The 44,260-nt window shown below is 51.2% G+C and carries 41 protein-coding genes and 2 pseudogenes; 19 read left to right on the top strand and 24 right to left on the bottom strand.

Annotated features, from left to right (window positions below):
• From B157_RS37735 to B157_RS0126920, 7 genes are all read right to left on the bottom strand, one after another.
• Positions 1 to 223 (bottom strand): transposase family protein (locus B157_RS37735; protein WP_020606413.1); only part of this gene is annotated, 223 nt, incomplete at its 3' end.
• An 8-nt stretch (positions 224 to 231) separates the two neighbouring features.
• The gene (locus B157_RS36055; RefSeq protein ID WP_020606414.1) at positions 232 to 1,707 is read right to left on the bottom strand and encodes a DUF262 domain-containing protein; all 1,476 of its coding nucleotides are present in this window, start codon (positions 1,705 to 1,707) and stop codon (positions 232 to 234) included.
• A 275-nt stretch (positions 1,708 to 1,982) separates the two neighbouring features.
• Complete coding sequence (locus tag B157_RS0126900; protein ID WP_020606415.1) at positions 1,983 to 2,522, bottom strand: dihydrofolate reductase family protein; 540 nt, start codon at positions 2,520 to 2,522, stop codon at positions 1,983 to 1,985.
• A 116-nt stretch (positions 2,523 to 2,638) separates the two neighbouring features.
• Positions 2,639 to 3,556, bottom strand: a complete 918-nt coding sequence (locus B157_RS0126905; protein WP_020606416.1) for an AAA family ATPase — start codon at positions 3,554 to 3,556, stop codon at positions 2,639 to 2,641.
• Between the two features lie 168 nt (positions 3,557 to 3,724).
• Complete coding sequence (locus tag B157_RS0126910) at positions 3,725 to 4,417, bottom strand: hypothetical protein (RefSeq protein WP_020606417.1); 693 nt, start codon at positions 4,415 to 4,417, stop codon at positions 3,725 to 3,727.
• 107 nt (positions 4,418 to 4,524) lie between these two features.
• Positions 4,525 to 5,016 carry a hypothetical protein gene (locus tag B157_RS0126915; protein ID WP_020606418.1) on the bottom strand — a complete coding sequence of 164 codons (492 nt, stop codon included), beginning with the start codon at positions 5,014 to 5,016 and terminating at the stop codon, positions 4,525 to 4,527.
• A 68-nt stretch (positions 5,017 to 5,084) separates the two neighbouring features.
• On the bottom strand, positions 5,085 to 6,122 hold the full coding sequence (locus B157_RS0126920; RefSeq protein ID WP_020606419.1) for an OmpA family protein: 1,038 nt from the start codon (positions 6,120 to 6,122) through the stop codon (positions 5,085 to 5,087).
• Positions 6,123 to 6,376: 254 nt separating this feature from the next.
• Between B157_RS0126920 and B157_RS0126925 the strand changes: the two genes are divergently transcribed.
• Positions 6,377 to 7,390 (top strand): threonine aldolase family protein, encoded by a 1,014-nt coding sequence (locus B157_RS0126925; RefSeq protein WP_020606420.1) that lies wholly within the window; start codon positions 6,377 to 6,379, stop codon positions 7,388 to 7,390.
• A gap of 9 nt (positions 7,391 to 7,399) precedes the next feature.
• Positions 7,400 to 9,013 (top strand): carbon-nitrogen hydrolase family protein, encoded by a 1,614-nt coding sequence (locus B157_RS0126930; protein ID WP_020606421.1) that lies wholly within the window; start codon positions 7,400 to 7,402, stop codon positions 9,011 to 9,013.
• A gap of 69 nt (positions 9,014 to 9,082) precedes the next feature.
• On the opposite strand, the gene B157_RS0126935 is transcribed toward B157_RS0126930, so the two are convergent.
• The 3 genes from B157_RS0126935 to B157_RS0126945 all read right to left on the bottom strand — a co-directional run bounded on the left by B157_RS0126935 (position 9,083) and on the right by B157_RS0126945 (position 12,250).
• Positions 9,083 to 10,237, bottom strand: coding sequence for a DUF819 family protein (locus tag B157_RS0126935; protein WP_020606422.1), 1,155 nt, complete (start codon positions 10,235 to 10,237; stop codon positions 9,083 to 9,085).
• 148 nt (positions 10,238 to 10,385) lie between these two features.
• Positions 10,386 to 11,363 (bottom strand): hypothetical protein, encoded by a 978-nt coding sequence (locus B157_RS0126940; protein WP_020606423.1) that lies wholly within the window; start codon positions 11,361 to 11,363, stop codon positions 10,386 to 10,388.
• 8 nt (positions 11,364 to 11,371) lie between these two features.
• Entirely contained in the window at positions 11,372 to 12,250 is an 879-nt protein-coding gene (locus B157_RS0126945) for a glycerophosphodiester phosphodiesterase family protein (RefSeq protein WP_020606424.1), read from the bottom strand.
• A gap of 159 nt (positions 12,251 to 12,409) precedes the next feature.
• Here B157_RS0126945 and B157_RS0126950 point away from each other — a divergent pair, with 159 nt between their 5' ends.
• Entirely contained in the window at positions 12,410 to 13,426 is a 1,017-nt protein-coding gene (locus tag B157_RS0126950; RefSeq protein WP_020606425.1) for an LLM class flavin-dependent oxidoreductase, read from the top strand.
• Positions 13,427 to 13,535: 109 nt separating this feature from the next.
• On the opposite strand, the gene leuS is transcribed toward B157_RS0126950, so the two are convergent.
• Positions 13,536 to 16,481, bottom strand: a complete 2,946-nt coding sequence (gene leuS, locus B157_RS0126955) for a leucine--tRNA ligase (RefSeq protein WP_020606426.1) — start codon at positions 16,479 to 16,481, stop codon at positions 13,536 to 13,538.
• A gap of 153 nt (positions 16,482 to 16,634) precedes the next feature.
• Here leuS and B157_RS0126960 point away from each other — a divergent pair, with 153 nt between their 5' ends.
• The 13 genes and pseudogenes from B157_RS0126960 to B157_RS40160 all read left to right on the top strand — a co-directional run bounded on the left by B157_RS0126960 (position 16,635) and on the right by B157_RS40160 (position 28,114).
• Positions 16,635 to 18,464, top strand: coding sequence for a hypothetical protein (locus B157_RS0126960; RefSeq protein WP_026308988.1), 1,830 nt, complete (start codon positions 16,635 to 16,637; stop codon positions 18,462 to 18,464).
• A gap of 127 nt (positions 18,465 to 18,591) precedes the next feature.
• Positions 18,592 to 19,785, top strand: coding sequence for a S8 family peptidase (locus B157_RS0126965; RefSeq protein WP_020606428.1), 1,194 nt, complete (start codon positions 18,592 to 18,594; stop codon positions 19,783 to 19,785).
• A 215-nt stretch (positions 19,786 to 20,000) separates the two neighbouring features.
• The gene (locus B157_RS0126970; RefSeq protein ID WP_020606429.1) at positions 20,001 to 21,071 is read left to right on the top strand and encodes a sulfite exporter TauE/SafE family protein; all 1,071 of its coding nucleotides are present in this window, start codon (positions 20,001 to 20,003) and stop codon (positions 21,069 to 21,071) included.
• Positions 21,072 to 21,139: 68 nt separating this feature from the next.
• Positions 21,140 to 22,333, top strand: coding sequence for a trans-sulfuration enzyme family protein (locus B157_RS0126975; protein ID WP_020606430.1), 1,194 nt, complete (start codon positions 21,140 to 21,142; stop codon positions 22,331 to 22,333).
• A gap of 104 nt (positions 22,334 to 22,437) precedes the next feature.
• Entirely contained in the window at positions 22,438 to 22,740 is a 303-nt protein-coding gene (locus tag B157_RS0126980; protein WP_020606431.1) for a UPF0175 family protein, read from the top strand.
• A pseudogene (locus B157_RS40330) lies at positions 22,737 to 23,192 on the top strand (type II toxin-antitoxin system VapC family toxin). The gene B157_RS0126980 and the pseudogene B157_RS40330 overlap by 4 nt, the downstream one beginning before the upstream one ends.
• 7 nt (positions 23,193 to 23,199) lie before the next feature.
• Complete coding sequence (locus tag B157_RS0126995; protein ID WP_020606433.1) at positions 23,200 to 24,297, top strand: Gfo/Idh/MocA family protein; 1,098 nt, start codon at positions 23,200 to 23,202, stop codon at positions 24,295 to 24,297.
• Between the two features lie 2 nt (positions 24,298 to 24,299).
• Positions 24,300 to 25,028, top strand: coding sequence for a phosphoadenylyl-sulfate reductase (locus tag B157_RS0127000; RefSeq protein ID WP_020606434.1), 729 nt, complete (start codon positions 24,300 to 24,302; stop codon positions 25,026 to 25,028).
• 87 nt (positions 25,029 to 25,115) lie between these two features.
• On the top strand, positions 25,116 to 26,012 hold the full coding sequence (gene cysD, locus B157_RS0127005; RefSeq protein WP_026308989.1) for a sulfate adenylyltransferase subunit CysD: 897 nt from the start codon (positions 25,116 to 25,118) through the stop codon (positions 26,010 to 26,012).
• 93 nt (positions 26,013 to 26,105) lie between these two features.
• On the top strand, positions 26,106 to 27,371 hold the full coding sequence (locus B157_RS0127010; protein WP_020606436.1) for a sulfate adenylyltransferase subunit 1: 1,266 nt from the start codon (positions 26,106 to 26,108) through the stop codon (positions 27,369 to 27,371).
• A gap of 44 nt (positions 27,372 to 27,415) precedes the next feature.
• Positions 27,416 to 27,592, top strand: a complete 177-nt coding sequence (locus B157_RS39900) for a hypothetical protein (protein ID WP_020606437.1) — start codon at positions 27,416 to 27,418, stop codon at positions 27,590 to 27,592.
• A 28-nt stretch (positions 27,593 to 27,620) separates the two neighbouring features.
• The gene (locus tag B157_RS40155; RefSeq protein WP_281168511.1) at positions 27,621 to 27,824 is read left to right on the top strand and encodes a hypothetical protein; all 204 of its coding nucleotides are present in this window, start codon (positions 27,621 to 27,623) and stop codon (positions 27,822 to 27,824) included.
• On the top strand, positions 27,797 to 28,114 hold the full coding sequence (locus B157_RS40160; RefSeq protein WP_281168512.1) for a Uma2 family endonuclease: 318 nt from the start codon (positions 27,797 to 27,799) through the stop codon (positions 28,112 to 28,114). The genes B157_RS40155 and B157_RS40160 overlap by 28 nt, the downstream gene beginning before the upstream one ends.
• Positions 28,115 to 28,185: 71 nt before the next feature.
• On the opposite strand, the gene B157_RS0127030 is transcribed toward B157_RS40160, so the two are convergent.
• The 10 genes and pseudogenes from B157_RS0127030 to B157_RS0127065 all read right to left on the bottom strand — a co-directional run bounded on the left by B157_RS0127030 (position 28,186) and on the right by B157_RS0127065 (position 35,840).
• Positions 28,186 to 29,709, bottom strand: coding sequence for a glycine--tRNA ligase (locus tag B157_RS0127030; protein ID WP_020606440.1), 1,524 nt, complete (start codon positions 29,707 to 29,709; stop codon positions 28,186 to 28,188).
• A 50-nt stretch (positions 29,710 to 29,759) separates the two neighbouring features.
• Positions 29,760 to 30,041 (bottom strand): annotated as a pseudogene (locus tag B157_RS40610) (alpha/beta hydrolase); the annotation flags it as partial.
• A gap of 131 nt (positions 30,042 to 30,172) precedes the next feature.
• The gene (locus B157_RS36060; protein ID WP_342664717.1) at positions 30,173 to 30,925 is read right to left on the bottom strand and encodes an alpha/beta hydrolase; all 753 of its coding nucleotides are present in this window, start codon (positions 30,923 to 30,925) and stop codon (positions 30,173 to 30,175) included.
• A gap of 78 nt (positions 30,926 to 31,003) precedes the next feature.
• A complete protein-coding gene (locus B157_RS40335; protein ID WP_342664718.1) occupies positions 31,004 to 31,174 on the bottom strand; it encodes a hypothetical protein in 171 nt (56 codons plus the stop codon).
• Positions 31,175 to 31,240: 66 nt separating this feature from the next.
• Entirely contained in the window at positions 31,241 to 31,921 is a 681-nt protein-coding gene (locus B157_RS0127040; protein ID WP_026308990.1) for a type 1 glutamine amidotransferase domain-containing protein, read from the bottom strand.
• Between the two features lie 88 nt (positions 31,922 to 32,009).
• On the bottom strand, positions 32,010 to 32,702 hold the full coding sequence (locus tag B157_RS0127045) for a DsbA family oxidoreductase (RefSeq protein ID WP_020606444.1): 693 nt from the start codon (positions 32,700 to 32,702) through the stop codon (positions 32,010 to 32,012).
• Between the two features lie 43 nt (positions 32,703 to 32,745).
• A complete protein-coding gene (locus B157_RS0127050; protein ID WP_020606445.1) occupies positions 32,746 to 33,462 on the bottom strand; it encodes a 3-ketoacyl-ACP reductase in 717 nt (238 codons plus the stop codon).
• 53 nt (positions 33,463 to 33,515) lie between these two features.
• Positions 33,516 to 34,610: an alkene reductase gene (locus B157_RS0127055; RefSeq protein WP_020606446.1), complete on the bottom strand. Its 1,095-nt coding sequence runs from the start codon at positions 34,608 to 34,610 to the stop codon at positions 33,516 to 33,518.
• Between the two features lie 68 nt (positions 34,611 to 34,678).
• The gene (locus B157_RS0127060) at positions 34,679 to 35,164 is read right to left on the bottom strand and encodes a hypothetical protein (RefSeq protein ID WP_020606447.1); all 486 of its coding nucleotides are present in this window, start codon (positions 35,162 to 35,164) and stop codon (positions 34,679 to 34,681) included.
• Between the two features lie 94 nt (positions 35,165 to 35,258).
• Positions 35,259 to 35,840, bottom strand: a complete 582-nt coding sequence (locus B157_RS0127065) for a Crp/Fnr family transcriptional regulator (protein WP_020606448.1) — start codon at positions 35,838 to 35,840, stop codon at positions 35,259 to 35,261.
• Between the two features lie 283 nt (positions 35,841 to 36,123).
• On the opposite strand from B157_RS0127065, the gene B157_RS0127070 reads away from it, so the two are divergent.
• Together B157_RS0127070 and B157_RS0127075 are read left to right on the top strand one after the other, a co-directional pair.
• Positions 36,124 to 36,321: a hypothetical protein gene (locus B157_RS0127070; protein WP_026308991.1), complete on the top strand. Its 198-nt coding sequence runs from the start codon at positions 36,124 to 36,126 to the stop codon at positions 36,319 to 36,321.
• 143 nt (positions 36,322 to 36,464) lie between these two features.
• Complete coding sequence (locus B157_RS0127075) at positions 36,465 to 37,613, top strand: hypothetical protein (RefSeq protein ID WP_020606450.1); 1,149 nt, start codon at positions 36,465 to 36,467, stop codon at positions 37,611 to 37,613.
• A 263-nt stretch (positions 37,614 to 37,876) separates the two neighbouring features.
• On the opposite strand, the gene B157_RS0127080 is transcribed toward B157_RS0127075, so the two are convergent.
• Positions 37,877 to 38,464 carry a hypothetical protein gene (locus tag B157_RS0127080; protein WP_020606451.1) on the bottom strand — a complete coding sequence of 196 codons (588 nt, stop codon included), beginning with the start codon at positions 38,462 to 38,464 and terminating at the stop codon, positions 37,877 to 37,879.
• Positions 38,465 to 38,682: 218 nt separating this feature from the next.
• Between B157_RS0127080 and B157_RS0127085 the strand changes: the two genes are divergently transcribed.
• The gene (locus B157_RS0127085) at positions 38,683 to 39,618 is read left to right on the top strand and encodes a sterol desaturase family protein (protein ID WP_020606452.1); all 936 of its coding nucleotides are present in this window, start codon (positions 38,683 to 38,685) and stop codon (positions 39,616 to 39,618) included.
• A gap of 77 nt (positions 39,619 to 39,695) precedes the next feature.
• Here B157_RS0127085 and B157_RS0127090 read toward each other — a convergent pair whose 3' ends face one another.
• On the bottom strand, positions 39,696 to 41,459 hold the full coding sequence (locus tag B157_RS0127090) for an ABC transporter ATP-binding protein (protein ID WP_020606453.1): 1,764 nt from the start codon (positions 41,457 to 41,459) through the stop codon (positions 39,696 to 39,698).
• A gap of 14 nt (positions 41,460 to 41,473) precedes the next feature.
• On the bottom strand, positions 41,474 to 43,222 hold the full coding sequence (locus B157_RS0127095) for an ABC transporter ATP-binding protein (RefSeq protein WP_020606454.1): 1,749 nt from the start codon (positions 43,220 to 43,222) through the stop codon (positions 41,474 to 41,476).
• Between the last annotated feature and the right edge of the window lie 1,038 nt (positions 43,223 to 44,260).

Genomic DNA, 44,260 nt, shown 5'->3' on the forward strand with positions numbered 1-44,260 from the left:
TACGTATGTGCAACCAGACTTGGCGGCCCGACATATCTAGATCGCGCACTTGCCTGGTTAAGTACTGATTGAGTTGGGTGGTTTGCTTGAGACAGGAAGGGCAGGCCTGGCTGTTGGTTTGGAGTTGGCAAAATAGTGTAATTCGAGTCGGTGTATATTCGACCCGCTGCACCTGCAAATCAGGCAAGGCTAAAAGCTGTTGGTAGAAGTCGGTTTCCTGCATAGACCAAGTTAACCACAAGAATTGTCAGAGTACCAATTATAATTATCATTACCCAATTCGATTTTCCACCTAGCGTCTGGATTTTGAGGAAAAATGTGTTCAATAGTTATATCTGAATTACCTTCAATAATTACATGTTCGTTATTCTTGTAATTCTCAATACGTTCAAATAGATATGTTCTATTCTTAGGTTTGATATTGTATACATCTTTCTCTTTCAATGCACTAATGGTTTCATTATCTCTTGGAAATTTCTGAACTCCCGATCTTTGCAATAAAGATTTTTGTATAGAAAATAAATAATTATCAAACTCAACCTTGTCATATAAATTCATAAATATTTTGTTCAATGCGTTGGTTGGCAAACCTAGAACAAAACGTCTAAATGTAAAAGATTGAACAAGTGATAGGATTGAAATGAAAGTATTTTTCTCAATAATACTGTTTGAATAGTCTTCATAAACTTTCATCAAAAAAGGAAAGGCAACATTAATTTCAAGTCTGTTAATATACTCGAGCTGAATTTTTATCTCCCTATCAGCTTCGTTCTTCGGATTCGTAAGCTTGTTATAATACTTAACCAATGATTTCAATTCCGACAAAACAATTTCCAATTCATCTATTGTCGACGTTGGATACTTCTCCTTAAATTTCGCATAAACATCCCCTTTATTTGGAATTTCTTTATTTTTCAGAGTAAGATAATCTCTAATAAACTCAGAAATTCGAGTCTTATTTAATGTCTCATCTTTTGCATTTCTTTCAATAACTTCCCAATAATTTTTGTAAATTCTATCTTGATTTATTCTAGAAAGATCCATCAAAATATAATTTCTAATTAAGTCTGCTTGTGATAATTCAAGACCGGTCGAATTAAGACTTTCAAAAATTCTTTGTGGATTATCTTTTTGTCGGTCTAAAGCGATATCAACAAAAATTAGTTTAGAAAGCCCTTTTTGAATTAATTCAATGTTATCTACTTTAATTACCGATTTGAAATAGTCAAAATTCTCAATTATTTTCGAATAGCCTTTAAATTTATCTCCATCTGATGCACTCAATATATACTTTAAAGCATCTTTATTGTTTTCCGTAGGTTTTAATTTTAACTTCTCTGATTCAGGTGCAAACTCATTGATCAAGTATGTTTTATGAATTCTATTTACCAGCATTTGATTATCAATTTCCTTAGCAAGTCTATAGAGAGCAATGTAGATCAAAGTAATTGTAGTAAGTCTTTGTTGCCCATCAATAATAGTCAACTCTGTAAGTCCTGATGCAGTATATACGTCATCGTGAACGTAAACTATGCTTCCAATAAAGTGAGCGTTTGTTTTATCGTTTTTGCCCGTTTCAATTATATCGTGTAAAAGTTGCTTACATTGAAAAAGTGTCCAGTCATAGTTTCTTTGATAGACAGGAATAGCAAATATTGTCTCATTTGTCGCTAGGAATTTATCTACTTTAGTTTCGTTTGCTTTCATACTCTTCGTTACCTCTGGTCTTTATCAGTCTTGTTTTAATTAATCACACTCTTGTTACTAAACGTATTTCTTACTTCCACCTATCAACACGGCAAACTTTCGGACTACACCCGCCCGCTCCTATAACTCACTGAAAACAGTTGTATTTGATGAGTATTTTTTCAATTTTTCAGCACTACTTTAAAAGTATAGTAGATTCTTTATCAATCATTCAACCCCTTTCCGTCAAGGATTCGTGGCATGCATTTTTCAATCCTCGACTCCCGGGTTTTGGCCTACTTGTCGGCACGCTTGTAGTGGAGCTGCGTTAGTCCTTTGTCGAATTGTTTGGTTGAGACGAGTTCCAGAACCTGTTCCGGCCGACCGTCTTTGAATAGTCTTGTACCACTACCCACTAAAATCGGAATAATGGAAATAATGAGTTCGTCAAGTAAGGTATCGTTTAAAAGTTCATTGACGATTTCGGCTCCACCATCCACGAAGATATTTTTCCCTTGTTCGTTCTTAAGCCTCGAAACAAGGTCTTTGAGTGAACCCGTGTAAAAAGTTGTCTTACCTGCACTTGGTCTGGCGGTCCTCGTTATGATGTATGCGTTTTTGTCAGCGTGCGGAAACTCCGGAACATGGGTCATTACCCAATCGTACGTTTTCCGGCCAAGTATTACCGTATCCACCGATTCTACGAAGTCGGCATAACCGTAATCTTCACCCTCCTGCTCAACGATTGACAAAAAACTAAGGTCGTCATCTGGCTTTGCAATGTACCCGTCTACACTCGTTGCGATGTATAAAATCACTTTACGTTCTGCTGTCATTTTTTGGCGGTTAATTGCCTGTCATAATTATGCTATAGTGGCCTGAAGGCTAATGCGCCGTAGCACGAATTTTTCGGTGTGCGGTACAGCCATTGACGGTACGGTTGCCGCACCTCTCACAAATTATCAAACTTCGAGACGATCCCCGCCCGCTCGTACAGCTCACTCAGCGACAGCTGCGTCTGGCGGATGTCTTTCCAGTCTTTCAGCACCACACCCAGGGTTTCTTCGATGAGCGATTTGTCCAGATGCGTGAAATGCAGGGACGACAGGGCCAGTGCCCAGTCGAGGGTTTCGGCGATACCGGGCGTTTTTTCCAGCCGCAACTGCCGTAGTTCCCGCATGAAGGCGCAAATCTGTTCGGCCAGGGCGGTATCGATGCCGGGTACTTTCTCCCGCACAATGCGCAACTCTTTGTCGTAGTCGGGGTAGTCGATGTACACGTACAGGCACCGTCGGCGGAGAGCTTCGGAGAGTTCGCGGACGCGGTTACCCGTCACCACTACGTGCGGGATGTGGGTGGCGCGGATGGTGCCAATTTCGGGAATGGTAATCTGCCAGTCGGACAGTACTTCGAGCAGGAAACTTTCAAACTCTTCGTCGGCCCGGTCCACTTCGTCAATCAGCAATACCGGTGCTTTGTGGTGCGTAATTGCCTGCAACAGCGGCCGTTTTAGCAGGAAGGTATCAGAAAATAAATCCTTTTCCTGCTCGGCCAGCGAGCCGTTTTCGTTCGCCTGCCGGCCCGTTACCTCTAGTAGTTTCAGGTGCAGGAGCTGCCGTTGGTAGTTCCATTCGTACAACGCGTGGCTGGCATCCAGTCCTTCGTAACACTGTAGTCGAATCAGGTCGGTGTTCAGGGCGCGGGCCATCACTTTGGCGATTTCCGTTTTGCCCACCCCGGCCGGTCCTTCGATGAGCAGCGGCTTCTGCAGTTGAATCGACAAAAAGACCGACATCACGATTTGCGGGTCGGTAATATATCCCTGCTGAGCGAGGAGTTCCTGAATGGTTTCGCGGGTATGGTTGAGCATAAGAAGGAGTTGGAACTACATCGGCACCGGGCCGAAGCGCCAACGGTAACCCGGGCAGGAAGCCAGTGAGTTGTATATTTCGGCAATTACATGGATCACAAACTGGAAGCAGGCATAGCACCGTACGCACCATTTCGCAGGCAAAACGGGCTACACTACTGGAAGCACTTACGGCTTGTCGCCGTATTTTTTGTCGTAAAACCCCTTCGCCTGATCAACCCAGTTGTCCCGGTCGATGCGGCCCGGGAAGAATTCAATCAGTTCATTTACTTTGGTAATATCTTCTTTGGTAAAATTGGCTACCTGCCGAAACGTATAGATACCCAGGCTATGGAGTTTACGTTCCAGGAAAGGCCCGATACCAACAATATCTTTCAAATCATCGGCTTCGGAAGCCGTTGCCCGGCCAATCCGGTCGAAGTTGACTTCACTGGCGCGGGAAGCAATCCGGTTAAGCACGGCAGCCTCCGAATTACCCGCCAATGCCTTTGAATCGACGGGGGCAGCGGGTTCTGTATACGCTGTGTCAGGTATATTACTGGTTGTGGCTGGCGGTACCGCAATGGGTTCGGGCGTGTCATCGTGCGAAAAGGCCGGTAGTAGTGGGTCTGCATGAACAAAAGCCGCCGGTTCCGGTATTTCCCGTTCTATGGGCTCGGGCATTCTTTCCGTTTTCTGTTCGGGCTCCTCTCCCGACCGACACGCTTCCAGTTCGGCTTCTTTATCGGCTACGGCCGAGCGGAGTGACCGGAGTTGACCCGATAATGCCAGACGCCCCAGAATCCAGCCGATACCGGCGGCCAGCATTAGTAATAAAAGAATTTCGATGATTGCCTGCAAACGGGGTTCTACTCCAAACATGACGGACTTTTATTAAGGGTTGCACTACTCCCAAACCATCGGAACGGTTCGGATATAAAGGTGATGTCTATGTCAGCTGTCTAACGAGCAGATAGTGGACCGCATGGTCACTTCTCTTTTGTCAAATCGGCCGCCTGTCTGACCCAGTTATCCCGCTCGATACGGCCGGGGAAAAACTCGATGATATCATTGATCGTATCGATATCTTCCTTCGTGAAGTTGGCAATTTGCCGAAAGGTATAAATACCGATAACGTGTAGCTTCTTTTCCAGAAACGGCCCGATGCCCATAATTTCTTTCAGATCGTCGGCATCGGCAGCAGAGGCCCTGCCAAGACGGGTGAAATTAATTTCATTCGACCGGCTACGAATGCGGTTCAATACGGTCGTTTCTTCATCATTACCATCAAACACCGGTATTTTGCTGCGATGGCACTCGTCAAGGTCACGTTTTGTGATAACCAGACTACCTTCCAGCCGGACGATATTTTTTTTGTGGGAAGCGTAGCCAATAAAAAAACCCAGCATACCCGCCACAATCATCATAATCCATTGCTGCAATTGGGCATCCGGCAGGTTAAGGGGATTCAGATCAAACATGATTGGTGAAATTTACAGATTGGACGCTCCTGGCGTTGGTTTATACCGAATAACTTTTCCATCTGGCCTTACTCCAGAACGACGGCCGTAACCCGCCGGTTGGCTTTCCGCCCCGACAGTGTACTGTTGTCGGCTTTAGGGTCCGCTTCTCCTTTTGCCTTTACCTCTATCTGTTCCGCTTTGACGCCCGATTTACGGATTCTTGCTTTCACATCATTGGCGCGGTCGCGGGATAGTTGTAGGTTCATTTCTTCGGGCCCTTTATTATCGGTATAGCCGGTCAGGAGGAGTTTTTTACCGGGGTTGGCGTTCAGCACCTTAGCCGCTTCGTCGAAGAATTTCTTTGTTTCATCCGTTTTGATGAAGGTAGCTTCACCCAGCTGGAAATACAGGTCCATCGGCTTGAAAATCGACGTAAATTTCTGGGCCTCCGCCAGTTGCTTTTCCGTGACCGGCTCCGTTAGGGTGATTAACGCTGCGGTGCTGGTTTCAGCCGGTTTGCTAATGGTGCTGGTTTCGGCCGGTTTGCTAATGGTAAGGTCCGTTTCAACGGATTCTTCGGCTGCCGGTTCGGTTCCTGCAAAGGCAAAGTCCAGCCCACCCACCAGAGAGTCTCCTTTAGCCGTAACCGGCAGGTTCCGTTGGGTTCCTTTGGTGGTTAGGGAGGCAGCCGGAATGCCCTGCTGCACCAGGTACTGCTTCATGCCTTCTGCCCGGGCCAGACCCAGGTTTGGGAACGACGTTGCATTGGTTTCTGCGGAGGTATAGTACCCGGTTATCGCCAGCGTTCTGTCCCGATTGGCTTTCAGGTACGTAATCAGCGGATCGATTGGCCCGCCCAGCGCATTCATGTTGGCATTAGCTCCCGATTTGGCGAAGCTGAAATTGCGGGGAAATGACATCCGGAAGTAGTTGCCATCGGCAATGGTAAACCCATCGGCACCGGGCGGGGTGGTGTACACGTCCTTTCCCTCCGTAGGCGGTTCCACCCGGGTGGCTGGCCCACTGTCGATACAAAGCTGCTTGATTTTGCAGACATGCCACCAGGTTGAGCCGATCATCCAGAATAGGAGCAGGATAATCCAGGGAGCTTTATTTGTTAGCATACGAGCGGTTAATTTTTACGAAGACATGATGGTACGTATACGGGAGACGGTCATACGACAAAAGGTCGCTCAAAAATAGCAGTAACTTATATAAATGCAAGATTATCACTGCTTGTGAATAGATGCAACCCCGTTTCCGGTATTTAGCGTTAAGGAAGTAAATTTTTCAGTATTGTAAAAACCGGTCTGGATAGCTCACCGGAAATTAGTTGGCGTTAACTTGCCTTTTTTATAAAAACTGATTCCCGTTAACAATGCTCATCGACTTACGAAGTGATACCATTACCCAGCCTACTCCCGCCATGCGCGAGGCCATGTTTACCGCCCCCCTTGGCGATGATGTGCTGGGCGACGACCCCACCGTGAATGCCCTCGAAGCGAAAGCCGCAGCTATGTTCGGTATGGAAGCCGCCCTGTTCTGCGCGTCAGGGACCATGACCAATCAACTGGCGATTCGCATCCATACCCGCCCCGGCGATGATGTAATTTGTGATTACCTCTCGCACGTGTATCAGTACGAAGGTGGAGGAATTTCGGTCAATGCACTGGCATCCGTCAGCCTGGCTCACGGCGAACGGGGTAAACTCACCCCCGCCCTTGTCCGCGATTATATTTATAGCCCTGCCGATTCGCACAAGCCCCTTTCGCGTCTGGTTGTGCTGGAAAATACCGTTAACAAAGGGGGGGGGTGCTTTTATACGATCCCTGAAATTGCTGCCATCCGAAAACTGTGTGATGAGCAGGGGTTGCAACTCCACCTGGATGGTGCCCGGCTGTTCAACGCCCTGGTCGAAACCGGTGAACCGACAACGGCCTACGGCCAGTTGTTCGATTCCATCAGCATCTGCCTCTCCAAAGGGCTTGGGTGTCCGGTGGGGTCACTGTTGCTGGGCAAAGCCGACTTCATTCGTCAGGCCCGGCGGTACCGGAAACTAATGGGGGGGGGCTGGCGACAGGCCGGTTTTCTGGCCGCAGCAGGTATCTACGCCCTCGATCATCAGGTTGACCGATTAAAGCAGGACCACGTTCGCGCCCGCCGGATTGGTGCCATGCTGGAACGACTTCCTGCCGTAGAGGAAATTCTGCCTATCGACACGAATATTGTCATTTTCCGGCTTCCCGAAACCATCCTGGCAGCAGATTACGTTCAACAGTTGGAAACAAACGGTATTCGCGGCATCGCGTTTGGCAAACATCAGGTCCGTTTTGTGACCCACCTGGACTTTACCGACGAGCAGTTAACAGAAATGGAAGCTCGTCTGAAGTAAGATTTTTTTATGCATATACAAACCAGAACATTAGAAAAAACCGATTATCATGACCTGAAAGAGGCCATGATTGAAGTATACAGCAGTATTGGGGGCGACTACTGGACCAAGGGTTCCATCAATAAACTGCTCAATATCTTTCCCGAGGGGCAATTCTGCGTGGAGGTAGACGGCAAAGTGGTGGCCATTGCGCTGGCCATTCGGGTCAACTACGCGGACTTCGGCGACAGCCATACCTACGCCCAGATTACGGGTGGGTACACCTTTAAAACCCACACCGATGAAGGCGATTACCTCTACGGTATCGAAGTATTCGTCCATCCCGACTTCCGCGATTTACGGTTGGGCAGGCGGCTCTACGATGCCCGCAAAGAACTCTGCGAGCAGTTGAACATCAAGGGAATTCTTGCTGGTGGCCGCATCCCGAACTACAACAAACACTCAGATGAATTGTCGCCCCGTGAGTACATCGCCAAGGTAAAGCAAAAAGAGATTTACGACTCTACCCTTACGTTCCAGCTTTCCAATGACTTCCACGTCCGCAAGGTACTGCGTGGCTACCTGCCGGGCGATACGGAGTCGAAGGAATACGCTACCCTGCTGGAATGGAACAACATTTATTACGTTGACGAGAAAGACAAGAAGCCACACACCGACTCCATCATCCGGCTGGGCGTGATTCAGTGGCAAATGCGTTTTTTCAAAAACCTGGAGGCCTTCTTTGATCAGGTCGAGTTTTTCGTCAATGCCGTGAGCGACTACCGGGCCGACTTCATGGTGTTGCCGGAGTTTTTCAACACGCCCCTGATGGCCGACTTCAACGACCTGCCCGAGCCCGTTGCCATTCGAAAACTGGCCGATTTCACCGTACCCACCCGCGAAAAACTCTGTCAGCTGGCCATTGCGTATAATGTCAACATTGTGGGTGGCAGTATGCCGCTGGTAGACGATGACGGCAAACTCTACAATGTTGCTTACTTGTGTCGCCGGGACGGGTCCTGGGAAGAGTACCGTAAAATTCACATCACGCCCAATGAAGTGCGGCACTACGGCATGGTAGGCGGCAACGAAATCCGGGCGTTCGATACCGACTGCGGTAAAATTGGCATGGTAATCTGCTACGATGTTGAATTCCCCGAACTTGGCCGCATACTGGCGCAGCAGGGTATACAAATTCTGTTTGTTCCCTTCCTGACCGATACCCAGAACGGATACAGCCGGGTACGGCACTGCGCGCAGGCACGGGCCATCGAAAACGAATGCTACGTGGCCATTGCGGGCTGCGTGGGCAATCTGCCTAAAGTACACAACATGGATATCAACTTCGCGCAGTCGGCGGTATTTACCCCCTCAGACTTTCAGTTTCCGACCAATGCCGTAAAAGCCGAAGCCACGCCTAACACCGAAATGGTGCTCATTGCCGACGTAGACCTGAGTCTGCTCAAGGAACTCCACGAGCAGGGTTCCGTACAGGTGCTGAAAGACCGCCGGACAGACCTCTATGACGTGGAACTAAAAAAACCGGCCCGCAAAGCCCTGAAGCAGAGCGCCGACCGACCGAAGAAAGCCTCACCCGACAATGACCCGGAAGTAGTGGCCCCGTTGATTGTAGTGGCAGAATAACCAGCCGTTATAAGGCCCTTTAGTCTTTTTAGCCGTAAGTTGACTCAATGATCAGCTTGCGGCTTTTTTTTACCGTAACACCTCCGCAACCAGAATACCCAGATACGTACCAAGGGCATTACCAAGCGAACCGACCAGCACGGCAGGCAACTGTAAATCGGGGCGGTTCAGGCTGCGTGCTAAGGCCAATGCCGACGTAGCGCCACCTACGTTAGCCTGGGAGGCTATATTGACGATATCCCACTCCTGCTTAAACAACACGCCCGCACCGAACAGGATAAGGGCGTGAACAGTCACCAGCAGTAAAATCATCCCGAACAGGACAACGGCCAGCCGACCGTCGTGCAGCAGCGCACCAATATCGCAGTAGGCACCAATCACGGCCAGGAAAATATAAATCCCGAACAGGCCCAGCACCCTAATACCCCGCAGTTTATTGACGATCCGGAACTGGGCCAGCACCAGGGCAAATGTGGTTAGCACGATCACGAACGGGAGGGAAGGCACCAGAGACGTAATCTGTTTCGAAAGAAATATAGACCCAAATCCCAGGGCAAGCAGAATGGCCAGATCGCCGGGACCAATGGTTTCCGCATCCGTAAACGGATCGGCTTCGGATGCCGCCGGGTCTACAGTGCTGACAACGGATGGCTGTGGTACAGTTTGTTTGTGCGGGAAGCGTTTTTGCAAAAAGGGGGGCAGAATCAGTGTAACCACCATCCATAACGCCGACATGATATTGTCCGCAGCGGTAGCGGCCACGAACAGATTTCCTGCTTTCGATACGCCATAATGCAGGGCTACCGCGTGGTAATTGATACTACCCCCAATATACGTCCCCGTAAACATGCCCGCCAGGGCATAAAACAGCTTTCCTAGGGTTTGCGGAGCCGCAAAGACCCACACACTCACCAGTACGCCAATAACCGTACCGGCAGACCCCACCAGAAACATGCTCAGCATGGGCAAACCCGCCCTTCGCAGGTCTTTCAGGTTCACGTTCAGCAGCAATAGAAACAGCGAGAACGGGGCTATATAGCTGAATATACTATCATAAACGGGGGTTTCGGTGGTGGGGATGAGGCCGAAATTGGCTTCAATAGCGGTTAGAATGATCACTAACAGGGCCGTGCCAATGTGGCTAAAACCAGGCTTTTTGATGAGCCATTCGCAGATAATGACATTCAGGCAAAGAACAAACAGAATAAAAATGGCGTCGGTCACGAGATGAAGTAGTTAAGCCGGTAAAATATGACTTATTCGGCTAACTACACGAATAACCACCATTATTAGTGGTTATTCGTGTAGTTACTACCTCAAAACAGCCGTGCCAGAAGTTTTTTAACGATAATAATTGGTTTGGGTAAGTTATCTAGTACCCAATGTCCTGCGAAACGTGCAACGGAAGATGCTTTCCAGCCTCAAACGGTTCGTACCGGTACTCGACCGTGTCGGTTCTGTTACCGTTGTAAAAACCACGGCTCGTATCGAGAAAGCGTTGCCTGTAGTCTCTCAAGCTCCTACGCCAAACCCTGTCCAGAGAGATTGTATCGATCTCCCGCTTGTTTCGAATATCGGTGGTATAGCGGTGTATTTCCCGTACAGGACGGTTCCCCCGACCGTATTCATACCGTATTGTATCTGGCCCGTTGGCTATATAGAACCATCCCAAATACATCAGGTCGTACCAGGCCAGGGTACGCCTGCCCAGATGATCGTACGCAAACCGATGAGAAAAATAACGAATCGTATCCAGCCGCGAATTTTGGGGCATCTTCATCACATACAATCGGTAATGACGGATAAGCTGGCCCTGCTGATTACGCTCCCACCGAATGCTGTCTATCACGGTTGAACGATTTGGTTCGGGAGTGGGCAAGTGGCTAACCAGCGTATCGTTCTTTCCAATGTATCTATAAGTATATACTGACGATTTGGGGGTATTCTCACTGCCTGATTTACCCATGTCTGCATCCTCTTTCAACACGCGTACCACTCGTTCCTGTACATTGTATTCGAACCGGCGTCTGATTATATTGATGTAGCCCGGCGTCGAACTGTCATTGTGGTAATAATGCGTGCTGGAAACTTTTTTCTTGCCAGCATATACATTCCATATTTTCTCATTTGTGCGTCCGAACAGAAAGTCTTCCAGTACTCTATCCTGTTTGTCCAGAAAGGTAGTCTGTTGCAACTTCCCGTTGTACCATTTGGTACGAACAGTGGCAATCTGCTCCGGGGGTGTAACCACACGCGGGATGGACGAATCGAGGAATGCATCGTTTTGGCAGCCTGAGTAGCCAATAACCAAAACTGTCAGTACAGGTAGCCACCAATAATGCCGCACCATAGTTTGCCTCATTTGTAGATAACCTTCGCCATTTCCAGAGGCCGGTCGGTACTCATAACATCTGCCCCGTTTTCAACGAACTTCCCGTATACCTGATCGCCTTTGGCTGCGGCCTGTTTGTCCAGGTTACCGAGGGTTCCCAGAATGCAGGCGATGCCTTTCTGATGCAGAAACTGATATAACTCCTTTGGTGGTTCGGTGACACCCACGAAGGCGACCATCCGGTTGTCGGGAATGCCCAGCTCGTGCAGGCGGTCGTATTCGGCCTGGTTCCGAATCGTAACGGAAATCATCAGATTCGGGTCGAGTTGGTGGACCAGGGCGGCATCCTTGGCGTTGTAGGTAATCACGGCCGCATACGCCCCAGCACCAGTTTTTCGAACCATGTTCACCACTTTCGCGAAGGATACGTTGCGCTTCACATCGAGGGTAAATGTAGCTTTGCCCTCGCCCCAGCGTAGCACTTCTTCCAGCGTCGGTATTTTGTAAGCCGTTACATTCCCCTGGTTATCTTCCAGCCGGTACTGTTGGGTTTCGGCGTAGGTTTTGTCGATGAGTTTACCCGTGCCGGTAGTGGTTCGGTCGAGGGTGGCGTCGTGCATCATCACCATCACGCTGTCTTTCGTCAGGTCGATGTCGCATTCGATGATAACGGGATGCGTTGGGGTACCAACCTGTTTCGCTACGTAGGCGAACGACTCGATGCAGTTTTCGGGATAACCCGTCAAATCTCCCCCACCCCGATGCACCGATATGAGCGGTAGCCGATTTGGTTGGTAGGAGAAAAAGTCAGTTGCTTTTCCCGTCGACCGATTGGTAGTGGTTTTGGGAGAACAGGTCATCAGGCCGAAGCCAAGACCAAGAATTAGTACTTGCCTGTAAGTCATACAATCTGGGTATCTGACGGTTGACGCTGACCAATCAGGGTGCGAATGGTCATCAGGAACCGTTCCAACAAATCAATTTGTTAATGAAGAGATCTTTCCCGCCCTGGCCCTTTTGGCCAGGACGAATCAAAAATAAGGCAACAACGAATACAACGTCTCATGATTCCCTTTTCAATTCTGGATTTATCGCCGATTATCGCGGGCAACACGGCCGCACAGGCGTTTCATAATACACTCAATCTGGCGCAACACGCTGAACAGCTGGGCTATAACCGCTACTGGCTGGCCGAGCACCACAACATGCCGGGTGTGGCCAGTGCGGCTACGTCGGTCGTTATCGGTTACGTAGCGGGGGGCACCAAAACGATTCGGGTCGGCTCCGGTGGCATTATGCTGCCGAATCACTCCCCGCTGGTCATTGCCGAACAGTTTGGTACGCTGGAATCCCTCTACCCCAGCCGCATTGATTTAGGGCTGGGCCGGGCACCGGGTTCCGATCAGGCAACGGCTCGTGCGCTGCGCCGGAATGGCACCGGACCCGATACATTTCCGCAGGATGTGATTGAGTTGCAGAGGTATTTTCAGCCCGACGACTCCAATCAATTCGTTCAGGCAGTACCGGGCAATGGCTTAAATATTCCCATCTGGCTGCTTGGCTCCAGCACCTTCGGCGCACAGCTGGCGGCTATACTGGGGTTGCCTTACACCTTTGCTTCCCATTTTGCCCCGGCCGAACTGATGCGGGCACTGCACGTTTATCGGACGAAGTTCAAACCGTCCGCTACACTGGAAAAACCGTACGCCATGGTAGCTACTAACGTTATCGCGGCTGATACCGACGCGGAAGCTCAGCGACTGTTCACTTCCGTTCAGCAGCAGTTTCTGTACATCCGGCGCGGACAGGCGCGGCAGATGCAACCACCCGTCGATGACCTGACGGACCGCTGGCCTGCGTATGAACTGGCCGGTATTGAATCGGTATTTCGTTTTTCGGCGGTTGGTTCACAGCAAACCGTTAAGCAAAAACTGGCGAACTTTATCGAACAGACGCAGGCCGATGAACTGATCATTTCTGCTCCCATCTTCGACCATCAGGCCCGGAAGCATTCCCTCACCCTGACCGCTCAGGTACGGGAAGCACTGGCAGCCCGGCAGGAAGAACTAGCTGTTGTGTAGTTTTCTCAAATGGTAATTATGCATGGCTACGGCCATGCATAAAAAGGCATAAAAAAGGTGGGGTCAGGTTCTCAAACCTGACCCCACCTTTTTTATGCCACCGCTACAATTAAATCACCACGTTCACAATGCGTTTTGGCACGACGACAACCTTCTTCGGGGTTTTGCCTTCCAGCCATTTCTGCACGATTTCGTCGGCCAGCACCTCCCGCTCTATGTCGGTTGGGGCGCGGTCGATGGCGAAGCTGATGGTGGTGCGTACCTTGCCGTTGATCTGAATGGGGTACTCAAACGCGTCCTCCACCAGATAAGCCGGGTTGAATACGGGGAACTCCGCTTTCGACAGGCTACCCGGCTCATTGCCCAGAGCCGCCCAGAGTTCTTCTGTAATGTGGGGGGCGTAAGGCGATAGAATCAGGACTAAATCCTGCAGCACGGCCCGTTTATGGCAATTCAGCGTACTTAGTTCATTGACGCAAATCATGAAAGAGCTAACCGACGTATTGAACGAGTAGGCATCAATATCGCTTTCGGTCTTCTGAATCGCTTTGTGTAATACTTTCAATTCAGCCGGTGTCGCTTCCGGACCGCCGGACCGCTCATCAGTCACGATCCATTGGCTCTCACCAGTTGCACTGTCTTTGTAGAACAGCCGCCAGAACTTACGGATGAAGCGGTACACGCCATCGATGCCGTTGGTATTCCAGGGTTTTGCCTGCTCCAGTGGTCCCAGAAACATTTCATACAGGCGAAGTACATCGGCTCCGTAGCGTTCCACAATGTCGTCAGGATTCACGACGTTAAACTTCGACTTCGACATTTTCTCCACCTCCACCCCAACGACATAACGACCATCCGGTTCGGTGATAAACTCAGCTGATCGGCCACTGCCGTTTTCCGTTAAATCCGGGCGTAGTTTCCTGAACGCGTCAAGGTCAAGCACGTCATTTTCCACGATATTGACGTCTACATGCAATGGCGTAACCTCCTGACCGTTGAGCTGGTTAAGAGAAACAAAAACGGGGACAACTCCCTCACTTCCCGTTGATTTCAACCGGTAAACAAAATTGCTCCGGCCCTGAATCATGCCCTGATTAATAAGCTTTTTGAACGGCTCATCCTGCGGTACGTAGCCCCGGTCGTACAGGAACTTGTTCCAGAAACGGCTGTAGAGCAGGTGGCCCGTAGCGTGTTCGGTACCGCCGATATACAGGTCTACGTTCTGCCAGTAACTGATGGCTTCTTTGCTGGCGAAGGCATTATCGTTCTGCGGGTCCATGTACCGATACCAGTACCACGACGAACCAGCCCAGCCGGGCATGGTGCTTAATTCGTAGTCGTACCGGGAGCCGTCGCTCTCACGTTTATACTTCCAGTTCTCAGCCCGGCCTAGGGGTGGCTCGCCGGTTTCAGTAGGCAGGTATTTATCGACAGCAGGTAATTCTAGCGGCAGGTCACTCTCATCAATCAGGTACGGTAACAGCTGACCGTTGCTGTCCTCTTTGAAATACACGGGAACGGGTTCGCCCCAATAACGTTGACGGCTGAATACGGCATCGCGCATCCGGAAGTTGATTTTACCCTTTCCCAGATCTCCATCCTCCAGCCACGAAATCAGTGCCGGAGTTGCCTGCTGATAGGTCATGCCATCAATAATACCGGAGTTGATGTAGCGGCCTTCTTTCGTATTGTCCGCCTGCTGGTCAATATCCTTCTGGGCATCCAGAATCGGGATAATGGGCAAATTAAAGTGTTTCGCAAAGTTCCAGTCACGCTGGTCACCGGAGGGAACGGCCATTACGGCACCCGTTCCGTAACCTGCCAGCACGTAGTCGGCCAGGAAGATGGGGACCTTTTCGTCATTAACGGGATTAAGGCAGTAGCTACCTGTAAACACCCCCGAAACGGCTTTGGTATCGGCCATCCGGTCGCGCTCGGAGCGCAGTTTAGCGGCATTTACGTAGGCATCCACCGATTCTTTCTGCTCCGGCGTAGTCAATGCGGCTGCCAGTTCGTGCTCAGGGGCCAGCACCATGAACGTAACCCCGTAAATGGTATCGACGCGCGTGGTGAAGACCTCAATATAGTCATTAGGAGTCAGGAGCGAGGAGTGAGGAGGGCTGACGCGAACACCAGAACCCGGATGGCTCCTCGCTCCTTGCTCCTCACTCCTCACTACTTCAAATCTTACGCTCGCTCCTACCGATTTACCAATCCAGTTCCGTTGCTGCTCTTTCATGGATTCGGTCCAGTCGATGGTATCCAGACCCGTCAGCAGACGGTCGGCGTAGGCGGTAATGCGCATCATCCACTGCCGCATCAGTTTCTGTTCAACGGGGTAACCACCCCGCTCAGAAACCCCGTCTTTTACTTCGTCATTGGCCAGTACCGTTCCCAGGGCCGGGCACCAGTTAACGACGGCATCGGCCAGGAAAGTCAGGCGGTACTTGAGCGTGATGGCGTACGATTCCGTCTTCGACATCGCGTTCCATTCGGCCGCCGTAAAGGCCGTAACGTCCTCATCGCAAACTGCGTTTACGTCGGTCGTGCCATTCGTGGCAAATTTATGCAACAGGCTTTCAATGGGTTCGGCCCGGTCGGTGTCCCTGTTGTACCACGAGTTGAACAATTCCATGAAAATCCACTGCGTCCACTTATAATACGATGGGTCAGAAGTACGCACCTCCCGCGACCAGTCGTAACTGAAGCCGATGTTTTTCAGTTGCTCAATGTAGCGCGTCAGGTTCGCTTCGGTCGTAACCGCCGGGTGCTGCCCCGTCTGAATAGCGTACTGCTCGGCGGGTAGCCCGAAGGAGTCGAATCCCATTGGGTGCAGGACGTTATAGCCTTTCAGCCGCTTGTACCGCGACACAATATCCGACGCAATATAGCCCAGTGGATGCCCAACGTGCAGTCCTGCACCCGATGGGTAGGGAAACATATCGAGTACGTAATACTTAGGTTTAATGGTTATTTCTTCCGGTTTAAACGTGTTATGATCATCCCAGAACTGTTGCCAGTACTTTTCAATGGTAGTATGATTGTATTCGGCCATGTGTAGTAGAATGGGGAAGGTACCCCGTTCGATTAATGCTGGAAATAGCCCTTCGGCTAATCAGATTAGTTATCTGTAGTTCGTAAGTTGCAAAAATAGCCGTTTACAAAGACTTTTGCCTATCGGCCAGTCGATGATTGTCCAAACGCACGAATGAATCAAGTGTACCCGCCTACTCCGTTTTCCCCCATTCACCGGCATACTGTATCAGGAGGCAGGTCTGTATGGTTTTGGGCAATCGGTCTGGGTGTGCTGACGGCGTGGCTTTGTATTCGAGTCATCGGTGATTTCAGTCACCCCCTCTCAGATGGCAATGACACCGACCAGTTTGAGTATGTAGGCTATTTCTTTTACAAGAACCTGTCGTTATGGCCCTTTCCCCATCTCAACCTCATCAACACGCAAACGTTCTATCCGTACGGTACCAACCAGGTGTTCCTGGACTGGGGTTTCGAGCGTGACTACTGGTACAGTCTCTGCTATCGGTTGTCTGGTGGCCCCGGCCCGTATTTGCAGTACTATTACGTGTATAGTCTGGTCGTGGCAGCGGTCGGAACATTTTTACTGTTGCAATCCCGATTTGGTATCGGCCGGAGCCTTGTTCTGGGCCTTGTCGTTTCGGTTTTTAATTTTTACGCCCTGTTCAAGTTTCCGGTCCACATGAATGTCTGCGTGGCCCACTGGACAACCCTGTGCATCGTGGCTACGTACCGACTCTTGTATGATGCCGTAACGAAGAAGTCGATTACATTTGCCTACGTCCTGTTCTGGATGTGGCTGCACGTTCAGGTATTGAGTCAGGAACTGGCCTACGTAGCCGGGTTTGCGCTAAGTTTCACGACGCTGACGGCTCCCATTCTGGCGTTTCTATTGTACCGGCAGTTTCCCGCTCATAGCCAGTGGTTTACATCTATCGCCAACTACGTGCAGGAACAGTTCACGCATCGGCGAAGAGAAGTTTTGTTCTGGTTATTGATGCTGGTAGTTAGTCTGTTCCTGTACCTCCCCCTGACGATACAGATTGCGTTTACGGCCTGGTCGTTCGACTTTAGTGTGGTACCGGAACTACGGGCCTGGTCGCACCCGCTCCGGCTATTCATTCCGTACCTACCTGGCTTTCATACGTTTGACCATGATTACCAGCCTTTCCTTCACGACACCTTCGAGAGCTTCGGTCAGGGAAGTCCGGGGTTGTATCTGGTTGTGCTGGCGGGTATCGGCTGGTGGCAAAACCGCAAACGGATACTCATCTGGTTGCCCATTGTGCTGATGTTGTTATTATGTCTGCTGTATCATCCTGTTCTTGTCCCTACACTAAAAATTTTTCCCTGGTTTAGTTTCAACCGGCACGGCGGGCGGGCGAGCCTGATTTACCCGGCGTTACTGGGACTGCTCGCCCTATCCGTTCGGTGGCCCCGCCAACCGATAGGCAAAACCATTGGTGGTTTATTACTGTGCCTGATGGTACTGGAATGGTACGTGGGCTATACCAACCGGTTGACCGGGCCGGTGAGTACGGCATCGGATAGTGTGCTGGCGTATTGTGCGGTCGTTCGGAAACAACCGGGGGTGGCAGTACTCGACTGGCCTTTCTGCACGGTTGGGGGCGATGGCGTGGGCATGCAGGAAGGGCTTTGCCCCTATTATAAACAACAAAACGCCGTTTTCACCTTCCGACGATTTTACGACAAAAGCGGGGTCGGGCAATATTTTGGCCGGTTGCACCCCGACCAGATTCAACCCTTTCTTCGCGATGGATGGCCCCGGTTACTGGCCCCCAGCTACGTTTTCACGGAAGCCGACTGGCAGTTTCTGGATACGTTTCTACGAAAAAATAACTTCGCTGGCATCAACCTGTATCCCGGTTTACTAACACCCGAACAGATAATCCAGTTTTACCGGCATTACGGCCAACCCATCGCCGAAACGACCTTTCCGGCGGCTGGGACGGTCCTGTTCATTCCCCTTCGTAAAGAAAAGTAGTCGTTTGCATAAGAGCGCAACGCCCCATTCGTTTTTAACGTATAGTTACCTGAAAACAGACTCCTGACCTGCATGGCGTGACGTTGTACGATTCTTATTTTTTTACCCGTAGCTTTCGTACACCCCCATGCGACGTTTCTCCTCGTTTACGACGCTTGCCAACGTTGCCCTGCTTGGCTTTGGCCTGTTCGGTTGCCACACCGACAGCAACGTGGAGCCAGCCAGTATTTCGCCCGATTGTTTGATTAAAGCGTCCAGTAACAACGGGGTTGCTATTGCCGGTTTCTACATTATTACCTACCAGCCTGCTCAACCGCTCCCTTCGGCTTCGAATGCCCGCACAGCCGCCATCGAAGCTATAGCCGGGCAGTTTCTCGCTGATTATTCGGTGGCTGATTCCCAGGCCGACGTGCTGGCTACCAGCGAACAGGTAAGCTTCCTGGCCCACCTGACCAAAGAAGAATCCGAAACCTTACGCCAGGACCCATCCGTCATACTTGTTGAACCAGACCGCGTTATGGCCATGTGTGGCTGTGTCGACATAACAACGTCGACTACCCTCCCCTGGAATATAGTACAAACCGGCTACGGACGGGGCGACCTGCAAACGAATAAAACCGTCTGGGTAATCGATACCGGTATCGACCTGGACCACCCCGACCTGAATGTCGACACTGAACGCAGCCGCTCGTTCGTGACGGGCCAGACATCGGCAGATGACCTGAATGGACACGGCACGCACGTAGCGGGCATTATCGGGGCGAAAAATAACAACGCTGGTGTGACGGGCATAGCATCGGGAGCCCGACTAGTGGCGCTGAAAGTACTGGACCAGTTAGGCGAAGGAAAACTATCAGGCATTATTCAGGCGGTGAATTACGTGCTGCAAAACGGCAAATCGGGTGATGTGGTCAACATGAGCCTGGGTGGTGAGGGAGTATCTACTACGCTTGAACGGGTCATTATACAGGCAGCCAATGCCGGTATTCTATTCGCTATCGCTGCCGGTAACGATGGCAAAGACAGTGATGCCTATTCCCCGGCGCGGGTAAATCACGCCAATGTATTTACCGTGTCGGCCATGAACCGAATCAATCAGTTTGCCTCTTTTTCCAACTTTGGCCCTGGTGTGGACGTTTGCGCTTACGGAGTCAACATCACGTCAACCTACAAAGATGGGAGGTATGCTACCCTGAGCGGTACCTCAATGGCCGCACCGCATGTGGCAGGTCTTTTGCTCATTCGGGGGAGTAACTTTCCGAAGCACGGTGCCGTAATGGGTGACCCCGACGGCAAACCGGATCCTTTGGCAGGCGAGTAGCTCAATCATGTTACTCATTCATACCTGCGAACAGGCTTTGATTCAGAAGTTTGGTCTGCCAGCTTGCAACTTTCCTACAGGCAGACTTATCTTTGTGGCACCTTTTCAGCCATAGTGAGGTTATTGGGTCTGAAACGACAGTACAGCACGCGGCACATCAATGTGCCGTTTTTCGTAAAAGAATTAATCTATTAACTCGATAGGCATTATAATGTATGCAGCCAGAGGTAGCTTCTTCCGTCTCCGATTCAGTCGCTAATCCGATAACGCTGACAACGCCCGTACTTGACCTTAGCGGACTGACGATCAGTATTAAGGGAGCAAACGCTGTGCAGCAAGCCGAAGCGCTGCGTACCGCCTTTCCATCGGCTATTATCCAAACGAGTACAGCACAACCCCTTCTTCGGCGACGCAACCGGACGGAAATAGCCATCTACTTTTTTTCGGCCCTGGCGCTGATGGTGGTTGGTCACCTGCTGTTCAGCTACTTTACGCTGGACCGGCTGACGCTTCTGGCCAGTACCATTGACCTCACTCCTGAAATTTTTTACTTCATTCTGGCCGGATTCGTTGCCCAGATGATTGACGGTGCCTTAGGTATGGCCTATGGCGTAACGGCCACTACCTTCCTGACCAGCGTAGGTATCAGCCCGATATTTGCGACTGCCAGCGTGCATAGTTCCGAGATCTTCACCTCGGGTGTGTCGGGCTATATGCACCTTAAATTCGGTAACGTCAACAGCCGCCTGTTTAAGGTAGTGCTGATTCCTGGCGTTATCGGCGCGGCTTTAGGTGCCTATTTACTCAGTCAGTTAGCGACGCTGGATGTAGTAGCTAAATACTTAACGCCCGGCATCTCCGTCTACACGGCAATTCTGGGTATCCTGATTTTGAAGAAAGCCCTGGTCAAAAAACCAAAGAAACGACCCATCAAGCGAATCGGGTTGCTAGCCTGGTTTGGCGGTTTTGTCGATGCCATTGGGGGCGGTGGCTGGGGGCCTATTGTTAACTCCACCCTGATAGCCGCCGGCCGTCATCCACGCTATACGATTGGGTCGGTCAATCTGGCCGAATTTTTCGTTTCGTTCGCTTCGTCCGTCGTTTTTGCCTTTTATGCCGGACTGGGAAACTACGGTCTGGTTATTCTGGGACTCATTCTGGGTGGTATGATTGCCGCCCCGATAGCCGCCCACCTGTCGCAGAAGCTACCCGTTAAAACCATGATGATTCTGGTCGGAATTGTGGTTATCATCGTAAGTTTGCGGAAAATCATTTTATTCTTTTAGACACAGGATAAAAGAAGAGAGACACAAGACCCCCGCCTTTCCTCCACTATCTTTTATCATTTTACCTGATGAAAAAACAGACCAAAGCCATTCGTACGCAAGCCAGGCAGTCGCAGAACCGCGAACACTCTGTACCCCTGTACCTTACATCGAGTTTTACGTTTGAGAGTGCCGAGCAGGGCAAAGCGTTGTTTGAAGAAACCGAAGAGGGAAATATTTACTCTCGTTTCTCCAACCCCAACGTAACCGAGTTTGTCGATAAAGTCTGTATGCTGGAGAATGCCGAAGAGGGTATTGCTACGGGAACGGGCATGGCGGCTGTATTTGCCAGTATGGCGGCTCTGCTGAAATCCGGCGACCATATTGTGGCCTGCCGGGCGTTGTTTGGGTCGGCACACCAGGTGATTACCCAGATTCTGAGCAAATGGGGTATCACGCATACCTACGTCGATGCCTCGGCCACCGAAGCCGAGTGGGAAGCGGCCATACAGCCCATTACCCGCATGGTGTATCTGGAAACGCCCTCCAACCCCGGTCTGGAACTGGTTGACCTGACCATGCTGGCCCGTCTGAAAGTGAAATACGGCTTTATATTGAATGTCGACAACTGCTTTGCTACCCCCATTTTGCAAACGCCTATCGATTTAGGCGCTGATTTGTCGGTGCATTCGGCCACAAAATACATGGATGGACAAGGGCGCGTGCTGGGCGGTATCGTCGTGGGCCGGGCTGATCTGATTCAGCAAATCCGGTTCTTTGCCCGCCATACCGGGCCATCGCTGTCTCCTTTCAATGCCTGGGTGCTGTCCAAGAGTCTGGAGACACTGGATTTGCGGATGGAACGGCACTGCCGCAACGCCCTGCAACTGGCCGAAGCACTGGATGCCCATACCGATGTGGAGCGGGCATTATACCCATTCCTTCCCTCCCATCCGCAATATGAACTGGCTAAACGGCAGATGAGCGCGGGTGGAGCCATCGTCACCATTGAACTGGCCGGTGGTTTCGAGCGGGTAAAGGCCTTTTTTGATGCCCTCACGATTCCAAGTCTTTCCTCTAACCTCGGTGACTCCCGCACGATTGTGACCAACCCGAATACCACGACCCACGCCAAACTCAAACCGGACGAAAAAGCAGCTTTGGGTATTACGCCAGGTTTAATTCGGATTTCGGTGGGTCTGGAAGCAATTGAGGATTTGATTGCCGATTTTACGCAGGCGGTAGAAAAGTCGGCCGAGGTGGTCAAAGAGCAGGTAGCCTGAAACTGGTAATCCAAGCCAACATAAGTTCTAAAAGGCTAAAGTCAAGAATAGGAACTGATTTAATCCGGGAAGTTTTATACTAAAAACCAACGTATAAGGGTCTTATGAAAACGCTGACGATAACCGTTCCTGACACAGTGAACCCCAATGAGGCTCGTTGGGAAATGGCCCGTGCACTCTATGAGAAGGGAGAAATAACACTGGAACAGGCGGCTGAATTAGTTGAACTAACGCCGACGTATTTCATGATTCGGCTGCGTCAGCCTTTTGATTCCACCTCTGACCGAGTAAAGCAAAATTTACAGTCAGAGGCCAAGCCATTTGATCGCGAAAAATTTGATCAATTAATTGACCAGTTAGATATTCAGGAATCCTGGAGCGAATTAGTAGATCAGATTGGCAAATGACCTACTTATTAGATACGAACATAATCCTTGCTTATCTGAAAAAGTCGCCTTTAGCCAACTTTCTGGATGACGAATACGGTTTATTATCACCTGATTCCAAACCGTTCCTATCGGCAGTTACCGTTGGAGAACTCTGGTCAATATGTCTACAGAATCAATGGGGAGTGGCACGTAGGGACTTGCTCATGCAGACGTTGCGTCAACTAACCATAATCGATGTGAACATCGAGCCACTCATTCAGGAATATGCCCAAATCGATGCATTCAGCTAAAACAAATTAGCGAATATTCCATTAGATACAACTGCCCGAAACATGGACAAAAATGATCTTTGGATAGCAGCAACCGCTTCTTTGCTGGAAGCTATACTTATCACGACGGATAAAGATTTCGACCATCTGCATGGCAGGTTTATAGAAGTCATCTGGATTGATCCATCAAAACAACCCTAAACACGCTATGCGCCTTTTCACTATTTTACTCCTTCTCACCGCCCAAATCGCCAACGCCCAGCAATCTCAAAAACCACTTCGCGTGGGGGTGGTGGGTATGATTCATGACCACATCGGAGGCATTCTGAATAAAGCGTATAAACAGCCAAATCAGACAGACATCGAAATCGTAGGCATTGTAGAACCCAATCGCGAAGTGGCCGAGCGGCTTGCCAAACGATATGGTTTCCCCATGAGCTTAGTTTACCCGACAATCGCCGAAATGCTCGACAAAACGAAGCCCGAAGCGGTAACGGATTTTGGTCCAATTGTAGATCACAAAAAAACAGTAGAAGCCTGTGCCCCGCGTGGTATCCATGTGATGGTCGAAAAACCGCTGGCCACCAGTTATGCGGATGCGAAACAAATGGCCGCGCTGGCCCGGAAAAACAATGTCCAGCTTCTGACCAATTACGAAACGACCTGGTACGGCAGCAATCACCGGGCGTATGCCATTGCCAATACGGACAAAGCCATCGGCGACCTGCGTAAAATTGTGGTGCACGACGGCCACGAGGGACCGAAGGAGATTGGGGTCAGCAAGGAATTCTTCGGCTGGCTGACCGACCCAGCCACTAATGGGGCCGGTGCGTTGTTTGACTTCGGATGCTATGGCGCGAACCTGTCTACCTGGCTCATGCACAACCAGCGCCCAACGTCGGTGATGGCGGTAACCCAGCAGATTAAACCCGACATCTATCCGAAAGTAGAGGACGAAGCGACCATCATTGTGACCTACCCGAAAACTCAGACGATTATTCAGGCTTCATGGAACTGGCCGTTCAGCCGGAAAGACATGGAGGTGTACGGGCAAACAGGCTACGTTAAAACGATAGACGGCACAAAAATGCAGGTTCGGCTCAAGGGGGAGAAAAGTGACAAAGCGATTGAAGCCCCGCAAACCGAAGCAACCGCCCCTGACCCTTTTACGTATTTCGCCCGGCTGATTCGGGGAGAAACCAAACCTGATGAACTGACTTCACTGGAGAATAATATTATCACCATGGAAATCCTGGATGCCGCCCGGCAGTCGGCTAAAACGGGAAAAGTGGTTAAATTGAACTAGTTATGATAGCAGAACCAACCTCATACACGCTCGAAAGCCTGACAGAAAAGCTACAGGGTCTGAGCAATATCGAAGCCCTGCGGACGCTGGCCAACTTGTTCCCCGGCGAGGTCGTTTTTTCGACCAGTCTGGGCTACGAGGATCAGGTAATTACTGACCTGATTCTATCGAACAACATTCCCATTCGCATTTTCACCCTCGATACGGGCCGTATGTTCGCCGAAACCTATTCGGTATGGAAAAAAACAAACGATCGGTACGCCACAAAAATAGAAGCCTATTTTCCGGAGCGGGCCTCCGAAGAAGTACTGATGAGCACCAAAGGCCCTTACAGCTTTTACGACTCGGTCGAAAACCGGAAAGAATGTTGCGGCATTCGTAAAGTGGCCCCGCTGAACAGAGCCTTGAAAGGGCAGAAAATCTGGGTTACGGGCATCCGCGCCGAGCAATCGGCCAACCGCCAGTCGATGCCCCAACTGGAATGGGATGAAGCGCATTCGCTCTACAAATTCCACCCGTTGATGGACTGGACCTTTGAGGAAGTAAAACAGTACGTAAAAGACAACAACGTCCCTTATAACCCACTCCACGACCGGGGCTTTGTCAGTATTGGTTGCCAGCCCTGCACCCGCGCCATCCAGCCGGGCGAAGACTTCCGCGCCGGTCGCTGGTGGTGGGAGGATAACTCCAAGAAAGAGTGTGGACTACATGGCGAAAGAGTGAAAGAGTGAAAGAGCGAAAGTTGCTGTCGCGTAAGCCCACGTGTGCCAGCCTTTCGCTCTTTTACTCTTTCGCTCTTTCGCTCTTTATTTACTACTATGAATTATTTAGATCAGCTCGAATCCGAATCCATCCACATCATGCGGGAGGTGGCCGGGCAATTTGAGCGACCTGCGCTGCTGTTTTCGGGTGGCAAGGACTCCATTACACTGGTGCATCTGGCTCTCAAAGCGTTCCGGCCGGGTAAACTTCCTTTTCCACTCGTTCATATCGACACGGGTCATAACTTCCAGGAAGTACTGAATTTCCGGGATAAACTGGCGGCTCAGATCGGCGAGAAACTGATCGTTCGTCATGTGGAAGACACCATACGGGAAAAGAAACTGAAGGAGCCAACGGGGCGGAATGCCACCCGAAATGGCCTCCAGACGTTTACCCTGCTGGATGCCATTGAAGAATGGGAATTCGATGCCTGCATTGGCGGTGCCCGTCGGGATGAAGAAAAGGCCCGGGCTAAAGAGCGCGTCTTTTCCGTGCGCGACGAGTTCGGCTCCTGGGACCCCAAACGCCAGCGACCCGAACTCTGGAACCTCTACAACGGCCGTATTCACAAAGGCGAAAACGTCCGGGTTTTCCCCATCTCTAACTGGACCGAACTGGACGTCTGGAACTACATACGGCGGGAGAAAATCGAATTGCCCAGTATCTATTTCGCCCATGAACGGGAGTTACTCATTCGTGATGGCAAATTGATGGCCACGGCCGGGGGCGTTATCAAACCCGAAGCCGACGATCAGGTAGTCCGGCGTAATGTCCGGTTCCGTACCGTGGGCGACATTTCCTGCACAGCAGCCTCCGAATCGAAGGCGGCTACGCTGGACAGTGTCATTGCCGAAATTCAGGCGACGCGCATCTCCGAGCGGGGCGAAACCCGCATGGATGATCAACTCAGCGAAGCCGCCATGGAAGACCGCAAAAAAGGCGGGTATTTTTAATTGTGAATGAGTGAATGAGCGAATGAGCGAATACCATCCGGTGTACACGTTCATTCGCTCAATCACTCATTCGCTCAATCACTCATTGAGTAAATGGACCTTCTTAGATTTATAACTGCCGGGTCAGTTGACGACGGCAAAAGCACGCTCATTGGGCGGCTCCTTTACGATTCCAAATCCATCCTGACCGACCAGCTCGAAGCCATCGAGCGCGCCAGTAAAAGCCGCAATGATGGTAGTATTGATCTGGCTCTCCTTACCGACGGCCTGCGCTCCGAGCGCGAACAGGGCATCACCATTGATGTAGCGTATCGCTATTTTCAGACGCCGAAGCGCAAGTTTATTATTGTCGACGCGCCGGGACACATTCAGTACACCCGAAACATGGTGACGGGTGCCAGCAACTGTCAACTGGCCATTGTGCTGGTCGATGCGCGGCTTGGCGTGGTGGAGCAAACCCGTCGGCACTCGCTCATTGCCTCCCTGCTGGGTATCCCCCACCTGGTGGTAGCGATCAACAAGATGGATTTGGTCGGTTATTCGCAGGATGTATATTCCGACATCTGCATTCACTACGCCGATCTGGCCAAAAAGCTGAATGCGCATCAGGTTACCTACATTCCCATGAGTGCACTCAATGGCGATAACGTGGTAGACCGGTCAACGTCCATGCCCTGGTACGAAGGCCCAACCCTGCTCGACCATCTGGAAACGGTGGCTATCAACGACGAATCCGACGGAGAACCCCTTGATCGTCATCCCGCCCGTTTTCCAGTTCAGTACGTTATCCGTCCGCAAACGGCCGAACTGCACGACTACCGGGGCTACGCGGGTAAAATTACCAGCGGACTATTTCGTAAAGGAGATTCGATAACCATTCTGCCCTCCGGTGCCACCTCGACCATTGAAGCGATTGAAGTAGCGGAGAAGCACCTGGACGAAGCCGCAACACCCCAGTCGGTTATCCTGCATCTGGCTACTGATATTGACATTAGCCGGGGCGACCTCATCGTGCGAACTGAACGCCTGCCGGTAACCAGCCAAACGGTGGAAGCCATGCTCTGCTGGATGGATACGAAGGAACTAAAGACCGGAAGCAAATACATTTTGCAGGTAGGCACCTTCCGCACGCGTTGCTCGGTGCGGGAAATTGCGTATCAGCTCAATATTGAAACCTACGAACAGATTGAAGGCATTGACAACCTGAAGTTAAACGATATGGCCAAAGTAACCCTGCGGACTGCCCAGCCCATTAGTTTTGACCCCTATCCTAAAAACCGGACAACGGGCGGTGCTATCCTGATCGACGAAACATCGAACGTAACGGTGGGTGCCCTGATGCTAATGGGCGAAGTGTAGTTACCCTCGGTTTTTCGTATATTTGGTACATACCTCCTACAAACATGAACGAATTAGCGGCTCAATTACTCGAATCACCCCGGCGTGGACTCGCCAAAGCCCCGCAGATCATTCAGCAGGTGCAGGCTATTCTGAATGACGAGCAAAAACGTCGGCGTGACTTTTATGAATGGATGAACGACGATATGAAATCGGACCGCCGAAGCGGCCGAATTCATTAACGGCGAAATCGTTGTTCATTCACCGGCCCTGGAAAAGCACAATGCGGTTGTTCTGCGACTTGGTATGTTGCTAAGTGCATTTGTTGATACCCAGGAAGTAGGTATTGTTAGGCTCGAAAAAGCCCTTGTTGAGTTAACCCGCAACAGCTACGAACCCGATATCTGCTATTTGGTCTTGCTAAAGCCTCAACTATCAAACCCGACCTGCTTTACTATCCGGCTCCTGATTTAGTGGTAGAAGTACTGTCGAAAAGCACGCAGAGAAACGACCGGGAAGTCAAGTTTGAGGATTACGCAGCCCACGGCGTAGGCGAATACTGGCTCGTTGACCCTACCCGCCAGACGGTAGAACTTTTTTCCCTTGATGCCGATACGGAAGCCTACGCATTAGTTGGGCTTTTTCGGATGGGTGACGTAGCTACTAGTCAAACGCTGGCCGAATTTTCGATTCCCGTTAAGGCTATTTTTGATGCGCCTGCGAATATGGCTGCCCTTCGGACGCTGCTGTCAACAAATTCATAACAACGGGTTGCCTACAGAAAAGCCCCGGGAGTAAACTTCCGGGGCTTTTCTGTAGGCTGATGGATCAATTTTTACATTTTCTCCAGCAAACGCTCCATCGACACTTCCTGCCCAATGTGGGCTTTCAACTCACTAATAGGAATACGAATTTGTTCTGTGGTATCCCGGTAACGAACGGTTACGGTGTCGTCCTCCAGCGTCTGGTAATCGACAGCGATACAGAAGGGCGTGCCGATCAGATCCTGCCGGGTGTAGCGTTTCCCGATGGCATCACGCTCTTCCATAATGACCCGAAACTCGAAGCGAAGGCTCTTCATGATTTCTTCCGCTTTTTCGGGCAAACCGTCTTTCCGAACGAGGGGGAATATGGCGGCTTTAATGGGGGCCAGTGCCGGATGCAGTTTCAGGTACGTCCGCTCTTTCTGCTGGTCGCCCTCGCCAACAACCTCTTTCGTAAAGGCATTGCAGAACACAGCCAGAAACAGCCGGTCGGCCCCAACGGAGGTTTCCACTACGTACGGCACGTAATTACCGAAGGGCTTGCCCGTTGCCGGATCAATGTCATTGTCGAAGTACTGTTGTTTTTTGCGGCTCAGTTCCTGGTGCGCTTTCAGGTCAAAATCAGTGCGGGAGTGAATGCCTTCCATTTCGCGGAAGCCGAACGGAAACTTGTACTCGATGTCCACGGCAGCATTGGCGTAGTGCGCCAGTTTCTCGTGAATGTGAAACTTTAGTTTTTCGGCGGGGAGTCCTATGGCCTGATGGAATTTCATCCGCGTATCGCGCCAGGTTTCGTACCACTTCATTTCGGTGCCGGGGCGTACGAAGAACTGCATTTCCATCTGTTCGAACTCACGCATCCGGAAGGTGAACTGCCGGGCTACGATCTCATTCCGGAAGGCCTTTCCAATCTGGGCAATACCAAACGGAATCTTCATCCGGCCCGTTTTCTGCACGTTCAGGAAATTAACGAAAATACCCTGCGCGGTTTCGGGGCGGAGGTAAATCAAACTGGCATCTTCGGCCAGCGAACCCACCTGCGTTGAAAACATCAGGTTGAACTGCCTTACTTCCGTCCAGTTATCCGTACCCGAAACGGGGTCTTTGATGCCCTCAGCTATGATCAGGTTCCGAACGCCTTCCAGATCATTATCGCCCAGCAAACGGCCCATTTCCTGCAACAATGCCGTGCTTTTCGCTTCGTCGCCCGCGTTGGCGTAGGCTTCGGCTTTTAGTTCGAGAAGCTGGTCGGCCCGGTACCGTTTTTTGGAGTCCCGGTTGTCAATCATCGGGTCGTTGAAGGAGTCAACGTGGCCCGACGCTTTCCAGGTGAGCGGGTGCATAAAGATGGAGGCATCAATCCCAACTACCGGTCCGCCGTCGCGGTTATCGTGCAGTTGGGTCATGGCCTTCCACCAAAGTGTTTTGAGGTTATTCTTGAGTTCTACGCCATTCTGACCATAGTCGTACACGGCCTGTAGTCCATCATAAATTTCAGAGGATGGGAATACAAAGCCATATTCCTTGGCGTGGGCGATAATATCCTGCAATGTGGCCGCCGGGGAACCGGTGGCGGGTGTTTGTGTAGTATTCATACGTGGGCGCAAAAATACAGTTTTCTGCCCAAGTGCCACTTTAAGACCTGCTATAATTTGACGACCCCGCCTGGCGACGATTGGCCAACGATTATAAGTACACAGGACTGACGACAAGAAAGGAACAGCGTAAAAAGTAATCGGACCGGGCCCGCCTGGGTAACGACGAAACCGCCCCAGGAATGCCCAGCGAGTACAACCAGCCCGTCAATCCGGGCAAGGACCCGTTTCGTAGACATTACCTCATCTTCCAGCGAGGTAGTAGGATTCTGCATCGCCACCGTGTTGTATCCTGTAGCCCGTAACAAAGGAATCGCATTGCTCCAGGAAGACCTATCGGCCCATCATCCGTGTACAAACACTATGGTTGGTTTTTTTGCTGGCTGCTGGCATCTGCCCAGCAGCCAGCAAAAAAGAACTTAACCGTTTTCATTTTTTTTGGTCACCACAAATAGTGACGGACTTATTGCAACGCTTTTTTGAGTTCGGCCCCGGCCTGCAACATAGCCGAATGGGTGCCGGGTACCGTACTGATGGCGTTTAGCAGACCCCAGTCGTGAATCATACCGTTGTAGCGGGTGCAGGTAGGCAGGTAGGGAACCCCGGCTTCATCGAGTTTGCGGGCATAGGCTTCGCCCTCGTCGCGCAGGATGTCATTTTCGGCCGTTTGAACGAGTGCCGGGGGCAACCCTTGTAACTGCTCGGTGGTAGCGTGCAGGGGCGAAGCATAGATTTCTTTACGCTCGTCGGGATCTGTGGTGTAGTTGTCCCACATCCACATCATCAGGCTCCGGGTCAGGAACCGGTCCTCGGCAAACAACTGATACGATTCGGTATCGAAGTTGGCATTAGTAACAGGCCAGAAGAGGACCTGCATTTTCAACTCGGGACCGCCTTTCTCTTTGGCCATCAGGGCCACTACGGTGGCCATGTTGCCGCCAACGCTATTGCCGGCCACCGCCAGCCGGGAGCCATCAACGCCTATCTCGCGTCCGTTTTCAGCGACCCACTTCGTTGCCGCGTACGCCTGATTGATGGCCACGGGGTAGTGCGCTTCGGGCGAGGGCGTGTAATCGACAAACACGGCAGCGGCACCCGAATAAACAACCAGGTCACGAACCATGCGCTGGTGGGTCGGGTAATCGCCCAACACCCAGCCGCCCCCGTAGAAGAACATGAACACCGGCAGGTTGTCGCCCGCGTTTTCGGGTTTCACCACGTGTAGTTTAAGCGGCTGGCCGTCGTGCGTAATGGTTTTTTCTGATTCGGTAATGCCCGAGAGGTCAACCTCAACCTATGCCTGCGCCCCACTGAGCACCGCGCGGGCAGCCTCGGGGGTTTTCTTTTCGAGCGGTTCGTCGGCATTGGCATTCAGCTCTTTCAGAAACGCCCGGACGTGGGTGTCAATAAGCGGGTCAACGGCGGGATCGACCGTTCGGGTTTCCATGTTTGATTCAGTCGCCATAAGTAGTAACGGAGTTATTGAGTCATAAAACAACCGTTCGATCAAGCGTCCTGTTTTTCTGAAAGGTTATTTTTTCAGCAACCCGACAAGCGTTTTCGCTGCTTCTTCCGAGGAAGCCGGGTTCTGGCCCGTAATCAGCATGCCGTCGGTGACTACGTACGACGCCCAGTCGCTGCTTTTACTGTAGTGGCCTCCCTTGCGCTTCAATTCGTCTTCCAGCAGGAACGGAACCACGTCGGTAAGCTGGACTGCTTCTTCCTCCGTATTGGTAAAGCCGGTTACTTTTTTGCCTTTCACCAGTGGGTCGCCCTGCTCGTCGGTCACGTTCAGTAATACGGCAGGAGCGTGACAAACGGCCGCTACGGGCTTGCCCGCTTTCCAGAAATTCTGGATGAGCTGAATGGAGTTCTGATCCTGGTTCAGGTCCCACATCGGGCCGTGGCCACCGGGATAGAATACCGCATCAAAATCGTCGGCGTTCACGTCGCTGAGTTTGCTGGTGTTGGCCAGTAACTGCTGCAAGGCCTCATCCTGATCGAACCGGTGGGTTGCCTCGGTCTGGTTGCCGGGTTCGGCACTTTTAGGGTCAATAGGCGGCTGACCACCCTTGGGCGATGCCAGTGTAATGGTGGCTCCGGCGTCTTTCAGGGTATAGTAGGGAGCGGCAAATTCTTCGATCCAGAAACCGGTTTTCTCACCGGTGTCACCTAACTCGCTGTGCGAGGTCAATACAATTAATACGTTCATGAGACTTTGTTTTTTAATGGCCGCTCTTTTTTTCGGGAGCAGCCGGGTTGATGCGTGATTGTGCGCCGACAGGTTGTCGGGCACCTGACTAACAATTGCCGTCGATATCGCAGAAGTCTTCGCCCGGTGCTGCTACCAGCGTTGGTTTTCCCTCCTGCCATACCTGGTCCAGTACCCTGGCGAATACCTCCGTGGGTTGAGCCCCGCTCACGGCGTATTTATCGTTGAAGACGTAAAACGGTACGCCCTGTACCCCGATCTGGTAAGCGTAATACTGGTCTTTGCGCACCTCTTCTTCGTAGGCATCACTTTCCAGCACCTGCCGGGCCTCATCGGCGTTCAGGCCAACTTCAGTAGCCAGCTTCACCAGCGTAGCCACGTCGCCGACGTTCTCGCCTTCGGTGTAATAGGCGTGGAATACCCGCTCTTTCAATTCATTCTGCAGCCCTTTCGTTTTGGCAAAGTGTAACAGCCGGTGGGCCATCATGGTGTTATTGATGATGGCCTTGTCAAAGTCATAGTTCAGGCCCACCTCTTTGGCAATGGCCGCCATGCCGTCGTTCATGCGCTTGCCATCGGCGGTGGTGCCGCCTTTACGCCGACCCAGGTACTCGTGTACCGACTGACCTTCTACGTATTCCATATCAGGATCGAGCTGGAAGCTTTTCCACTCGATCTCAACCGTTTCTTTAGCCCCGAATTTTTCGAGGGCCAGTTCAAACTTCCGTTTGCCGATGTAGCAGAACGGGCATACAACGTCACTCCATATCTCGACTTTCATAGCGTTTGTTAGTTTAGTCCGGCAGGCGTATCGGACCGGGGCTTTAGGGATTCGTTGAGTAGATGGATGCGTCCTTGACAAACACCCGCCGGTTCAGTTTCAATTGCGAGACAATGAGCTCGGCAAAATCCTCGGGCTGCATCATTCGGTCCTCATTGTTATTTATGAGGTTCGAACTACGGGCCAGATCGGTAACCACCGTACTGGGAGCCAGGGCCGTAACCCGGACATTGTGTTTGCGCACTTCCTGCATCAGAGACTCGGTCAGGCCCATCACACCGAACTTCGACGCGCTGTAGGCACTGGTTCCGGCGTTGCCTTTCAGGCCGGCCGTCGAAGAAATATTCACGATGTCGCCGGTTTTGCGGTCGATCATCTGCGGCAGCACTGCCCGGGTCACGTAATACGTACCGAACAGGTTTACCTTTACCTGATTCTCCCAGTCGGCTGGTTCCAGTTCCAGAAACTTCCCGAACGTACCCGTACCGGCATTGTTGATCAGAATATCGATGTTGCCCAGTGCCGACTGAATACGCTCGACAGCCGCATTGACGGAGGCAATATCACTCACATCGGCCGTGGCAATGGCGGTTTTCACGCCCGTAGCCTTTAGTTCGTCGGCTACCGCCTGCAGGTCCTTTTCGGTGCGGGCGACGAGACCCACCTGAACCCCTTCGTTCGCCAGCGCGATGGCAATAGCCCGGCCAATGCCTTTACCGGCACCGGTGACAAGGGCAACTTTTCCTGTTAGTGATTCCATAGTTTATAGATTAACGGCCACAGGGCCGGAGATGTTAGTAAATAGATTCTTAACTAAGCCGACAGGGCCGGATAGTCAATGTACCCCAGCGTACCGGTGGTGTAGAAGGTTTGGGGATCGGGCTCGTTCAGGGGCGCATCGATCGCAAACCGCTTTACCAGATCGGGATTGGCAATAAACGGAACCCCGAACGCCACCAGGTCAGCGTTGCCTTCCGCAATGACCCGATCCGCCTTTTCTTTCGTAAACCCTTTGTTGATGATCAGTGTCCCATTGTAGAGCGGCCGAAAATGGCTGGCCACTTCCGGTGCCGCAAAGGGCACTTCGCTCACGTCGGTGAAGGGCTCGGTCAGGTGAATGTAGGCCAGACCGTACTCATTCAGCCGCTTGATGATGTACTCGAACGTCGGGATCGTTTGTTCGTCGATCACCATACCAAACAGGTTGTGCGTGGAAGGGTTGAACCGGATACCCACCCGACTATAGTCAATAACGCCGTTCAGAGCATCGAGCGTCTCGAAGAGAATCCGGGCGCGGTTTTCGATGGAGCCGCCGTACTGGTCGGTGCGCTGGTTCGAAGCCCCCACAAAAAACTGGTGAAACAGGTAGCCGTTGGCTGCGTGTAGTTCGATACCGTCGAAGCCCGCAGCTTCGGCGTTGGCGGCTGCCTGCTTAAAATCCTGCACCGTTTGGGCAATGTCTTCAACCGTCATTTCCTTCGGTGTGACAGTATCCAGAAATCCCTGGTGGGTGTAGGCTTTGGCGTGCGGATTGATGGCCGAGGGAGCATGGGGCAATTCGCCGTCGTGCAGGTCGGGGTGCGACATCCGGCCCACGTGCCACAACTGAGCGAAAATTTTACCATCCTGCGCATGCACCGCCTGCGTGACCAGTTTCCACCCTTCCACCTGAGCCTCGCTGTATATGGCGGGCACATTAATAAAGCCGACTGCTTTGGGGCTTACGAAAGTACCTTCGGTAATGAGCAGACCCGCGGTGGCCCGCTGAGCGTAATATTCGGCCGTGAGGGTGGTGGCCACGTTGCCTTCGTTGTTGGAACGGCTACGCGTCATGGGAGCCATAACCATCCGGTTTTTCAGGGTGAGTCCTGACAGGGTATAGGGCGATAATACGTTTTGTGTAGGCATAAGATTGAAAATGATGACCCTGCGGCCATGTTGGTGACTGTTTTTATGAAAAGAAACGCTACCCGAAATCAATCGGCGTACTGCGGTACGCAGCCAAGAATGACCAGCAGTGATGTCGTTGTTTGAAGGGCTTCCGGGTGCGTTCCATGAACAACCGCGGTTGGATTCGTGTCGTTGCCGCTCAGGACCACCGTTGTTACGTTGGCGTGGGGTAGTCGTTGCTGCAGGGTATCGGTACAAGTAACAGCCGTGGTGAACTGAATTACCGTTTTGCAGGTGATTACCTCCCGAATGCGGTCCGCAATGGTTTCCAGCCGGTCATCGGCTACGCTGACAACAACAATGTCGGCCTCCCAGGAGGCATCCTTACAGCAGTTGAGCACCTCCATATCCGCCCGGGGGTGTTGCAACCGGATAGTTTCCTGCAAAGCAGCCAGCAACGACAGGTCCGAATCCATCAGCAGCAACCGGTACCGATCGGCCAGGCGACTGGCAAGCAGGGTTCCCGTTGGGCTGGCAGCGCCGATAAGGGCAAGGGTGTGTTTATAGGCCATGTCTCTTTGTTTGGTAGCACAAAGGTACCGCGACCTGGCAGGGCGAGTCGTTGAGAAATGGTAAGAAATAGCCTTGATCTAGATCAAGAGAAAGTTACTGTCGGTGGAGCAGGTTTTTACGGATCCGGCTGAGGGTTTCGGGCGTAATGCCGAGGTAGGAAGCGATCAGGTGCTGCGGAATACGCTGGACGAGTTCGGGGTTGGAGGCCGACAGGCGAAGATATTTTTCCTCCGCCGAATACGTGATGGAGCTAATCAGCCGCCGTTCTTTGGCGATGATGTTGTTTTGGAACAGAATGCGAAAGTATCGCTCCATCTTGGGTATCTGCAGGGTCATTTCCTCAAACTGGGGTAGTGACAGCAGCAGTAGTTCAGCGTCTTCGATGGCATCGATGTTATAGGCAGCTGGTTCCTCAGACAAAAAACTGTAGGTGTCCGCTATCCACCAGCCCTCCCAGGCAAACTGGAGCATGTGTTCGTTACCCCGGTCGTCTACATTGTACGACCGCAGCAGCCCTTTCTCAACAAACGCCATATACCGGCATACATCGTCCTCCTGGAGAAGGTACTGTTTCTTACGCAGCTTTTTGGGGAGGAAAAAGGTTTTCAGCTGCTCCTGCTCTGCTATGGTCAGGGATACCTTTTCGTTTACATGCGTAAAAAAAACGTCGAACATAGGCGCGAAAATAGGCCAAAAAGCCTTTGGTTAGGCAACCCGGCCAGTCGATTCGCGTAGTCAGCGGCTCCCAACCGGGAAATTACCCTACCCCGCATTATAATATATTTTTATGGTATAGCATACAAGTAAAATATATACTCCGTAAGTTTAGCCCGGAATCAGTTCAACCATTCAGGTTATATACCGGACATCGACTACCCTGGCGGCTCCCGCGGGAAGGTATATCACCAGGATGAGAGGGTTGGGCTGACCAACCCACCTGTTTAGACATGTGATAATTATGGCGACTAGAAAGAAACAACTAATTCGCGTCGTGTTCGACGTACTGGATGAGAGCAATCAGCTGATTCGCCAACAGGGCGAGCTACTAGTTGCCGCAGCCGATCCGGATGAAGCAATTGACTGGGTATGGGCCGACATGCAGCGGCAGTTTAACCAGCCCGGCATTCGCCTGAGCCGGGTTCGGATTGGTGGCTGAACCCGCTTGTCCAGGCGATTTTTTACAGGGGAACCAGCTAAGCTAAAAAGTGATTTCATACTATATTTTATGATTTTATTGCTATAGTTGAGTTTTATGCTGAACTTCCTTTTTTCCATCCATCCCTTGTAATCAACTGCCGTATGAAAACCTGGCTAATCCTGATTTTTGGAACCATGTGTATCACTGACCTCCAGGGGCAATGCATCATCTTTCAGGAAAAAAACGGACAGGTTTATACCACCTGCGATCTTTATTCTGCCACTACAGGCTCGCAGTCCAGTCTGGCAGCCATGCATAATCAGGTGACTTACAAGGGCACCCAGTTTTCTACCTTCCCCATCTGGCAGGCCGGTACTTTTCGTCTGGATAGCAGGGGAGTAGAAATCAAGGGAGAACTGGCCTATAATCTGTTTTCCAATGAGGTACTGTGCAAACTGGCGGGTGACTCGACAACCAGAACGATAACACCCGCGCAATTCACCATCAACGGTGTAGAATATACCCGACAAAAAGCGAACCTGCCGGGTGTTTCCAGTTTCAGCTACTTCAGCAAACTTTATGACGGGCCCACCAAATTTCTGGTAAGTTCAGGCAAGAAACTGGTGCCGGGCGGGGCGGGTGGAAACGGCTACGAGAAGCAGTCAAACGTTAGTGGAGCGTACCAGATTTTCAGGAATTATTTCATTCAGAAGGGAAACGCGCAACCCGAGTACATCGCCCTGACAAAAAAGTCATTGCTGGACAGGTTCTATGACCAGTCGGAAATAATGGCCCGGCAAATCCCCGACAAAGACCTTACGTTAAATGAGGTGATACAGGTTATTACCTACTATGATAGCCTATCCGCTGCCAGCCAGTTAAACAGGCATCCATTACGGAATGATGCTGTTTTTAACCAGGAACTTCATAACAGGATTGTATATCCCGGTGTAGCCTGGACTCAGGCCGTTTACAGCCGCGTGTACGCCGGTTTTGAGGTGAGCGAACTGGGCGATGTAAAAAACGTTACGATCCTCAGCCCCGAAAATGCAGGATTTGGCTTTACCAGCGAGGTCAGGCAAGCCCTGGAAAAACTCCCCCGGCTAGGTCCGGGGCTGGCGGGCACCTACGCGCTGCCCGTTACCTTCACCTACACGAATTCCACCGAGAAGACCGGGACGCATCGGCCGGTTAATCGATTGGCAGACGAGTACCTGAATGACCGTACGCTGCTGGATGAATTTATTGTTCCGATTATGGTATTAAAACCCGTAATCGGTAGTCGGGAAGTTTGGGGGTTTTACAAGTAGCCGCCTTCTTATAAAAACTGGATTCGCTCAGTGGTGACTAAAATCAGAACACGGATGACACGGATTGAACAGATTCTCACGGATAAATTTATTACCTATCGCTGGTTTTAGTGAAAATCCGTTCAATCCGTGTCATCCGTGTTCCATGTCTTTTTTTATAGGAAAGACCTGCCTTCGCAATTGATTTATCCAAAGTCTCCTACTTCCTGGCTAATAGCAGAGCGTTTGGCTAATCTGGTTAACTGGGTTACTGACCCGCCCGGTCACTTTGCCGAAGCCGTAGCGGGACTACCAGCCGAGGCCATCCTGATTTTCAGGCCGTAATCCTTGCCCTTCGACACATCGCTCAGAGTAACTGTCTCCCCGTTCCGACCGGTCCAGCTAGTACCACCACCACCGGGTTTGGGTGCTCCGTATCGGGCAGTAAAGTAGGGTTCCAGGTCTTTTTGATAATCAGTAACAGACTGACGGCTGTTGAGAAACAGGTCAATGTCGATAGCCGACACTTTTTTATCCGTCTGGTAATAGAGCACATCGGCCGTTTCGAGCTTTTTCAACTCAATGGTGTAGCCACGATGTTCGGCATCCTGCTCGAACGGCTCACTTTTTTCAACGGCACTGACATGTGCGAAAGCATCCCCAACGTTGACACCCCGCCAGTCACTGGTGGCTGTTAAGCCCAGATCGGCCAGGCGTTCGGTAATGACAACATCATCCGGCGATACCGGTTCGGCTTCGGTAACAACGGCCGTTGAATCGGTAACCTGCCCCGTCGTCTGTTGACGGTTTTTACAGTTATTTAAAAAAAGCAATAAGCACAGAGCCGCTGCAACCGGGAGATATCGAGTCATATATAGCCAGATTAGTTACCCAAAAGTAATGCATTGCCCTGATTTCCCAATTGGCTTACATACGGGGTACGCGCTCAACCAGTAAATTTTAGCTTGTTAAAATATTAACTTTATCAAGCTAAAATAGTACTATTTCAACAAAAAGACGATACAAATGAACTGAAATTTGTTAATGGAGTTGGTAGGATATAACCTGTTATCAATAACTAACTATCCGTATGCCTTTTTCCTTATTCGGTGCCGACAAGATTTCAATGGCAGACATTGATTCTATTGGGCACAGCATACCCAACATTATTTTATGGGCCGTACCCTTTATGCTCTTCTTTACCGTGGTGGAGATGGTGGTTACGTATTACCAGGATCATGAATTTTATGAGAAAAAAGAAACGATTGGTTCCATTCTGGTAGGACTGGGAAATCTGGCCGTTACGTCTGTAATCAAGATTGGGTTACTTTATTTTTTCATATGGCTATACAACCTGATTCCGTGGCGTATGGAACTGAACTGGTGGACGCTTCTCCCCTGCTACGTCATCCTTGATTTCTTCAGTTATCTGGCGCATCGGGTTTCGCACAGTCAGCGGTTCTGGTGGGCTACCCACGTTGTACACCATACCGGCGAGCATTATAACCTGACGGTGTCATACCGGTTGAGCTGGATTCAGCACATAAAAATCATCTTCTTTATCCCGGTAGCCTTGATAGGTTTTCACCCGATTGTTTTCTTTGTGACCAATCAATTAGCGGTGCTGTTCCAGTTTTGGGTGCATACCGAATACATCCGCCGTATGCCTTCCTGGGTTGAATATATTTTTGCGACGCCCTCCAACCACCGCGTACACCACGGTTCGCAGGAGAAATACATCGATAAAAACTTTGGAGCTACCTTCATTTTCTGGGACCGTATTTTTGGCACCTATCAACCCGAAGAAGAGCAGGTCATCTACGGCGTTACGACTAACCTGACCGGCAACAAAGCCGACCCATTCTTCATCAACTTTCATGAAGTAAAGGAGATGATTGCCGATGTGAGACAAGCAAAAGGATTCCGCAGGAAATTCTTCTATGTTTTCGGTAGCCCGGTAAAAATTGCGCTGGAAAAGAAGCGGCTACAACTTCAGGAAGTGGAAGAAATGGAGGTTTCGGCCTGATCTAACTAACACGTATTCTGTTACTTTCAGCCCATTCTATCCCCTGGCTTCAGAGGGCGGAATGGGCTGAAGTCGTTTTAACTGACCCGTTTCCCGTGCAGCAGCCTGTCCACTGCGTCAGTGAATGAACCGGCTTGGGTAACTTCACCGGCATTGATGAAGAATATCTCATCGGCCGTTTCGATGGTGTTCAGCCGGTGGGCAATGATGATGCGCGTAGTGGTTTCGGGCAGGTTTTGCAGGATCTCGTCAAGCAGTTGCTCCGTTACGGTGTCTATATTGGCGGTGGCCTCGTCCAGAATAAGCAGTTCAGGGTTTCGGAGTACGGCCCGCATAAAGGCAATCAGTTGTTTCTGCCCCAGGCTAATCGCGTCGCTACTCGCCTGAACCTTTGTGTCCAGCCCCTCATCAAATCGCTCCAGCAGCCTATCCAGATTAGCCCGCCGAATGGCTGCGGCCAGCTGCTCGTTGGATTGATTCTGATAGGCTTCATTTCCATACAGGATGTTTTCCCGAACGGTACCGGTGAACAAAAACGGCTCCTGTAGAATAAACCCTATTTTACGGCTGCGCTCCCCGGCGGTGTAGGCGCGAATATCTTTTCCATCGAGCAAAACGGTGCCGACAGTGGGGTCATACAGGCGGGCAATCAGCGAAGCCGTTGTTGTTTTGCCGCCCCCCGTCGGGCCAACGAGCGCGTAGGTTTTGCCCCGTTTCAGGTCAAAATTAATGTTGTGCAGCACCTCCTGACCATTGGGATAGCTGAAGGATACGTGCTGAAAAGTCAGCAGCGAATCGGTCGGAAGCGTTACCGGGTTACTGATGGTTTGCAGGTTTGTCTGCATGGCCAGCAGGTGCGAAATGCGGTCCCAGCCCGCCAGGGCAACCTGAAAGTTGGACCACAGGGTAGCCAGTTGCCGGAGCGGGTTATATACATTCGTTACGTAGGAGAAAAAACTGATTAACAGCCCCACCGTAAAATTCCCCGTCGAAATCAGGTAGATGCCGAAGGTGAGCACAATCAGCTGACCGATGTTGGCCGCCATGCCATATACGGGCAAAAAAACGTTGTTGGCCAGGCCCGCGCCAATAGACGTCTGGTAGTTTTGCTGATTGGCCTCGTCGAAGCGTTTGCGAAAATAGTCGCGCCGGTTAAAGGCAACCACAACCTTGAAATTGTCCAGGCTTTCCTGAATTTCGGCACTCAGGTTCCCCACGCTCTTCAGATTCACGGCGTTTTTTCGCTTCACCCAAGCCGCTGTCAGGTTTGTGAAAAGCAACAGCAGCAATGTTGGCGAGAGGGCTGCGGCACCGAGGGGCAAATCAATAAACAGCAGAAATAGACCCGCCCCGGTCATGATAAAAATACTCCCCACGAACTGCATCAGCGACTGCGAAAAAAACTGATTCAGTTTGTCGGTGTCGTTGTTGATGCGGGAAATAAGGTCGCCCGCTTTGTTCTGGTTAAAGAAAGCCACGGGTAGTTCCTGTAGTTTATTGAAGACCGCATTCCGGAGTTTGAACAGGGTGCGCTGCCCTACCCCACCCATCAGCCGGGTCTGGAGGTAGTTGGTACCAAAAGCAATGACGTAGATGACCAGCAGAAAACCAGCGTTCCGCACCACCCCGTCGAACTGCTTCGTCTGGATATAGGTGTCAATGGTCCGGCCAATAACCACCGGCCCAACCAGTGTCAGTCCCGAATTAACGATAATAGCGCCGAAGGCCATCAGCAGCGTCCGGCGTTCATCGTCGATGAGGGCCAGCAGTTTTCGGAGCGCCTTATACGTCGCATTTTTTTCGGCTTTTGGACTGGTGGCCTGGTTTAGGTCGTAGTTCATGGGGGTAAACCGGGTTAGTTTACGTACTGGTTGGTACTGCGTTGCGACTGGTAAATCTGAACGTATTCAGGCGTGCTGGTCATCAGTTCAGCGTGGGTACCTTTAGCAAGGACGCGGCCTTCCATCAGCAGGATAATCTGCTCGTAGTCTTCAACGGGCGCGATTTTCTGCGTGACGGAAATAAGCGTCAGGCCGGGGTAGTTTTGCTGCACATTGGCCAGAATTTTCTGCTCGGTCTGCGGATCTACCCGCGCCGTAAAATCATCCAGCAACAGTATGGTAGGGTTGAGGGCCAGGGCGCGAGCCAGCATAATACGCTGTTTCTGACCACCCGACAAACTCGCCCCCCGCTCCGAAACGACGGTTTGCAGCTTGTCCGGCAGCGATTCGATAAAATCACGCAGTGCCGCCGTGTCGATGGCTTTCTCCAGGGCCTCATCCGTCACGGTTTCGCAGAAGGCAATGTTCTCCCGAATGCTCAGATTGAACGTGATGCTGTCCTGAAACACGAAACCCACCTGCCGATGAAAGGATTCTTCCTCATAGTCGCCGATGGGCCGGTTATCGTACAGGACCGTTCCCGACGTGGGGTCTATCAGGCCGGTCAGCAAAAACAGGAGCTGGCTTTTTCCGGCTGCCGTTGGCCCTACGATGGCCGTTCGAGTACCCGCTTTCACCGAAAAGGAGACGTGCTGAAGGGCTGGTTTATCGCCGTAATAAACCGACACATCGCGCAGTTCGATGTCGCCGTTCAGACGGACGTTTACCGTACCGGTCCGGACGGTTTCGGGTGCCTGTAGTACTGCGCTAACGCGCTCGTAGGAAGCCGACGCCTGGGCAATCACATTGCTCATAAACCCAATGACGATGATCGGGAAAATCAGCAGCGCCAGGTAACTGCTGAAAGCCGCATAATCGCCCAGCGTCATGCTGCCGGTAATAACGAAATGCCCGCCCAGCACCAGAATAATCAGCCCGGCCATATTGGCCGTGAAGCTGATAACCGGAATGAGCCCCGCAAACAGCCGTAAAATCGACATTCCTATGTTTTTGGCATCGGTATTGGCAGCCAGAAACTTGTCGTATTCGAGCTGTTGAGAGTTGACGACCCGAATCAGGGCCGAGCCGAGGATGCTTTCGTTGATCACCTTGTTGAGCCAGTCGATTACCTCCCGGCCCTGCATGAACAGCACCCGCACTTTTTTCATCAGCGTATAAAATGTGAGCCCGATAATGGGCACAATCGTCAGCACGGCCAGCGCCAGTTTCCAGTTGATACTGATGAGCAGGATAGCGGCCCCAACGATGATGCAAAGCGACGACACGATGGAAACGATGGCCTGCGAAACGAACAGTTTGACGGAGTCGATGTCCGACGTCAGGTTAGTCAGCAGTTTGGCCGGGTTGGTTTGCTGGATGTACGCAAAACTCTGCCGCGATATTTTGGCGGCCAACTGCGTCCGTAAATCCCGCGCCACCCGCTCCGACGCGTAGGTCTGGACAACGCTTTGCCAATACGTGAATACGAAAATGAGCCCGGTAGCCACCATGAACTGAATCAGCGTGGTCCGCAACGCAAACGTCCCCGCCGAATAATCATCGATACCATGCGCAATGAGCATGGGCAGCACCAGGTTTATCCCGTTGCTCAGCAGGGCCAACAGCACCAGGCCCAGAACCGTGCGCGTGTAGGGCTTCAGTAAAACCAGCAGGGGCAATGATTTCTTTTTGGGGACTTCCTGGGGAGAACCGGGTTTGGGCATATATGAACTGGAAAGGCTTTAGGTGGACGAATTTAAAGGTACGAAAATAGAAGAAGATAGCGCGGATGGGCAGTCTGCCCTAACCCAGTACGCCAGACTGCAAACCACGCGGATACCCGTCGTCCCACCACCGTATGTTAAACTCAGCGTCAATCAGGGTAACTTTTTTAGCCATCATCTTGTATATACCGGTCCCGCAGCCTATTCTTACAATCGAAGCAGGGTTGAACAAAATAGTTACCTAAAAATAAAAGCATTTCACCGAGCTCTCAATAGCAACTACCTGATTTTCAACAACTTGATAGTAAGCGAAGTTTCGTACATATATATGTTGGGTGCGGGTCCATAAAATGTCTGCATTTCCGGGTTTTGGCTATAGAGGGAACGTCTTGGTTAGGCAAGCCCGACATTTGTTATTCTGGTTTCCGGTGACAAAACGTAGTCTTAGGTTTAATACTGTGAGCAGTTTTAGTGCTTGATTTGGCCAAATGCAAAAAGGGTCGTAAGCTTGAAATCCCCATTTCATACCCTACGACCGCACCGGCGGCCCGGCCATGAGCATCGAAGCGATTCTCAAGCCAATATTGGCTAAACTTTTCAACGTGAACAAGCATCAGCGTACTTTTCTAACCGAACTCTTCTCTGTCTTATTAGGCCGACAGGGACGCGCTACGTTTGAAAACCTCGCCCGCTATTCCTCATTTACTGAACTTACTTTCCGCCGACACTTCGCTACCTGCTTTGACTGGCTGACCTTCAACAAAGCCTGTATCGACTTCACACAAGGGCCATTTATTGGCATTGTCGATTGTAGTTTCCTGCCCAAAAGTGGCACTAAAACCTTTGGTCTCGACANATTCTGGTCGTCCTGTGCGGGTAAAGCCCAACGTGGTTTGGAGGTCAGTTTATTGGCTTGTGTCAACACGTTGACCAAGCAATGCTTCGCTCTCGAAGCCAGCCAGACTCCACCAGACATCACCCAACAAGACGGCAAGCCCTACTCCCGGCTAAGCTGGTATGGCTCCGGCCACCCGGCTG

The organism is Spirosoma spitsbergense DSM 19989 (genome assembly GCF_000374085.1).
Classification (GTDB): Bacteria; Bacteroidota; Bacteroidia; order Cytophagales; family Spirosomataceae; genus Spirosoma; species Spirosoma spitsbergense.

What these genes read in the sequence shown, in the direction of transcription:
- B157_RS0126930 (WP_020606421.1), top strand. Translation starts at nt 7,400, where the DNA reads ATGCATATACAAACCAGAACATTAGAAAAAACCGATTATCATGACCTG.
- B157_RS0126965 (WP_020606428.1), top strand. Translation starts at nt 18,592, where the DNA reads ATGCGACGTTTCTCCTCGTTTACGACGCTTGCCAACGTTGCCCTGCTT.
- B157_RS0127075 (WP_020606450.1), top strand. Translation starts at nt 36,465, where the DNA reads ATGAAAACCTGGCTAATCCTGATTTTTGGAACCATGTGTATCACTGAC.
- B157_RS36055 (WP_020606414.1), bottom strand. Translation starts at nt 1,707, where the DNA reads ATGAAAGCAAACGAAACTAAAGTAGATAAATTCCTAGCGACAAATGAG.
- B157_RS0126960 (WP_026308988.1), top strand. Translation starts at nt 16,635, where the DNA reads ATGAATCAAGTGTACCCGCCTACTCCGTTTTCCCCCATTCACCGGCAT.
- B157_RS0126950 (WP_020606425.1), top strand. Translation starts at nt 12,410, where the DNA reads ATGATTCCCTTTTCAATTCTGGATTTATCGCCGATTATCGCGGGCAAC.
- B157_RS0126900 (WP_020606415.1), bottom strand. Translation starts at nt 2,522, where the DNA reads ATGACAGCAGAACGTAAAGTGATTTTATACATCGCAACGAGTGTAGAC.
- B157_RS0126920 (WP_020606419.1), bottom strand. Translation starts at nt 6,122, where the DNA reads ATGCTAACAAATAAAGCTCCCTGGATTATCCTGCTCCTATTCTGGATG.
- B157_RS0126975 (WP_020606430.1), top strand. Translation starts at nt 21,140, where the DNA reads ATGAAAAAACAGACCAAAGCCATTCGTACGCAAGCCAGGCAGTCGCAG.
- B157_RS0126995 (WP_020606433.1), top strand. Translation starts at nt 23,200, where the DNA reads ATGCGCCTTTTCACTATTTTACTCCTTCTCACCGCCCAAATCGCCAAC.
- B157_RS0127040 (WP_026308990.1), bottom strand. Translation starts at nt 31,921, where the DNA reads ATGAACGTATTAATTGTATTGACCTCGCACAGCGAGTTAGGTGACACC.
- B157_RS0126925 (WP_020606420.1), top strand. Translation starts at nt 6,377, where the DNA reads ATGCTCATCGACTTACGAAGTGATACCATTACCCAGCCTACTCCCGCC.
- B157_RS0126945 (WP_020606424.1), bottom strand. Translation starts at nt 12,250, where the DNA reads ATGACTTACAGGCAAGTACTAATTCTTGGTCTTGGCTTCGGCCTGATG.
- B157_RS0126970 (WP_020606429.1), top strand. Translation starts at nt 20,001, where the DNA reads ATGCAGCCAGAGGTAGCTTCTTCCGTCTCCGATTCAGTCGCTAATCCG.
- leuS (WP_020606426.1), bottom strand. Translation starts at nt 16,481, where the DNA reads ATGGCCGAATACAATCATACTACCATTGAAAAGTACTGGCAACAGTTC.
- B157_RS0127030 (WP_020606440.1), bottom strand. Translation starts at nt 29,709, where the DNA reads ATGAATACTACACAAACACCCGCCACCGGTTCCCCGGCGGCCACATTG.
- B157_RS0127060 (WP_020606447.1), bottom strand. Translation starts at nt 35,164, where the DNA reads ATGGCCTATAAACACACCCTTGCCCTTATCGGCGCTGCCAGCCCAACG.
- B157_RS0126940 (WP_020606423.1), bottom strand. Translation starts at nt 11,363, where the DNA reads ATGGTGCGGCATTATTGGTGGCTACCTGTACTGACAGTTTTGGTTATT.
- B157_RS0127055 (WP_020606446.1), bottom strand. Translation starts at nt 34,610, where the DNA reads ATGCCTACACAAAACGTATTATCGCCCTATACCCTGTCAGGACTCACC.
- B157_RS0127085 (WP_020606452.1), top strand. Translation starts at nt 38,683, where the DNA reads ATGCCTTTTTCCTTATTCGGTGCCGACAAGATTTCAATGGCAGACATT.
- B157_RS0126980 (WP_020606431.1), top strand. Translation starts at nt 22,438, where the DNA reads ATGAAAACGCTGACGATAACCGTTCCTGACACAGTGAACCCCAATGAG.
- B157_RS0126915 (WP_020606418.1), bottom strand. Translation starts at nt 5,016, where the DNA reads ATGTTTGATCTGAATCCCCTTAACCTGCCGGATGCCCAATTGCAGCAA.
- cysD (WP_026308989.1), top strand. Translation starts at nt 25,116, where the DNA reads ATGAATTATTTAGATCAGCTCGAATCCGAATCCATCCACATCATGCGG.
- B157_RS40335 (WP_342664718.1), bottom strand. Translation starts at nt 31,174, where the DNA reads ATGGCGACTGAATCAAACATGGAAACCCGAACGGTCGATCCCGCCGTT.
- B157_RS0127090 (WP_020606453.1), bottom strand. Translation starts at nt 41,459, where the DNA reads ATGAACTACGACCTAAACCAGGCCACCAGTCCAAAAGCCGAAAAAAAT.
- B157_RS0126905 (WP_020606416.1), bottom strand. Translation starts at nt 3,556, where the DNA reads ATGCTCAACCATACCCGCGAAACCATTCAGGAACTCCTCGCTCAGCAG.
- B157_RS0127065 (WP_020606448.1), bottom strand. Translation starts at nt 35,840, where the DNA reads ATGTTCGACGTTTTTTTTACGCATGTAAACGAAAAGGTATCCCTGACC.
- B157_RS39900 (WP_020606437.1), top strand. Translation starts at nt 27,416, where the DNA reads ATGAACGAATTAGCGGCTCAATTACTCGAATCACCCCGGCGTGGACTC.
- B157_RS0127010 (WP_020606436.1), top strand. Translation starts at nt 26,106, where the DNA reads ATGGACCTTCTTAGATTTATAACTGCCGGGTCAGTTGACGACGGCAAA.
- B157_RS0127045 (WP_020606444.1), bottom strand. Translation starts at nt 32,702, where the DNA reads ATGAAAGTCGAGATATGGAGTGACGTTGTATGCCCGTTCTGCTACATC.
- B157_RS0127000 (WP_020606434.1), top strand. Translation starts at nt 24,300, where the DNA reads ATGATAGCAGAACCAACCTCATACACGCTCGAAAGCCTGACAGAAAAG.
- B157_RS0127095 (WP_020606454.1), bottom strand. Translation starts at nt 43,222, where the DNA reads ATGCCCAAACCCGGTTCTCCCCAGGAAGTCCCCAAAAAGAAATCATTG.
- B157_RS0127050 (WP_020606445.1), bottom strand. Translation starts at nt 33,462, where the DNA reads ATGGAATCACTAACAGGAAAAGTTGCCCTTGTCACCGGTGCCGGTAAA.
- B157_RS0127070 (WP_026308991.1), top strand. Translation starts at nt 36,124, where the DNA reads ATGGCGACTAGAAAGAAACAACTAATTCGCGTCGTGTTCGACGTACTG.
- B157_RS0126910 (WP_020606417.1), bottom strand. Translation starts at nt 4,417, where the DNA reads ATGTTTGGAGTAGAACCCCGTTTGCAGGCAATCATCGAAATTCTTTTA.
- B157_RS0127080 (WP_020606451.1), bottom strand. Translation starts at nt 38,464, where the DNA reads ATGACTCGATATCTCCCGGTTGCAGCGGCTCTGTGCTTATTGCTTTTT.